General features: G+C 72.3%; 46 protein-coding genes and 1 riboswitch. Of the genes, 17 read left to right on the top strand and 29 right to left on the bottom strand.

Going from position 1 to position 57427, the window contains the following annotated elements; translation table 11 throughout:
- The first annotated feature begins 9 nt into the window (after positions 1–9).
- From ABZ078_RS28550 to ABZ078_RS28530, 5 genes are all read left to right on the top strand, one after another.
- Positions 10–420 (top strand): VOC family protein, encoded by a 411-nt coding sequence (locus ABZ078_RS28550; RefSeq protein WP_356579851.1) that lies wholly within the window; start codon positions 10–12, stop codon positions 418–420.
- 150 nt (positions 421–570) lie between these two features.
- A complete protein-coding gene (locus ABZ078_RS28545; protein WP_356579849.1) occupies positions 571–978 on the top strand; it encodes a hypothetical protein in 408 nt (135 codons plus the stop codon).
- A gap of 12 nt (positions 979–990) precedes the next feature.
- Positions 991–1545 (top strand): DCC1-like thiol-disulfide oxidoreductase family protein, encoded by a 555-nt coding sequence (locus tag ABZ078_RS28540; protein WP_356579847.1) that lies wholly within the window; start codon positions 991–993, stop codon positions 1543–1545.
- Positions 1546–1745: 200 nt separating this feature from the next.
- Positions 1746–2762: a peptidase gene (locus ABZ078_RS28535; RefSeq protein ID WP_356579881.1), complete on the top strand. Its 1017-nt coding sequence runs from the start codon at positions 1746–1748 to the stop codon at positions 2760–2762.
- A 37-nt stretch (positions 2763–2799) separates the two neighbouring features.
- Positions 2800–3561, top strand: coding sequence for a TetR family transcriptional regulator (locus ABZ078_RS28530; protein ID WP_356579845.1), 762 nt, complete (start codon positions 2800–2802; stop codon positions 3559–3561).
- Positions 3562–3707: 146 nt separating this feature from the next.
- On the opposite strand, the gene ABZ078_RS28525 is transcribed toward ABZ078_RS28530, so the two are convergent.
- The 3 genes from ABZ078_RS28525 to ABZ078_RS28515 all read right to left on the bottom strand — a co-directional run bounded on the left by ABZ078_RS28525 (position 3708) and on the right by ABZ078_RS28515 (position 7194).
- Positions 3708–5264, bottom strand: coding sequence for an ABC transporter substrate-binding protein (locus ABZ078_RS28525; protein WP_356579843.1), 1557 nt, complete (start codon positions 5262–5264; stop codon positions 3708–3710).
- Positions 5265–5493: 229 nt separating this feature from the next.
- Positions 5494–6897: a metallophosphoesterase gene (locus ABZ078_RS28520; RefSeq protein ID WP_356579842.1), complete on the bottom strand. Its 1404-nt coding sequence runs from the start codon at positions 6895–6897 to the stop codon at positions 5494–5496.
- A gap of 57 nt (positions 6898–6954) precedes the next feature.
- Positions 6955–7194, bottom strand: a complete 240-nt coding sequence (locus tag ABZ078_RS28515) for a hypothetical protein (RefSeq protein WP_356579840.1) — start codon at positions 7192–7194, stop codon at positions 6955–6957.
- 91 nt (positions 7195–7285) lie between these two features.
- On the opposite strand from ABZ078_RS28515, the gene ABZ078_RS28510 reads away from it, so the two are divergent.
- Positions 7286–8572, top strand: coding sequence for a D-alanyl-D-alanine carboxypeptidase (locus ABZ078_RS28510; RefSeq protein WP_356579838.1), 1287 nt, complete (start codon positions 7286–7288; stop codon positions 8570–8572).
- On the opposite strand, the gene ABZ078_RS28505 is transcribed toward ABZ078_RS28510, so the two are convergent.
- The 4 genes from ABZ078_RS28505 to ABZ078_RS28490 are packed head-to-tail and all read right to left on the bottom strand — an operon-like array spanning position 8520 to position 11461.
- The gene (locus ABZ078_RS28505) at positions 8520–9473 is read right to left on the bottom strand and encodes a YihY/virulence factor BrkB family protein (protein WP_356579836.1); all 954 of its coding nucleotides are present in this window, start codon (positions 9471–9473) and stop codon (positions 8520–8522) included. The genes ABZ078_RS28510 and ABZ078_RS28505 overlap by 53 nt on opposite strands.
- Positions 9461–9946: a GtrA family protein gene (locus tag ABZ078_RS28500; protein WP_356579834.1), complete on the bottom strand. Its 486-nt coding sequence runs from the start codon at positions 9944–9946 to the stop codon at positions 9461–9463. Before ABZ078_RS28500 ends, ABZ078_RS28505 begins: the two co-directional genes overlap by 13 nt.
- Entirely contained in the window at positions 9943–10932 is a 990-nt protein-coding gene (locus ABZ078_RS28495) for a decaprenyl-phosphate phosphoribosyltransferase (protein WP_356579832.1), read from the bottom strand. The genes ABZ078_RS28500 and ABZ078_RS28495 overlap by 4 nt, the downstream gene beginning before the upstream one ends.
- On the bottom strand, positions 10925–11461 hold the full coding sequence (locus ABZ078_RS28490; RefSeq protein WP_356579830.1) for a phosphatase PAP2 family protein: 537 nt from the start codon (positions 11459–11461) through the stop codon (positions 10925–10927). Before ABZ078_RS28490 ends, ABZ078_RS28495 begins: the two co-directional genes overlap by 8 nt.
- A 133-nt stretch (positions 11462–11594) precedes the next feature.
- Here ABZ078_RS28490 and ABZ078_RS28485 point away from each other — a divergent pair, with 133 nt between their 5' ends.
- Together ABZ078_RS28485 and ABZ078_RS28480 are read left to right on the top strand one after the other, a co-directional pair.
- Complete coding sequence (locus ABZ078_RS28485; protein WP_356579828.1) at positions 11595–12962, top strand: FAD-binding oxidoreductase; 1368 nt, start codon at positions 11595–11597, stop codon at positions 12960–12962.
- 25 nt (positions 12963–12987) lie between these two features.
- The gene (locus ABZ078_RS28480; protein WP_356579826.1) at positions 12988–13743 is read left to right on the top strand and encodes a decaprenylphospho-beta-D-erythro-pentofuranosid-2-ulose 2-reductase; all 756 of its coding nucleotides are present in this window, start codon (positions 12988–12990) and stop codon (positions 13741–13743) included.
- 530 nt (positions 13744–14273) lie between these two features.
- Here the strand turns inward: ABZ078_RS28480 and ABZ078_RS28475 are convergent.
- Together ABZ078_RS28475 and trpS are read right to left on the bottom strand one after the other, a co-directional pair.
- Complete coding sequence (locus ABZ078_RS28475) at positions 14274–14888, bottom strand: 2'-5' RNA ligase family protein (RefSeq protein WP_356579824.1); 615 nt, start codon at positions 14886–14888, stop codon at positions 14274–14276.
- Positions 14889–15105: 217 nt separating this feature from the next.
- Positions 15106–16119 carry a tryptophan--tRNA ligase gene (gene trpS / locus ABZ078_RS28470; protein ID WP_356579822.1) on the bottom strand — a complete coding sequence of 338 codons (1014 nt, stop codon included), beginning with the start codon at positions 16117–16119 and terminating at the stop codon, positions 15106–15108.
- 131 nt (positions 16120–16250) lie between these two features.
- Here trpS and ABZ078_RS28465 point away from each other — a divergent pair, with 131 nt between their 5' ends.
- From ABZ078_RS28465 to ABZ078_RS28450, 4 genes are all read left to right on the top strand, one after another.
- Positions 16251–16811, top strand: coding sequence for an RNA polymerase sigma factor (locus ABZ078_RS28465; RefSeq protein WP_356579820.1), 561 nt, complete (start codon positions 16251–16253; stop codon positions 16809–16811).
- The gene (locus ABZ078_RS28460) at positions 16804–17799 is read left to right on the top strand and encodes a hypothetical protein (protein ID WP_356579819.1); all 996 of its coding nucleotides are present in this window, start codon (positions 16804–16806) and stop codon (positions 17797–17799) included. The genes ABZ078_RS28465 and ABZ078_RS28460 overlap by 8 nt, the downstream gene beginning before the upstream one ends.
- 422 nt (positions 17800–18221) lie before the next feature.
- Complete coding sequence (locus ABZ078_RS28455; protein WP_356579817.1) at positions 18222–18839, top strand: hypothetical protein; 618 nt, start codon at positions 18222–18224, stop codon at positions 18837–18839.
- A gap of 149 nt (positions 18840–18988) precedes the next feature.
- On the top strand, positions 18989–19687 hold the full coding sequence (locus ABZ078_RS28450) for a hypothetical protein (protein WP_356579815.1): 699 nt from the start codon (positions 18989–18991) through the stop codon (positions 19685–19687).
- A gap of 23 nt (positions 19688–19710) precedes the next feature.
- Here the strand turns inward: ABZ078_RS28450 and ABZ078_RS28445 are convergent, their stop codons facing one another.
- Complete coding sequence (locus tag ABZ078_RS28445; protein ID WP_356579813.1) at positions 19711–21159, bottom strand: glycine hydroxymethyltransferase; 1449 nt, start codon at positions 21157–21159, stop codon at positions 19711–19713.
- A gap of 31 nt (positions 21160–21190) precedes the next feature.
- Positions 21191–21293: riboswitch (ZMP/ZTP riboswitch) on the bottom strand.
- Between the two features lie 162 nt (positions 21294–21455).
- On the opposite strand from ABZ078_RS28445, the gene rocD reads away from it, so the two are divergent.
- Positions 21456–22670: an ornithine--oxo-acid transaminase gene (gene rocD / locus ABZ078_RS28440; RefSeq protein WP_356579811.1), complete on the top strand. Its 1215-nt coding sequence runs from the start codon at positions 21456–21458 to the stop codon at positions 22668–22670.
- Between the two features lie 11 nt (positions 22671–22681).
- On the opposite strand, the gene ABZ078_RS28435 is transcribed toward rocD, so the two are convergent.
- The 4 genes from ABZ078_RS28435 to ABZ078_RS28420 form a co-directional block, all read right to left on the bottom strand.
- Positions 22682–23554, bottom strand: coding sequence for an alpha/beta hydrolase (locus tag ABZ078_RS28435; RefSeq protein ID WP_356579809.1), 873 nt, complete (start codon positions 23552–23554; stop codon positions 22682–22684).
- 183 nt (positions 23555–23737) lie between these two features.
- A complete protein-coding gene (locus tag ABZ078_RS28430) occupies positions 23738–24922 on the bottom strand; it encodes a glutathionylspermidine synthase family protein (protein ID WP_356579807.1) in 1185 nt (394 codons plus the stop codon).
- 12 nt (positions 24923–24934) lie between these two features.
- Positions 24935–25291: a hypothetical protein gene (locus tag ABZ078_RS28425; RefSeq protein ID WP_356579806.1), complete on the bottom strand. Its 357-nt coding sequence runs from the start codon at positions 25289–25291 to the stop codon at positions 24935–24937.
- A gap of 315 nt (positions 25292–25606) precedes the next feature.
- Positions 25607–27088, bottom strand: coding sequence for a PLP-dependent aminotransferase family protein (locus ABZ078_RS28420; RefSeq protein WP_356579804.1), 1482 nt, complete (start codon positions 27086–27088; stop codon positions 25607–25609).
- Positions 27089–27135: 47 nt separating this feature from the next.
- Between ABZ078_RS28420 and ABZ078_RS28415 the strand changes: the two genes are divergently transcribed.
- The 3 genes from ABZ078_RS28415 to ABZ078_RS28405 are packed head-to-tail and all read left to right on the top strand — an operon-like array spanning position 27136 to position 28828.
- The gene (locus ABZ078_RS28415; RefSeq protein ID WP_356579803.1) at positions 27136–27645 is read left to right on the top strand and encodes a carboxymuconolactone decarboxylase family protein; all 510 of its coding nucleotides are present in this window, start codon (positions 27136–27138) and stop codon (positions 27643–27645) included.
- Positions 27642–28088 carry a carboxymuconolactone decarboxylase family protein gene (locus ABZ078_RS28410; RefSeq protein ID WP_356579802.1) on the top strand — a complete coding sequence of 149 codons (447 nt, stop codon included), beginning with the start codon at positions 27642–27644 and terminating at the stop codon, positions 28086–28088. The genes ABZ078_RS28415 and ABZ078_RS28410 overlap by 4 nt, the downstream gene beginning before the upstream one ends.
- 2 nt (positions 28089–28090) lie before the next feature.
- Entirely contained in the window at positions 28091–28828 is a 738-nt protein-coding gene (locus ABZ078_RS28405; RefSeq protein ID WP_356579800.1) for an isocitrate lyase/phosphoenolpyruvate mutase family protein, read from the top strand.
- A 3-nt stretch (positions 28829–28831) separates the two neighbouring features.
- Here the strand turns inward: ABZ078_RS28405 and ABZ078_RS28400 are convergent, their stop codons facing one another.
- From ABZ078_RS28400 to ABZ078_RS28380, 5 genes are all read right to left on the bottom strand, one after another.
- Positions 28832–29788 carry an ABC transporter substrate-binding protein gene (locus ABZ078_RS28400; RefSeq protein WP_356579799.1) on the bottom strand — a complete coding sequence of 319 codons (957 nt, stop codon included), beginning with the start codon at positions 29786–29788 and terminating at the stop codon, positions 28832–28834.
- Position 29789: 1 nt separating this feature from the next.
- Entirely contained in the window at positions 29790–31739 is a 1950-nt protein-coding gene (locus ABZ078_RS28395; protein WP_356579797.1) for an ABC transporter permease subunit, read from the bottom strand.
- Positions 31739–32854: a glycine betaine/L-proline ABC transporter ATP-binding protein gene (locus tag ABZ078_RS28390; RefSeq protein ID WP_356579795.1), complete on the bottom strand. Its 1116-nt coding sequence runs from the start codon at positions 32852–32854 to the stop codon at positions 31739–31741. Before ABZ078_RS28390 ends, ABZ078_RS28395 begins: the two co-directional genes overlap by 1 nt.
- Positions 32854–34383: a GMC oxidoreductase gene (locus ABZ078_RS28385; protein ID WP_356579794.1), complete on the bottom strand. Its 1530-nt coding sequence runs from the start codon at positions 34381–34383 to the stop codon at positions 32854–32856. Before ABZ078_RS28385 ends, ABZ078_RS28390 begins: the two co-directional genes overlap by 1 nt.
- A 70-nt stretch (positions 34384–34453) precedes the next feature.
- Positions 34454–35980: an aldehyde dehydrogenase family protein gene (locus ABZ078_RS28380; RefSeq protein ID WP_356579792.1), complete on the bottom strand. Its 1527-nt coding sequence runs from the start codon at positions 35978–35980 to the stop codon at positions 34454–34456.
- Between the two features lie 284 nt (positions 35981–36264).
- On the opposite strand from ABZ078_RS28380, the gene ABZ078_RS28375 reads away from it, so the two are divergent.
- Positions 36265–37161, top strand: coding sequence for a bifunctional helix-turn-helix transcriptional regulator/GNAT family N-acetyltransferase (locus ABZ078_RS28375; protein WP_356579790.1), 897 nt, complete (start codon positions 36265–36267; stop codon positions 37159–37161).
- Between the two features lie 9 nt (positions 37162–37170).
- Here the strand turns inward: ABZ078_RS28375 and ABZ078_RS28370 are convergent, their stop codons facing one another.
- From ABZ078_RS28370 to ABZ078_RS28325, 10 genes are all read right to left on the bottom strand, one after another.
- A complete protein-coding gene (locus tag ABZ078_RS28370) occupies positions 37171–39195 on the bottom strand; it encodes a hypothetical protein (RefSeq protein ID WP_356579788.1) in 2025 nt (674 codons plus the stop codon).
- Complete coding sequence (locus ABZ078_RS28365; RefSeq protein ID WP_356579786.1) at positions 39192–41378, bottom strand: hypothetical protein; 2187 nt, start codon at positions 41376–41378, stop codon at positions 39192–39194. Before ABZ078_RS28365 ends, ABZ078_RS28370 begins: the two co-directional genes overlap by 4 nt.
- Positions 41379–41454: 76 nt before the next feature.
- On the bottom strand, positions 41455–44247 hold the full coding sequence (locus tag ABZ078_RS28360) for a hypothetical protein (RefSeq protein WP_356579879.1): 2793 nt from the start codon (positions 44245–44247) through the stop codon (positions 41455–41457).
- A gap of 2 nt (positions 44248–44249) precedes the next feature.
- The gene (locus tag ABZ078_RS28355) at positions 44250–47864 is read right to left on the bottom strand and encodes a tubulin-like doman-containing protein (protein ID WP_356579784.1); all 3615 of its coding nucleotides are present in this window, start codon (positions 47862–47864) and stop codon (positions 44250–44252) included.
- A 67-nt stretch (positions 47865–47931) separates the two neighbouring features.
- On the bottom strand, positions 47932–50217 hold the full coding sequence (locus tag ABZ078_RS28350) for a VWA domain-containing protein (RefSeq protein WP_356579782.1): 2286 nt from the start codon (positions 50215–50217) through the stop codon (positions 47932–47934).
- 259 nt (positions 50218–50476) lie between these two features.
- Positions 50477–51028, bottom strand: coding sequence for a Pycsar system effector family protein (locus ABZ078_RS28345; RefSeq protein ID WP_356579780.1), 552 nt, complete (start codon positions 51026–51028; stop codon positions 50477–50479).
- Entirely contained in the window at positions 51025–52530 is a 1506-nt protein-coding gene (locus tag ABZ078_RS28340) for a hypothetical protein (protein WP_356579779.1), read from the bottom strand. Before ABZ078_RS28340 ends, ABZ078_RS28345 begins: the two co-directional genes overlap by 4 nt.
- Positions 52523–55147, bottom strand: coding sequence for a hypothetical protein (locus ABZ078_RS28335; protein WP_356579777.1), 2625 nt, complete (start codon positions 55145–55147; stop codon positions 52523–52525). Before ABZ078_RS28335 ends, ABZ078_RS28340 begins: the two co-directional genes overlap by 8 nt.
- A 5-nt stretch (positions 55148–55152) precedes the next feature.
- Positions 55153–56025 (bottom strand): hypothetical protein, encoded by an 873-nt coding sequence (locus ABZ078_RS28330; protein WP_356579775.1) that lies wholly within the window; start codon positions 56023–56025, stop codon positions 55153–55155.
- Between the two features lie 180 nt (positions 56026–56205).
- Entirely contained in the window at positions 56206–56931 is a 726-nt protein-coding gene (locus ABZ078_RS28325) for a Crp/Fnr family transcriptional regulator (RefSeq protein ID WP_356579773.1), read from the bottom strand.
- Positions 56932–57427: the final 496 nt, after the last annotated feature.

Below are 57427 nucleotides of genomic sequence, written 5' to 3'. Positions count from 1 at the left end.
TCTGACGCCATGTCAGATGACGAGTCGTACGAACTGCTCGGGTTCGACAACGTACTGCTGCCGGTCGGCGACCTGGGTGAGGCCGTCCGGTTCTACGAGCGCGCCGGGTTCGCGGTCGGGTTCCGGCTCGACGAGGCCGGCATCGCGCTGCTGAAGGTCGGGGGCGAGACGCCGGGCGTTCTGCTGCGGCACGAGGAGACCCTGGGGCATCGACCACCTCCGTGGCTCTCCCCCCGTGTCTGGCTGGAGGTGCCGGACGCACGGGAGGCGGCGCGGGTGTTGCACGGCGTCGGCATCGCGCCGCTCGACGAACCCTTCTCCGGGGCCACCGGCTGGACCGTCGAAATCGCCGACCCCTGGGGGAACGTCATCGGGTTCACGGACTACTCCAAGCGGCCGGAGCTCGGGCGCCGGCCGTGACAGCGCCTTGCGCGAACTCCTGACGGAGGAGGGACGCAGGCGTGACGGAGGCGTGACGGAGACCTCACCCTATCGAGTTGAACACGTTCAAAGGCGCGTCTAGAGTCTTCCTCGTCAGCGTTTTGAACGCGTTCAAGAAGGGTGGGGGCAATGGACCGCACGGTCATCGCCTACGTCATCTACCTGGTCGTCAGCATCGCCCTGACGGTCTGGGTGGCCCGCACGCTCAGCCGCAACGGCCGGATCTTCCTCGCCGACGTGCTGCGCGGGAACGAGAAGCTCGCGGACGCCGTGAACCACCTTCTGGTGGTCGGCTTCTACCTCGTCAACCTCGGCTTCGTCGCCCTGTACCTGAGCGACGACGACACCGTCCTCGACACGCGCGGCATCTTCGAGGCCCTGTCGACCAAGCTGGGCGTGGTGCTGCTCGTGCTCGGCGTGATGCACCTGGGCAACGTCTACGTGCTCAACAAGATCCGGCGGCGCGGAGTGATGGAGCGTGAGCAGGTGCCGCCGGTCGCACCGCAGGGCTGGGTCGCTCCGTCGGCCGGGGCGTGAGCGGTGGCCGACGTGACGGACGACGCCGTCGCGGGCGGCGGGCCCGGCGCCTCGAGCTCCGGGCCCGCCGCTCCGGTCCGCCGGCTGACCGTGCTCTATGACGCCGGGTGCTCCCTGTGCGCCTTCGTGCGCGACTGGCTCGTACGGCAGCCGCAGTTGGTGCCGCTGGAACTGGTGCCGGCCGCGTCCGACGAGGCGCGGCGGCGCCACCCCGATCTCGACCACGACGCCACGCTCGACGAGATCACCGTCGTCGGTGACGCCGGGCAGGTCTACCGGGGCCCCGCCGCCTGGATCGTCACCCTGTGGGCCCTGCGCGAGCACCGGCCGCTCGCCCATCGCCTCAGCACTCCGTCAGGGGCCCGGTTCGCCAAGGGAGCCGTCCTCGCCGCCGCCAAGTGGCGCGGGGCGCAGCGGGGTGGGGCACCGCAGGGCGGGGGACAGTGGGGCGGGGGACAGTGGGGCGGGGGCGTCTATCGGCGCTCGGACGGGTGGTCGTACGACCCGGGCCAGGGCTGGACATACACCCCGCGGGGGTGCGACAGCGGTGGCTGCGTCACGCGGTGAGGTCGAAGCCGAGAGCAGCAACTCGCCCTGAAACGACCCGTTTTCAGACCTCGTTTTGGCATGCGCCCTTCCAAAACGGGGCTCGGGTTGGGACGCTGCCTCACGGTTCTCCACTCCGCACTCGCACCGACTGTCTGTCAGCCGGGCGGCCCACCCGGTCGCCCGGGCCCCCCATCGCAGAAGGAGTACGCGTGAGAGGCATCCCCACCGTCACCCGCATACCCCGCCCGTTCCTCGGCGCCCTGGTCGGCGCCACCGCGCTGCTCACCGCCGGTGCCCTCGCCACACCCGCGAGCGCCGCGCCGAGTCCCGACACCACGACCGCCGTCAGCTCCGTCTCGGCCGGCGCGCAGCAGAAGGCCCGCGACTTCTGGACCGCGGACCGGATGCGCGCGGCGACCCCGCTCGACCTGGTGACCGTCAACGGCCACCACGACAACGCCCCGGCGCCCCTCAAGGGCCGGGCGACCACCGTCGCGCCCAGCGCCCCGGTCAAGGCGCTCGGCAAGGCCGTCGCCGACATCGGGCTGATGGCCTTTCCCAACAGCGGCAGCCAGTGGACCGGCGGCGGCGCGGTCGTGTCCACGGCGGGCCGGGTGTTCTTCACCTACCAGGGACGCACGGCGTCCTGCTCCGGCAACGCCGTCACCAGCGCCAACAAGAGCACCGTGATCACGGCGGGTCACTGCGTGAAGCTGGAGGGCGCCTGGCACACCAACTGGGTCTTCGTGCCCGGCTACCACGACGGACAGGCCCCCCACGGCCGCTGGACCGCGACGAAGACCCTGTCCACACCGCAGTGGACGGCGAGCGAGGACATCAACTACGACATCGGCGCGGCGGTCGTGGCGCCGCTGGACGGCAAGAAGCTGACGGACGTCGTCGGCGGTCAGGGACTGGCCTTCAACACCGGCTACAACCAGCGCATGTACGCGTTCGGCTTCCCGGCCGCCGCCCCTTACGACGGCGAGAAGTTCATCTACTGCAGCGGCACCACCAACCGCGACTTCCTGCTGTCCGACGACCACGGCATGAACTGCAACATGACCGGCGGCTCCAGCGGCGGCCCCTGGTTCACGCAGTTCAACGAGTCCACGGGCACCGGCCTGCTGTCCTCGGTGAACAGCTTCAAGTACAACTTCCTGCCGAACCGGATGTACGGCCCGTACTTCGGCGCCGACGCCCAGAACCTGTACCAGACGGCGCAGGCCTCCTGACAGTCGGCCGAAACGGCACTCGTTAGGCTCTCTTTCCGTGCCCTCGAAGAACGACAGCCCTGAACAGGGCGACGCGCCCAGCAAGTCCGAGCAGACCCGTGCGCTCATCCTGGAGACCGCCATGCGGCTGTTCCAGGAACGGGGCTACGACAAGACGACGATGCGGGCGATCGCCCAGGAGGCCGGGGTCTCCGTCGGCAACGCGTACTACTACTTCGCGGGCAAGGAACATCTGATCCAGGGCTTCTACGACCGGATCGCCGCCGAGCACCAGGCGGCGGTCCGGGAGGTCCTGGCCCGTGAGACGGACCTGGAGGCGCGGCTCGCGGGCGTCCTGAAGGTGTGGCTGGACATCGCGACGCCGTACCACGAGTTCGCCGTGCAGTTCTTCAAGAACGCCGCCGATCCCGACAGCCCGCTCAGCCCCTTCTCCCCCGAGTCGGAGCACGCGCGCGTGGAGGCCATCAGCATCCACCGGCAGGTACTGGCGGGCGCGACCAGGACCAAGGTGCCGGACGAACTCCGGGACGTGCTGCCGGAGCTGATGTGGCTCGCCCAGATGGGGCTCGTCCTGTACTGGATCTTCGACCGCACCGAGGGGCGCGAGCGCAGCTACCGGCTCGCCGAGCGCGGGGCCCGGCTGACCGCGCGGGGCGTGTCACTGGCGCGGTTCCGGGTGCTGCGGCCTCTCGTACGCGAGGTGCACGAGCTGTTCACGGACTTCCTGCCGGGGATGACGAAGGCCATGCCGGACCCGGGGAAGGGCGACAGGGCGCCCGTCGAGGACGAGCGCCCCTGAGACCTCCCACGGCGCTGACCGGTCGGCCTGGGCCGACGACGGTCAGTTGACGGCGTCCGCTTCCCCCTCGGCCGGCTCCACGTCGTACACCAGCGGCCCGGCGCCGCGTGAGGGGCCGGCGGTCACCGCGACCCTGTGCGCGGGCCTCAGATCCAGTTGAGGCGCCAGAGCCGGAAGACGCCCGTGCCGTCCGACAGGTACTGGCCGCCGCCGACGTCCTCACTGGTGACCACGTACTCCTTCGCCTGCCACAGCGGGATGACCGGGACGTCACGGGCGATCGTCTCCTGCAGCGAGCGGAAGTCCCGCGTGGCCTCGCTGCGGTCGGCGAACCGCTGGCTGGCCGTGATCAGCCGGTCGACGGCCTTGTCGCTGTAGCCGGTGTTCATGGTGCCGTTGGAGCCGACGAGCGGGCCGCCGTAGGTGTCCGGGTCGGGGAAGTCGGCGACCCAGCCGACGGCGTACGCGTCGAGCTCGCCGCTCGCCCAGCGCTTTTGGAAGTCGGTCCACTCGTAGCCCTTGACCGTCACCTTGAACAGGCCGCTCGACTCCAGTTGCCGTTTGATCTCGGCGGCTTCCGCGGCTCCGGCGCCTCGGCCGGCGGCGTAGCCGTAGGTGAAGCGGACGGGCAGGCTCACGCCGGCCTCGGTGAGCAGGGCGCGCGCCTTGGCGGGGTCGAGCTTGGGGTAGGTGTCGAAGAACGACGTGGTGTGGCCGGTGATGCCGGTCGGGATCAGCGAGAAGAGCGGGTCGACGGTCCCCTTGTACACCGTGGCCGCGAGCCGTTCGCGGTCGATCAGCCAGGCCATGGCCTGCCGGACCCGGACGTCGTGCAGCGGCGTCCCCTTGCGGGTGTTGAAGTACAGGTTGCGGATCTCTGAGCTGTCGGCCTCGGAGACGCGCTGGCCCGGGTCGGCGGTGTTCAGGCCGGCGAGGACCTCGGGCGGCAGCGTGCGGGTGGCGACGTCGATCCGCTTCGCCTTCCATGCCTTGTCGAGGGCGTCCGCGTCCGCGTAGTAGCGCAGCTCGACGGGGCGGCCGGTGTCCTTGAGGGCGCCCTTGTAGTGCGTGTTGGGGGTGAGGACGGCCTTCGTGTCCTTCGTGAACGCGGTCAGGGTGTACGGGCCGGTGCCGTCGACAGCGTCGCCGCTGCGCAGCTTGTCGGCCGGATACTTCTCGCCGTCGACGATGGCGCCGGCTCCGGTGGCCACCTTGAGCGGGAACGTGGCGTCGGGCGACGACAGATGGAAGGTGACCGTACGGCCGCTCGCGTTCACCGAGCCGAGCGTGTCCAGCACGGAGGACGGGCCGACGTCCGACTTGATCCGCTTGACGCGGTCGAAGGAGTACTTGACGTCTTCGGCGGTCATGGCGCGCCCGCTCGGGAAGGTGAGCCCCTCGCGCAGTTCGCAGCGGTAGGTGCGCAGTTCGCCGCCGACGAAGCCGCAGCTTCGCGCCGCGTCCGGCACGGGCGTGACACCGCCCGGCTCGAAGGTCAGCAACGACTGGAAGACGTTGCTGAACAGCGCCCAGGAGCCGGCGTCATAGGCGCCGGCCGGGTCGAGCGACGTGATGGCGTCCGTCGTGCCGACCGTGATGGTCCTGTCCTGGCCCTGCTGTGACGGCAACAGCTGCCAGCCGCCCACTCCCACGGCCGCCAGCACGAGCAGCGTCGCGAGAATCCGCATGCGAACCGTACGCATGGGTGTGCCCTCTCCCCGGCCCTTGACGGGCCCCCGCATAAGCAGTGAATTCGCGCCACTCCCCATAAGTGGCGCGCACACCTAATCACACGTTTTTCACCTGGGGGAAGAGGATTTTGGGGACATGGGAAAGAACTTACCTACGGGCGTTTCCGGCAGGTTTCACCGGCTGCCCACGCGGTCGTCGTGGCCGTCGGGCCTGTCCCGGCCGTCGGGCGCGTCGTGTCCGTCAGGCCTGACGGGACGCCAGCTCGATCACGGTGATGTCCGACGGCGCTCCCACGCGCGTGGGCGGGCCCCAGGCGCCCGCGCCCCGGCTGACGTACAGCTGCGTGTCGCCGTAGCGCTCCAGGCCGGCCACGGTCGGGTTCGCCAGGCCCGCGATGAGGTTGCCGGGCCAGAGCTGGCCGCCGTGGGTGTGCCCGGAGAGCTGGAGGTCGACTCCGTGCTCGACGGCGTCGTGGATCTGCACCGGCTGGTGGGCGAGGAGCACGCACGCGCGTGCCGTGTCCCGGTCGCCCAGCGCCTCGGCGAAGTCGGGGCCATGGCCCTCGCTCTCGCCCGCGACGTCGTTGACGCCGGCCAGGTCGAAGTGGGGAAGTTCGGTGCGGGCGTTCTCCAAGGGGCGCATGCCCAGGCGGCGCACCTCCTCGACCCACTGCTCGGCCCCCGAGAAGTACTCGTGGTTGCCGGTGACGAAGAACGCCCCGTGCCGGGCCCGCAGGCCGGCGAGCGGTGCGGCCGCCGGGCCGAGGTCCTTCACGCTGCCGTCCACGAGGTCGCCGACGACCGCGATGAGGTCGGGCTGGGTGCCGTTGATCGTGTCGACGACCTTCTGGGCGAAGCCGCGGCCCAGGACGGGGCCCAGGTGGATGTCGCTGACGACCGCGATCCGGTAACCGTGCGCCGCGCGTGGGAGCTTGGCCAGCGGGACGGTGACCCGCTTCACCTTCGGGCCGCTCAGAACGCCGTACGTGCCGTACCCGACGGTGCCGACGGCGGCCGCGGCGGCGGCACCGGCGACCACTCGGGAGACGAAGAGGCGACGGGTGGGGGCGGCCAGGGGGCGGGACGGGTCGGTGGAGTCCGGGGCGGCCGTGAGCGCGGAGGACGGGTCGGCCGTGATCGCCGGAAGCGTCCGGTGGTCGGCCGGCTCGGTGGTGGGCGTCGTGGCGGGTGACGTGGCTGCCGTCACTCCCGCCGGCACCGGCTCGGGTACGGCTTCCTCGGGTACCGCTTCCTCGCGTACGGCTTCCTCGGGTACGGCTTCCCCGGGTACGGCTCTCTCGCGTACGGCTTCCCCGGCGCGCGCCCGCCGCTCGACCCACCGTCGCAGCAACGGCCGTACGACTTCACCCGCCAGCACGCCCAGCAGCAGGTATATCGACAGGGCCAGCCACAGGAAGCCCGGCCAGGCCAGGACCTGTTGGAGCCAGAAGGGCGCGCCCGCGCGTTCGGCGACCAAGGCTCCGATCGTCAGCGCCCATCCGCCGGCGATCACCACCGCGCCCGCGCGGCGCACGAACCCGGGAGCGCGGGTCGTGTCGCGGAACAGGCGCCGCCACACCAGCCAGTTGCCCGCCACCAGGGCGGACAGCACGAGCAGTGCTACGAGCGCGAAGACGATGACCACGCCGACGTTCCCTTTCCGTTGCGTGCTGAGTGAACGTCCCGGGCCCTGGCCGAGTTCCTATGACGTGCGGCGCAGCGCGCGCAGTCCACGCAACCCGATGACCCCGATGACCGTCCCCAATACGAAGGAGACGACGGCGAGCAGCAGGTGCACCCAGAAGTACGCCGTCGGGTGACCGTCCTCGAACGCGAGTCCGCTGCTGTCCTTGATCAGGTTTTTGACGAAAGTGACCCAGATGACCCAGCTCCACACCCCGAAGGCGAGCAGGAACCAGGAGACGGGGCGGCTGAGCTTCATACGTTCAGTATCACCATCACGTGTCCGGTTCCTCGTGCGGGGTGGGGCCGGAAGCGGGACTTCCATGGCAGCGGCATGTACGTTCTCGGTCGTGCCCGCACCCAAGAAGACCGCCAGGCGATCCCTGCTGGTCACTTCCGCCGTCCTGTCGTCCCTCGCGCTGACCGCGCCCGTCTCCCACGCGGCGCCCACACCGTCACCGGGTACGAGCCCGTCGGCCACTCCCCCGGCGAACATGTCGACCGTGGGCGGCGAGCGGCTGGGCCGGCCCGGCACGCAGGTGAATCTCGCGAGCGGCGTCCCGGTCCTGCCCAAGGACCTCAGCGCCCGCTCCTGGGTCGTCGCCGACGCCGAGTCGGGCGACGTGCTCGCCGCGCACAACGCGCACTGGCGGCTGGCGCCCGCGAGCACCATGAAGATGCTGTTCGCCGACACGGTCCTGCCGAAGTTCCCGAAGACCATGACGCACAAGGTCGTCCCGTCCGACCTGGCGGACATCGGCTCCGGCTCCAGCATGGTCGGGATAAAGGAAGGCGAGACGTACACCGTCCACGACCTGTGGCTCGGGGTCTTCCTGCGCTCCGGCAACGACGCCGTGCACGTCCTGTCGAAGATGAACGGCGGGATCAAGAACACCGTCGAGGAGATGAACGAGCACGCCGAGGAGCTGCAGGCCCTCGACACGCACGCGGTGTCCCCCGACGGTTACGACGCCCCGGGGCAGGTCTCCTCGGCGTACGACCTCACCCTGATCGCCCGCTCCGGGCTGCAGAAGAAGGACTTCCGCGAGTACTGCTCGACCGTCAGCGCCAAGTTCCCCGGCGAGACGAAGAAGAACAAGAAGGGCAAGTCGGTCCGCGAGTCCTTCGAGATCCAGAACACCAACCGGCTGCTGGCCGGCGACAGCGACCTCCCCGTCTACCAGGGCATCGCGGGCGTCAAGAACGGCAACACCACGAACGCCGGCGCCACCTTCACGGGCGTGGCCGAGCGGAACGGCAAGGTGCTGCTCGTCACGGTCATGAACCCGGAGAAGGTCGAGCACAACGAGGTCTACAAGGAGACCGCGAAACTCCTCGACTGGGGCTTCAAGGCGGCCGGCAAGGTGCGGCCGGTGGGTGAACTCGTGCCGCCGAGGAGCGCGGCGCAGGCCAGCGCGCAGCCCGGTGCGAACGACGCCGGGGAGGCCGGCGGCGCCGGGAACGCCGACGGGTCGTCGAAGCCCGCGGTGGGTGCCTCGGCCGCGAGCGGTTCGAGCGGCATCGGGGTGGCGCTCGGGATCACCGGCGGGCTGCTGGTACTGCTCGCGGCGGGCGCGTTCCTGATCAACCGCCGGTGGCCGCTGCCCGACCTGGTGCGCCGTCGGAACCGTTCCTGACTTCGGGATCCCCGGCCTCACCCGGGTCTTGCGGGGCGTCGGCGAGTTCGACCTCCTTGCTCTGCGTCGCCGTCCAGGCGGCGCAGAACACCACCAGTTTCGAGGTGAAGTTGATCCACAGCAGCAGGGCGACCGGCACACCGAACGCGCCGTACATGCTCTTGGCCGCCACGCCCTGCATATAGCCGCTCAGCAGCAGCTTCAGCAGCTCGAATCCGATCGCGCCGGTCAGCGCGGCCACCATCAGCCTGCGGCGCGGCGGTTCGACGCCGGGCAGCAGGGTCAGCACGTACAGCAGGACCAGGAAGCCGGCGAGCACGGCGACGAGGAACGCGGCGATGCGCAGCAGGACCCCGCCCCAGCCGCCCTCGTCGATGCCGAGCTGCCGGGTGGTCCAGCCGATCGTGGCGGAGGCGACGGTCGAGGCCAGGATGGTCACGAGCAGCGCGCCGCCGAGGCCGACCAGGACGCCCGCGTCCTTGACCTTGCGCAGAACGGGGTTCTCCTCGTCGTCGGGCAGCTCCCACACCGCGCGCAGGCACTCGCGCATGGAGCCGACCCAGCTGATGCCGGTGAACAGCAGGACGGCGCCGGCGATGAGACCGACCGTGCCTGCGTTCTGGACCAGCCCGTCGATGTCGAGCTGCTCGGAGATGCCGGGGACCTGGTCGGCGAGCTTGTCCTCCAGCTTGTCCTGCTGCTCCTGGCTGAGCGTCGCGGCGGCCACCGCGGCGGACACGGTCAGCAGCGGGAAAAGCGCGACGAAGCTGGTGAACGTCATCGCGGCGGCCAGCCGTGTCCACTTCACGCGGTCCATGCGCTCGTAGGAGCGCCACGCGTGCGTGGTCGTCAGCCGTGTGAACAACGGCCCGATGCCGGGGAGCTTCTTCAGCCAGTCCATGATCCGACTCTGCCCTCCGTCCGGAAGACCAATGTCCGTGTGCCCCAAAACCGCAGCACCGTAGCCAGCGCCATGCCGATTCCCGCCCCGGAGACGGTGTCCGCGCGCTGGGAGGTGAGGCCGAGACCGTAGTGGCTCACGGTGAGGCACAGCAGCTGTACGACCGCTCCGGCGGAGTTCACCGCGAAGAAGACGGCGTAAGGGCGCAGGCCCCTGGGCCGGGTGTGCCGGTAGGTGCCGAGGGCGTTCCCGCCGTAGGCGACGGTGCAGCCGGCCACGAAGGAGAGCGTCTTGGCGGTGAGGGGGTCGAGGGCCGCGGGGCCGCGCAGGCAGGTGAAGAGGGCCAGGTCGACGGCGTAGGCGAGGAGGCCGACGGCGGCGAAGCCGAGGAGTTCGCGGCGGCTGGCCTTCGGGCCGGTGAGGAGACGCCGACGAGGGGATCCCCGTCGGTCGCCCCACGCGCGTGTGCTCACCAATTGGCCACCGCCAGCCCGTACATCGCCAGCCACACCACCCCGATGACGGCGAGTGCGCGGTCGCGCAGGACGACCTCCTCGGGTTCGCCCGCCGTGCCGCGGTCGGCGAAGACGGCGTAGCGCAGGATCGCGAGGATGAAGGCGACCACGGACAGCTGGCGCCAGGGCAGCACCCCGGTGTGCGGGCCGCCGCCCTCCTCAAGTGCCCACAGGCAGTACCCGAGGACGGCGACCCCGGCCGCCAACTGCCAGACGAAGCGCAGGTATCCCGTGGTGTACTCGGTGAGCAACGCGCGCGTGGCGCCCGCTTTCCCGGCCATCTGCACGGCTTCGGAGTAGCGCTTGGCCGACACCATGAACAGCGCCCCGAACCCGGTCGTGATCAGGAACCAGCGCGACAGCGGGATGCCGAGCGCCAGCCCGCCGACCACCGCCCGCATCAGGAACCCGGTCGTGACGACGGCGAGGTCGACGACCAGGACGTGCTTGAGGCTGACGCAGTACGCCAGTTGCATGCCGAGGTACGCCGTCAGCAGGCCCGCGACGGCGGGTGAGCTCAGCCAGGCCGCGGCGGCGGGCGCGAGGACGGCGAGGGCGCCTCCGACGGCGTACGCGACGGGCACGGGGACCTGTCCGGCGGCGACCGGCCGGCGACGCTTGGTGGGGTGCGCGCGGTCCGCCTCGGCGTCGCGGGCGTCGTTGATCAGGTAGACGGCGGCGGCGCAGGCGGTGAAGAGGGCGAAGACCAGCGCGAGTTGGGTCAGGGCGTGGATCGAGAAGAGTCGGCCGGCGGCGGCCGGGGCGGCGACGACCAGGACGTTCTTGACCCACTGCTTGGGGCGAGCGGTTCTGATGAGCCCTGTCAGAAGTGCGCGGAGGGCGCCTTTGCGGGGTGGCGGTGCGGCCCGCGAGGGCGTGCGCTGCCCGTGGAGCGCCGCTTCCCTGGTGCGCGCGGCGCCGGTGAAGGGCGCTGTCTCAGTCATGGGTGCTCCCCCTCCTCATCCAGCCCGCCCCGACGCACGCCGTGAGCGCCCCCAGGGCCGCGCCCGCCGCCACGTCCGAGGGGTAGTGCACGCCGACGACCAGGCGTGACAGGCACATCGCGGCGGCGAGCGGCGGGATCGCGTACGCGCCGAGCGCGCCGTAGGCGACGGCGGCAGCCGCGGCGGAGGTCGCGTGGGAGCTGGGAAAGGAGTGCCGGCCGGCGGTGCGCACGAGGGGCTGGACATGCGCCGGGCGCGGGCGGCGCACCATCCTCTTCACTCCCATGCTGACGAGGTGCGCGCCCGCGGTGAGCGCCGCGCCCCGCAACCAGGCGCCGCGTCTGCCACCGTCCACGGCGGCCCCGGCGAGGCCCGCCGCGAGCCACAGCGCCCCGTGCTCACCCGCCCACGAGAGGGCCCGCGCGGCGGTGGCGACGCGTGGGTCACGGCCGCGGGCATGGAGTGCCGAAAGGATGCGCCGGTCCGCGCCCCGAAGGCTTCGGTGGTCCATGTCGTCGAGGTGGTCCATGTGGACTCACTGTTCACGCCGACGGCGCCAGAATTACGGCAATATTGAGCGACATCCCATTAATCACCCATTTCGGGGAGAGTAGGTATGTTTCTGAACTAGTCGCTCATACAAGGGCACTACGGTCGCCGACATGCCTGCCGACACCGTCTCCGTCACGGCCTCCGTCACGGGATGGGGCCGTACCGCCCCCACCACCGCCCGTCTGATCCGTCCACGGACGTACGAGGAGGCCGCGGCCGCCGTCCGGGGCTGCGGGGCTCGCGGGGGCATCCCGAGGGGCCTGGGGCGGGCGTACGGGGACGCGGCGCAGAACGCCGGGGGCGCGGTGCTCGACATGACGGGCCTGGACCGCGTCCACGCGATCGACGCCGACGGCGGCACCGTGCTGTGCGACGCGGGTGTCTCCCTGCACCGGCTGATGGAGGTGCTGCTGCCGCTCGGCTGGTTCGTGCCGGTGACGCCCGGCACCCGCTACGTCACGGTCGGCGGCGCGATCGGCGCCGACATCCACGGCAAGAACCATCACGTCTCGGGCTCCTTCTCCCGGCACGTCCTGTCGCTGGAGCTGCTCACCGCCGACGGCGAGATCCGCATGGTCCGCCGCGGCACCCCCCTGTTCGACGCGACGGCCGGCGGCATGGGCCTGACCGGCGTGATCCTGACCGCGACGGTCCAGCTCCAGCCCGTGGAGACCTCGATGATGTCGGTCGACACCGAACGCGCGCGGGACCTCGACGACCTGATGGCACGGCTCGTCGCCGCCGACGACCACTACCGCTACTCGGTCGCCTGGATCGACCTGCTGGCGCGCGGCGCGGCCACGGGGCGCGCGGTGCTCACCCGCGGCGACCACGCCCCTCTGGAGGCACTGCGCGAAGGCACGCGCGCGCGTAGAGACCCGCTCGCCTTCCGCCCCTCCCGGCTGCCCGCCGCGCCCGCCTTCTTCCCGGAAGGACTGCTGAGCCGCCGTACCGTGGGCTGGTTCAACGAGCTCTGGTACCGCAGAGCGCCACGCGCGCGTACCGGCGAACTGCAGAAGCTCTCCACCTTCTTCCACCCCCTGGACGGCGTGCCCCACTGGAACCGGATCTACGGCCGGGGCGGCTTCGTGCAGTACCAGTTCGTGGTCGGGCACGGCCACGAGGACACCCTGCGCCGGATCGTGCGGCGCATCTGCGAGCACCGCTGCCCGTCGTTCCTGGCCGTCCTCAAACGCTTCGGGGACGCCGACCCCGGCTGGCTCTCCTTCCCGGTCCCCGGCTGGACGCTGGCCCTGGACATCCCGGCCGGGCTGCCCGGCCTCGCCGCCCTCCTCGACGAGCTGGACGAGCAGGTGGCCACGGCCGGCGGACGTGTCTACCTCGCCAAGGACTCCCGGCTGCGACCCGAGCTGCTCGCCGCGATGTACCCGCGCCTGGACGACTTCCGCGCGCTGCGCGCGGAGCTCGACCCGCGCGGGGTGTTCGTGTCCGACCTGGCCCGCCGCCTCGCCCTGTAGCACCCACCCCTCTCTAGGAGCTGTCGTGAAGGACGCCTTCGGCATCCCCCAGTCCCTGCTCGTCCTCGGCGGTACGTCCGAGATCGCGCTGGCCACCGCACGCCGCCTGATCGCCCGCCGCACCCGCACGGTCTGGCTGGCGGGCCGCCCGTCGCCCGCCCTGGAGCGGTCCGCGGCGGATCTGCGCGCCCTGGGAGCCGACGTGCACACCGTGGCCTTCGACGCGCTCGACCCCGAGTCGCACGAGACGGTGCTCGGCAAGGTGTTCGCCGAGGGCGACGTCGACATGGTGCTGCTCGCCTTCGGGGTCCTCGGCGACCAGGCGCGTGACGAGCGCGAGCCACTGAACGCGGTGCGCGTCGCGCAGACCAACTACACGGGCGCCGTGTCGGCGAGCCTGGTCAGCGCCGGTGCCCTCCAGTCCCAGGGGCACGGCTCGCTCGTCGTCCTGTCCTCCGTCGCCGGCGAACGGGCCCGCCGCGCCAACTTCATCTACGGCTCCAGCAAGGCCGGCCTCGACGCCTTCGCCCAGGGCCTGGGCGACGCGCTGCACGGCACCGGCGTCCACGTCATGGTCGTACGCCCCGGGTTCGTACGCTCGAAGATGACCGCCGGCCTGGAGGAAACGCCCCTCGCGACCACCCCGGAGGCGGTCGCGACGGCGATCGAGCTGGGTCTGCGACGCCGCTCGGAGACGGTGTGGGTCCCGGGCGCCCTCAGGATGGTGATGTCGGCGCTGCGGCATGTGCCGCGTGGGCTGTTCCGACAGCTGCCGATCTGACCGACCCGAGGGCCGTACGGGGCGACCAGCACGCCGAAGCCTCGACCACCGTCGAAGGACGCCACGACGGCCTCGCCCCCGACGACGGAACCAGGCACAACGAGAACTTCGCAGGCGGGACTTCGTGCGCGCGAGGGACACAACCACGGCCCTCAGGAGCCCCGAGCGCCGCCGAAGGCCCGCCCGACGGATTCGCCCCGACGGCGGGCCAGGCGCGCGAACGGGCTCCTGGGCGCACCGACCTGGTAGTGGCGCCTCGCGCCGGATGCCGTGCCCGGCCGGCACATTGGCGAACTCCTCGGCATTCGGCCTGCGCGCGGTCTCGGCTCGCGTACGGGCCGGCAAAGGGCCACGCGCGCGTAGGGGCCGAAAGCGTCCACGAACCGACCCGCGCGTCACCTTCCCGGCGAACCAGGCCCCGGCTCGGGCACTGTCGGGCAGTCAGCCTCTGCTCGCGCACTGCCGCACGCATTGGCCGCTGGTCGCGTACCGCCGTGCGCATCGGCCTCCAGATCGCACCGGCCGGCGAATCAGCCCTGGTCCGCGGACTGTGGGCGAGTCAAGCCGTGGCTCGCGGGAATCGACCCGCGCTCGACATGACCCGCCTGGGACGGCACCACCGCGCCCCCGAAGGCGAAGTCCCTCAGCTTGCGCCACACGCCGTCGGTGCCCTGTTCGTAGAGGGCGAAGCCGGTGCAGGGCCACTTGGCCTCGTAGTCGGCGAGTTCCTCGAAGGCGCGGTCCATCGACGCGTCGTCGATGCCGTGCGCGACCGTGACATGCGGGTGGTACGGGAACTGCAGCTCGCGCGCCACCGGCCCGGAGGCGTCGCGGACCTGCTTCTGCAACCAGGCGCAGGCCTCCGCGCCCTCGACGACCTGGACGAAGACGACCGGCGACAGGGGCCGGAAAGTACCCGTACCGGACAGCCGCATCGGGAACGGACGACCGGCGGCCGCGACCTCGACGAGATGCGCCTCGATCGCGGGCAGCAACGAGGCATCGACCTCTGTCGGCGGCAGGAGCGTGACATGCGTGGGGATACCGTGAGCCGCGGCGTCGCCGAAGCCCGCGCGCCGCTCCTGGAGCAGGCTGCCGTGAGGCTCCGGGACCGCGATCGACACGCCGATCGTTACGGTCCCCACGTCGTCTCCTGTCGTCTGTCGGTGAGCTCTCTGTCACGAGGAGCTCGTCCTGTTGTAGAGCTCATGCCCGGTCGGTGAGCATGAGCGGCCGCCGATACGGCCACTCGGCTATCGACTGTACGGCCACGGCTGTGCCGCGGGCAGGCGCAACCGTAGTGATGTGCAGCGCTGTGCGGTGGTACGGCGGTGTGCCGGCCGCCGCCCGCCGTGGCGGGGCTCAGTGCTTGGCGGGCAGGAAGCCCACCCTGTCGTACGCCTGGGAGAGCGTCTCCGCGGCGACGGCGCGCGCCTTCTCCGCACCCTTGGCCAGGATCGAGTCCAGCGTCTCCGGGTCGTCCAGATACTGCTGGGTGCGCTCCCGGAAGGGCGTCACGAACTCGACCATGACCTCGGCGAGGTCCGTCTTGAGCGCACCGTAGCCCTTGCCGTCGTACTGCTGCTCCAGTTCCGCGATTCCCGTCCCCGTGAGGGTCGAGTAGATCGTGAGCAGGTTGCTGACGCCCGGCTTGTTCACGACGTCGTAGCGGATGACCGTCTCGGTGTCGGTGACCGCGCTCTTGACCTTCTTGGCGGTGGCCTTGGGCTCGTCGAGCAGGTTGATGAGGCCCTTCGGCGTGGACGCCGACTTGCTCATCTTGATCGCCGGGTCCTGAAGGTCGTAGATCTTCGCCGTCTCCTTGAGGATGTACGGCTTCGGGACGGTGAAGGTCTGGCCGAAGCGGCCGTTGAAGCGCTCGGCGAGGTCGCGGGTGAGCTCGATGTGCTGGCGCTGGTCCTCGCCGACCGGGACCTCGTGGGCCTGGTACAGCAGGATGTCCGCGACCTGCAGGATCGGGTACGTGAACAGGCCGACCGACGCCCGGTCGGCGCCCTGCTTGGCGGACTTGTCCTTGAACTGGGTCATGCGGGACGCCTCGCCGAAGCCGGTGAGGCAGTTCATGACCCAGGCGAGCTGGGCGTGCTCGGGGACGTGGCTCTGGACGAACAGCGTGCAGCGCTCGGGGTCGAGTCCGGCCGCGAGGAGCTGGGCGGCGGCCAGCCGGGTGTTGGCGCGCAGGTCCGCCGGGTCCTGCGGGAGCGTGATCGCGTGCAGGTCGACGACCATGTAGAACGCGTCGTGGGTCTCCTGCAGAGCCACCCACTGGCGGACGGCGCCGAGGTAGTTGCCGAGGTGGAACGAGCCTGCGGTGGGCTGGATTCCGGAGAGCACGCGGGGTCGATCAGAGGCCATGCTCACCATTCTCTCAGGTCCCGGGGCCCGGCCCGGAACTGGTCGGAAACAGGTGGGAACCGATCCGCCTCCAGCGGTGTAACAAAGGTGTGAGAACGCGGGAGGGGGGCCGCATCGTCGATGAGGCCGCGGTGATCGCACGCGTACGCGCCGGGGAGCCGGAGGCGTACGCGCAGCTGGTGCGGGCCCATACGGGCATCGCGCTCAGGGCGGCCGCGGCGCTCGGGGCGGGTGCGGACGCGGAGGACGTGGTGCAGCAGGCGTTCGTCAAGGCGTACTGCTCGCTGGGCCGGTTCAAGGACGGCGCGGCGTTCAAGCCATGGCTGCTGGCGATCGTCGCCAATGAGACGAGGAACACAGTGCGCACGGCGGCCCGCCAGCGCACCCTCGCCGGGCGTGAGGCGGCGTTCGCGCAGGCGGAGCCGCTGATACCGGAATCGGCCGACCCTGCGGTGGCCGCGCTGGAGATAGAGCGCCGGGCCGCGCTGCAGGCCGCCCTGGAGAAGCTGAGCGAGGAGCACCGCCTGGTCGTCACCTACCGCTATCTGCTGGAAATGGACGAGTGCGAGACGGCCCAGGCCCTGGGCTGGCCCCGGGGCACGGTGAAGTCCCGGCTGAACCGCGCGCTGCGGAAGCTGGAGCGCATGCTGCCGGATTTTCAGCCTCGGGAAGGGGGTGATGAGCATGAGTGACGGTCGGAAGCCGTACGACGGCGACGGGCAGGGGGCGTACGACGGCGAGGGGCAGGGGGCGTACGACGGCGAGGGGCGCCACGCGTACGAGCCTGACGGCGCCGAGGGTGGCGCAGGCGCCGGTGATCGCGATCGGCGTTCGCACGCGGCTCGGCTGCCCCAGGAGCTGCGTGCGCTCGGGCGTTCGCTGGACGCGGCGGGTGGGGCGGACGGCGCCGAGACGATGGTCGAGCGGGTGCTGGGGCAGATACTCGCCGAGCAGGTGCCGGTTCCGGTCGCTGAGCCGCCGGGTGCGGCCGAGCGGCTGCGGGCCGTGCGGCACTGGACGCGGGCGCGATGGCGCTCGCTGACCGCGGCCCTGTGCGGCCTGCTGACGGTGCTGGTGCTCACGCCTCCGGTGCGGGCGGCGGTCTTCGACTGGTTCGACTTCGCCGGGGTCGAGGTGCGGTACGACCCGTCGGCGGTGCCGTCGCCCGGTGCCGGGGTCCCCGGCTGTGGCCGCTCGGTGTCGTTGGCGCAGGCCGAGCGCCGGGCCGGGTTCGAGCCGCTGGTGCCCGAGGGACTCGGCATGCCGGACTCCGTCGCGGTGACCGATGAGTCCCAGGGACGGTTCCTGGTCAGCCTTTGCTGGCGCGAGGGCGGGCGCACGATACGGCTGGAGGAGCGTCGCGCGCGCCTGGACCTCGGCTTCGCCAAGACCGTGCGTGATGTGCCGGAATGGATCTCGCTGGGCGCTGACACCGCGCACGGCACCATGTCCGACCCGGCCCTGTGGTTTCGCCGACCGCACCTGCTGACCTTCTGGCTGGTGGACGCCGACGGCGAACGCTACACACGCGAGAAGCGCACAGCCGGACCGACGTTGCTGTGGACCCACGGGGGCGGCGGCGAGGCCGTGACGCTGCGGCTGGAAGGAGTGGCCGCGAAGGAGCGGGCGGTGGAGATCGCGCGGTCTCTCGGGGGGTCGTCCGAGGAGTCCCCGGAGTAGGTGCCGCGGGAAAGCCTCGGGATAGCTGCTGCGGCAAAGTCTCGCGCATAGGTGCTGCAGCGACGTCTCCGGGACAGGCGCTGCGGAGACCGGCATCGAGGAGCTCCCGAAATAGCGGGTTCAGGGTGGGAACCCAGGCGGGTCGGGCGGTGTACCAGAAGTGACAAGCGGCTCGGGGACGGGCCGCACGGGATCGCTCGGCTTTGGGGGTTCGGATGTGCGCACATGGGGTCGGCCGCTTGGGAGAGCGGCTGCGCCGACCGGGACAGGGGCTGGGGTGCTCGGGAGACCGGCCGCGCGGGCGCGGGTCCGGGTGGAGGGGCAGGTGTCGTGAACTGACGGCGCTGACAGGGGCGTTCGCGGCGGCGCTCGCCCTCCTGATGTGGAATGCGGCGCCCGCGTCGGCCGGAGGGTCGACGAGCGTGCTCCTGGTCTCACCGGAGAGCAGGAAGACGGCCTCGCTGTACTGCTCCGACAAGGAATACAGCGAGTTGGCGAAGCTGCTCGGCACCCCGGGCACGGGCACGCGTGACAAGCCGCCCGAGGCCGGCCTGACGGCAGCCCGTCAGATCAATGTGACCTGGATGCTCCATGACGTGACGCCCTGGCGCCTCGACCGGGTCTACCCGGTCGACGACGGGGAGGCCGTCTGGATACACACGGCGGCGAACCTGGACAGGACGACGAACGGCACCTGGCACCGCGCCGACCATCCGTCCGAGCTGCGCGCTCTGCTCAAGAAGCTGGACCTGATGGGCATGGCCCCGGCTGGAGGAAGCACTGCGATCTTCCCGCCGGCCTGGGAGACGTCCGGGACGGACGAGGGTGCCGAGAACGCTGCCGACGCCGCGGAGACGGCGACCGAGGCGGGCCCGGCCCGGTCGTCCGGGTCGGATGCCAGCACCGGCTGGTGGTGGGCACTGCCGGGCGCGGCGGCGGGAGCGGTTCTGGCGCTGGTACTGCGCCCCTTTGCCGCGCGGCTGCCACTGGACCGCCTGCGGGGCGAGCCAGGGCCGAGGCAAGAGCTGCGCGACGTATGAGAACCGGCCGCAGCAGGGACAGCGCCGTCCGGCACGCCGGAGGAAGGCAGCGACATTGGGGTCTGAGGGGGCTTGTGAGACGTGGAGGGGGACTGATGAGGGCACGAGGGCGAGACCGATGGCGGAACGGAGGCGGAAGGGTGCGGCTCATGGTGCTCGTGCTCATACCGGTGTCGGCCGCGCTGGTCCTGTGCGGGCCGGCGACCACCGCGGCGGCCCGGCCGACGCAGGGCGATGACGTCCCCGACGTGGCGATGGTGCTCGCGGGCGGCACCGGCCGGACGACGGCGTTGCGCTCCGGCGAATCCGCCTTCGCCCGCCTGTGGCAACTGTTGCAGCCGACGTACGTCGGGACGGAGCGGGTGTCGGAGGACTGGGTCGAGGGGCGTCATCCGCCGATGCGGATCACGGTGGTCTGGGGCCTGACCGGAGTCGGCGGCTGGCCGCAGACGAATCAGCCTCCCGGCGGGGACGTGGCCGTCCACCGGCAGGACCAGTTGTTCGTGACCGAGGACGGCACACCCTGGGTGCGTTCGGATCTCGCGCCGGAAGTGGAGGACGACGACATCCGGTGGCATCGAGCGCCGCGCACCGTCTTCGAGCGCCTCGATCTGGCGGAGCTGCTGGGCGAGACGGAGGGCGGGACCGTCTTGGCGGCTGACGCCGGGGATCGGGCCGGCTGGGTAACGGATGGTGCCGGGTGGGCGGTGCCGGGGCTGGCCGGGCTGGCCGTCGGGGTGGCGACCGGGGTCGGCGGCACGCTGCTGATACGCCGCGCGGCGGCCCAGCCGGGAGCCGGACCGCCGCGGGAGGAGCCACGCCATGAGTTGATCGACCTGGACCTGTGAGGCCCGGGAGATCGCGGTGGCCGTCAGCCCAGGTCGACCTCCGGGTACAGCGGGAAGCCTGCCACGAGGTCGGTGGCGCGATGCGAGATCTCGTCGGCGATCTTCGGGTCGAGCACGTGCTGGGCCTTGGAGGGGGCGCCCTTGCTGGTGGTGCCCGGCTCGGTGGTGGTGAGGACGCGGTCGATGAGGGCGGCGACCTCGTCCATCTCGGCGGTGCCCAGGCCACGGGTGGTCAGGGCGGGGGTGCCGATGCGGATGCCGGAGGTGTACCAGGCGCCGTTGGGGTCGGCCGGGATGGCGTTGCGGTTGGTGACGATGCCGGACTCAAGGAGCGCGGCCTCGGCCTGGCGGCCGGTGAGGCCATAGGAGGAGGCGACGTCGATCAGGTTCAGGTGGTTGTCCGTGCCGCCGGTCACCAGGGTCGCGCCCCGGCGCATGAGGCCCTCGGCCAGCGCCCGGGAGTTGTCGACGATGCGCTGGGCGTAGTCGCGGAAGGACTCCTGGCGGGCCTCGGCCAGGGCGACGGCCTTGGCGGCCATGACGTGCGGCAGCGGGCCACCGAGGACCATCGGGCAGCCGCGGTCGACCTGGTCCTTGAGGGAGTCGTCGCACAGGACCATGCCGCCGCGCGGACCGCGCAGTGACTTGTGGGTGGTCGTGGTGACGATCTGGGCGTGCGGGACCGGGTCGAAGTCGCCGGTGAGGACCTTGCCGGCGACGAGACCGGCGAAGTGGGCCATGTCGACCATGAGCGTGGCGCCGACCTCGTCGGCGATCTCGCGCATGATCCGGAAGTTCACGAGACGGGGGTAGGCGGAGTAGCCGGCGACGATGATCAGCGGCTTGAACTCGCGGGCGGAGACGCGCAGGGCGTCGTAGTCGATCAGCCCGGTGGCGGGGTCGGTGCCGTAGGAGCGCTGGTCGAACATCTTGCCGGAGATGTTCGGGCGGAAGCCGTGGGTGAGGTGGCCGCCGGCGTCCAGGGACATGCCGAGCATGCGCTGGTTGCCGAAGGCGCGGCGCAGTTCCGCCCAGTCGGCCTCGGAGAGGTCGTTGACCTGGCGGACGCCGGCCTTCTCCAGGGCGGGGGTCTCGACGCGGGCGGCGAGGACGGCCCAGAAGGCGACGAGGTTGGCGTCGATGCCGGAGTGGGGCTGGACGTAGGCGTGGCGGGCGCCGAAGAGTTCGCGGGCGTGTTCTGCGGCGAGGGACTCGACGGTGTCGACGTTGCGGCAGCCGGCGTAGAAGCGGCGGCCGACGGTGCCCTCGGCGTACTTGTCGCTGAACCAGTTGCCCATCGCCAGGAGGGTGGCCGGGGAGGCGTAGTTCTCGGAGGCGATCAGCTTGAGCATCTCGCGCTGGTCGGCGACCTCCTGGCCGATGGCGTCGGCCACGCGCGGCTCGACGGCGCGGATCACGTCGAGGGCGGAACGGAAGGCGGTGGACTCGGTGGAGAGGGGCTCGGCTGACATGGGGACCTCCGGACGTCGTGTGCAGCGTTCACGGTACGGCCCAGGCGCACGGCACTCGGTGCTGGACGATCAGGTCCAGTGGGCCGCTCCCCGATGGTCGGTCCCATCCCAGCGCGCCAGTCACGGCCCGTCGATCAGACTACCGGGCGCGCCGATGGGACATGGTCCCGCGTCCACCATGCGAGCAACGGTAGGAAGGGGCCGAAAAGCACTCGACCAGCCAGAAACGGACAGTGGCCACGAGTCTCGTGACGGTCGCGGCACGGGACCTCGTGGTGGCGGAAACGGAGAGCCCCGTGAGTACGTCGAGCACCACCGAATCCCTGATCGCCACCGCCGACGCGCACAGTGCGCACACGTATCACCCGTTGCCGGTCGTGGTGGCGACCGCGGACGGGGCCTGGATGACGGATGTGGAGGGGCGGCGGTATCTGGATCTGCTGGCCGGGTACTCGGCGCTCAATTTCGGGCACTGCAACCGGCGGATCCTCGACGCGGCGAAGGCGCAGTTGGAGCGGGTGACGCTGACCTCGCGGGCGTTCCATCACGACCGGTTCGCCACCTTCTGCGAGCAGCTCGCCGAGCTGTGCGGGATGGAGATGGTGCTGCCGATGAGCACGGGGGCGGAGGCGGTGGAGACGGCGGTGAAGACCGCCCGGAAGTGGGGGTACCGGGTCAAGGGCGTGCCGGCGGAGATGGCGAAGATCGTGGTCGCCGCGAACAACTTCCACGGGCGTACGACGACGATCATCAGCTTCTCCACCGACCCGGAGGCGCGGGCGGACTTCGGGCCGTACACGCCGGGATTCGAGATCGTGCCGTACGGGGATCTGACGGCGATGCGGTCGGCGCTGACGGAGAACACGGTCGCCGTGCTGCTGGAGCCGATCCAGGGAGAGGCCGGCGTCCTGGTGCCCCCGGACGGGTACCTCCCGGCCGTCCGGCAACTGACGCGGGAGCGAAACGTGCTGTTCGTGGCGGACGAGATCCAGTCGGGGTTGGGGCGGACGGGGCGGACCTTCGCGTGCGAGCACGAGGGGGTGGTGCCGGATGTGTATGTGCTCGGGAAGGCGCTCGGGGGCGGGGTCGTGCCGGTGTCGGCGGTGGTGTCGTCGGCCGATGTGCTCGGGGTGTTCCGGCCGGGGGAGCACGGGTCGACGTTCGGCGGGAACCCACTGGCCTGTGCGGTGGCGCTGGAGGTGATCGCGATGCTGCGGACGGGCGAGTTCCAGGCACGGGCGGCGGAGCTCGGCGCGCATCTGCACCGGGAGCTGGGGGCGTTGGCCGGGACGGGTCGGGTGACGGCGGTGCGCGGGCGCGGGCTGTGGGCTGGGGTCGACATCGCACGGGCGCTCGGCACGGGGCGGGAGGTGTCCGAGAAGCTGATGGACCGGGGTGTGCTGGTGAAGGACGCCCATGGGGCGACGATCCGGATCGCGCCGCCCTTGGTGATCGGAAAGGAGGATCTGGACTGGGGGCTCGCCCAGTTGCGGGGTGTGCTCGGGGTGTGAGACGGCTCGCCTCAGTGGTGCGCCGTGTGGTCGAGGATCTCGGTGGCGAGCGGCTTGTGGATCTCGGGTGGGAGGGCGTGGGCCATGCCGGGGATCTCGGCGAGGCGGGCGCCGCGGATGGTCTGGGTGAGGTGGTGGGCGTGCGGGACGGGGTAGACCGGTTCGGCGGGGGCCGAGATGACGAGGGTGGGGACCTCGGTGCGGGCGAGTTGTTCGGTGCGGAGCATGCCCGAGGTGTCCGCGCGGGCGTGGGCGTCGCCGGGCGTGTGGTGACCGGTGTGGGCGATGATCTTCCGTTCCAGGGCGCGGAAGTAGGCTGCGTCGAAGGGAAGTCGGTCGCCGGCCAGCGCCCGCCAGTGTTCCGTCCGTCGGTCCAGTTCCGCTTCCGGGCCCTCGTCCGTCCACGGCCGGGACCACAGTTCCATGACCTGGGGGTCCGGGCCGGGCAGTTCCTCCGGTGGGGTGCGCGTGCCGTCCGGGTGGACGTACGGGGTGTCGCTGAGGGCGCCTGTGCCGACCAGGGTCGCGCTCAGCAGGCGGTCGGGGTGGTCGGCGATCAGGAGCTGGGTGAGCATGCCGCCCAGCGACATGCCGACGACGTGGGCGCGCGCGACGCCGAGTCCGTCCAGGACCGCGAGGGCGTCGTCCGCGAGTGTCGTAAGGGGGTAGGGCTGCTCGTCGTAGGCCCACGTGGAGCGGCCGGTGTCCCGGTGGTCGTAGCGGATCACCCGGTGCTGGGCGGCGAGCAGGGCGACGAGTTCGTCCGGCCAGCCGAGGCCGGGGGCCAGGGCGCCCATGATCAGCAGGAGTGGGGGCGCGTCGGGGGCGCCGTGGTCCTCGGCCCAGAGGCGGATGCCGGGTGCGGCGTCGATGAAGTGGTCCATGAGGCTCCCTTTGACTGGCCGAGCAATGTGAGACGAGACGTATCGTATCGCTTCGCGAGCAGGCAGGGCACATGGTTTTCGGCCCAGAAGATTTCGGCCCCGCGACGCGGATTTGGAGGAGACGGGAGTCTGGGGAGGTGCGCTCAGGACAAGATGCGTTGCCCGAGGCGGGCGGCAGCGGCGCTACAGGATCACATGGGGCAGGAAGCGTGCGTACTCGTCCGTGATCAGGTCGGACGACTCACGGATGCCGAGGCCCGCCGCCTCGCCCTCGACGACCCACGCGCCGAGGACGACGTGATTGCCGTCGAAGGCGGGCAGGGGGGCCAACTGCTGGTAGCAGCAGGGCTCGTCGCGTACGACGGGGTCGGCGCCCCGCTCGTGCACGGTCACCCCAGCGCCCTCCCGGCCCAGCAGTGGCTTGGCGACGTAGCCGGTCGTGCTTGCCAATTCCCTTGGCCCGTCGAGGTAGCTGGGCAGGAGGTTCGGGTGGTCCGGGTAGAGCTCCCAGAGGATGGCGAGGAGGGCCTTGTTGCTGAGAAGCATCTTCCAGGCGGGCTCGATCCACAGGGTCGTGCCGGTGCCGCCGCCGTTGTCGAGGGTGTCGAGGACGTGGCGGGCGAAGCGGTCGGTGGTGAGCCACTCCCAGGGGTAGAGCTTGAAGCAACTGCGGATGAACTGGAGCCGGGTGTCGACGAAGCGGCCCGAGAGGCGGTCCCAGCCGATCTCCTCCATGGAGATCCAGCCGGTGTCCAGGCCAGCCTGCTCCGCGGTCTCCTTCAGGTAGGCGACGGTCATCATGTCCTCGCCGAGTTCGTCGGCGGAGGAGTACGCGAAGTAGAGGGGGCCGCCGGGCGGGAGCAGGGCGGACTGCTTCTTCCAGGCGGCGACGAGGCGTTCGTGGAGGGAGTTCCACTGGTCGGCGCCGGGGAAGCGTTCCTCCATCCAGAACCACTGGGGCGAGGCGGCCTCGACCAGGGAGGTGGGGGTGTCGGCGTTGTACTCCAGGAGCTTGGCCGGGCCGGTCCCGTCGTAGCGGAGGTCGAAGCGGCCGTAGACGGAGGGGAGTTCGGCGCGGCGGCGCCAGGCGTCGGCGACCGCGTCCGCGACGCGCGGGTCGGTGATGCCGAGGTCGGCGAAGCGATTCCGCGCGACGATGTGCTCGGCTGCCGCCAGGCACATGCCGTGGAGTTCTTCGACGACCTCCTCCAGCGCCTCGACCTCCGGCAGGGAGAAGACGTAGTGGGCGCTCTCGTCCCAGTACGGACGCAGGGAGTTGTCGGGGTAGCGGGTGAGGGGGTAGATGAGCCCCTGCTCCTCGACGGTCTGCTGCCAGCCGGGGCGGGGGTCGATCGTGCGGCGCTCCATCTGCGGGTCCGCTCAGCCGCCGCCGCTGCCCGAGCCCGAGCAGCCGAAGCCGCCTCGGTCGACGGCCTCGCCACGGCTGAAGGTGCCGTAGTCGGCGCGGCCGGCGGAGACGTCGGCGTCGTAGTACCAGGCGGCGTCGGAACCGGTGGACCTCGTCTTCTTGCCGCCCCTGGCGGACGACGAGCTCGAACCGGAGCCGGACTTGCAGTTCTTGTCCGCGATGACCTTGTAGCCCTCGTAGGTGTAGCTGTCGCGGTCGACGCAGCGGCGGTCGGGTTCCGAACCGCAGGAGGTCAGAGCCGCCGCTATGACTCCCATACCGCCGAGTACGACCGTGCTCGAGCGCAGCCTGCGTCGCGTTTCCGCCATGTGTGTCTCCCCCGATGATCCGGTTGGCGTTCGGCGGACAGCCTAAAGACCGCTGAACGCAGCCTCGCAGGGACCCCCGTCGGCACCCTCACACCTGCAGTCGCTTCGTACGCTTTGGAATGATCTACGCCCTTGGTGCGGCGGTCTGCTTCGGCACGGCCACCATCCTTCAGGCGATGGCCGCGCGGACGGCGAGCGCGCGGGGCGGTCGGGGAGGCGCCGGCGGACGCGCCGCAGGACAGTCAGCGGGACAGTCCGCAGGACAGGTCACCGCGCACCGGGTTCCTCGGTTCCTCGCCCACTCCCTCCCGGACGTCACGGCAACACCCGGCACAGCGCTTCCAGCACCCCCGCCCAGGCATGATCCGCCGGTGTCCCGTAGCCCACGACCAGGGCGTCCGGGGGTTCCGTCGTGGCGGCCTCGTGGCGGAAGAACGTCAGGCCGTGCAGGGCGAGGCCCTGCCAGGTCGCCGCCTGGACCACGGACTGTTCCGTGCCGGGTGGCAGGCGCAGGAGGACGTGGAGGCCGGCCGCGATGCCGGTGACCTCGAGGTGCGGGGCCTGGGCGGCCAGCGCCCGCACGAGGGCGTCCCGGCGGCGCCGGTAACGCAGTCGGGCGGCGCGGACATGGCGGTCGTAGGCGCCGGACGTGAGGAACTCCGCCAGGGTCAACTGGTCCAGGGCGCCACAGGTGTCCACGCCGCCCTTCGCCGCCGTCACCTCCTCCACCAGTGCCGGCGGCAGCACCATCCAGGCCAGACGCAGGCCGGGGGCGAGGGACTTGCTGGCGGTGCCCAGGTAGACGACGTGGTCGGGGTCCAGGCCCTGGAGCGCGCCGACGGGCTGGCGGTCGTAGCGGAACTCGCCGTCGTAGTCGTCCTCCAGGACCAGGCCGCCGGTGCGGCGTGCCCAGTCCACCACCGTCGCCCGGCGGTCGCGGTGCAGGGGCACGCCCATGGGGAACTGGTGGGCGGGGGTGAGGAGGACGGCCCCCTCATGGGTCAGCGCCGCCGGATCCGTGCCGAGTTCGTCGAAGGGCAGCGGGGTGGTGGACAGACCGGCCGCCGTCAGCTGCTTCCAGTGCGGGGGCAGGCCGTACGACTCCACCGCCACCGTGTCCGCGCCGCGTGCCCGCAGCACCCTGCCGAGCAGGTGCAGACCGTGCGTGAATCCCGCGCACAGGACGATGCGTTCGGGGTCGGCGCGCACGCCCCGCGCGCGGGAGAGGTAGCCGGCGAGGGCGGCGCGCAGTTCGGGGCGGCCGCGCGGGTCGCCGTAGCCGAGGGCCTGGTGCGGGGCGGCGAGGAAGGCGCGGCGTGCCGCCTTGAGCCACTCGATGCGGGGGAAGGCGGAGAGGTCAGGGGTGCCGGGGACCAGGTCGTAGACGGGGCGGGGGCGTTCCCGACGGGGTGGGGCGGGGACGCGGGTGGGAGCGGGGGCGGGGACGCGGTGGGGCGGGGTGGTTCGGGGCTGGGCGGTGGCCTGGGGCTGGGCGGTGCGGCCGGGCTCGGCGGTGGCGATCGGCGGGATCACCGTGCGGTCGGCCACCCGGGTGGCCGAGCCCTGGCGGGCGGTGAGCCAGCCCTCGGCGACCAGGTCGGCGTAGGCCTCGGCGACCGTGTTGCGGGCGATGCCGAGGTCGACGGCGAGGGAGCGGGAGGAGGGGAGGCGGGTGCCGGGGGCGAGGCGGCCGGAGCGGACCGCGTCGCGCAGGGCGTCGGTCAGGCCCCGGCGCAGGCCCGGACCCGCCGGTTCCAAATGGAGGTCGATGCCCAAAGTGGCCCAATGTTTCGCCATGGAAGTGGACCATACTCCTGGGCTGCTTCGCTCCTAGGGTCGAGAACATGACGACCACCGAAGAGATCACGACGACCGCGGAGTACGCCCCCGAACAACCGGCCCGGCTGCCCTGGGCCCAGCTCGCCCCCGACGTGTACAAGGCGATGATCCGTCTCGACACGGCCGCCAAGAAGGGCCTCGACCACCGGCTGTACGAGCTGGTGAAGATCCGCGCCTCGCAGATCAACCACTGCGCCCTCTGCGTCGACATGCACAGCAAGGACGCGCTCGCCGCGGGTGAGAGCGTCGAGCGGATCATCCAGCTCAGCGCCTGGGACGAGTCGCGGCACTTCTACACCGAGAAGGAACTCGCGGCGCTGGAGCTGACCGAGGCGGTGACCGTCCTGACGGACGGCTTCGTGCCCGACGAGGTGTACGCCAAGGCCGCCGAGCACTTCGAGGAGGCCGAGCTGGCGCAGTTGATCTCCGCGATCGCCGTGATCAACGCGTGGAACCGGTTCGGAGTGACCTTCCGCATGGCCCCGGGGCACTACGAGCCGGGACAGCACGGGTGACGGTGCGGACCCGGCTCCTCGACCGGGCGGTCGGGCAGGCCATGTCCACGCTCAGCGCGACCGCCAAGAAGGGCCTCGGCGACCCCGCCCTCGCCGAGCTCGTGGTGATCCGGGCCTCGCAGCTCAACCACTGCGCGTTCTGCCTGGACATGCATCTCACCCTCGCCAGGAAGTACGGCGTGAGCGAGCGGCAGCTCGACCTGCTGGCCGCCTGGGAGGAGGCCGAGGACGTCTTCAGCGAGCGGGAACGGGCCGCGCTCGCGCTGACCGAGGCGGTCACCGTCCTCACCGACGGGTTCGTGCCCGACGAGGTGTACGAGCGTGCCGCCGCGCACTTCGACGAGACCCGGCTCGCCCATCTCGTCGCGCTGATCGTCGCCATCAACAACTGGAACCGGGTGATGGTCACCCGGCGCATTCCACCAGGGGGCTACACACCGTGACCATGACCAAGGTCGAAGCCTTCGGCGCCCTGCACCGGCGCCAGGCACCCGGCGACCCGCTCGTCCTGCCCGGCCCGTGGGACGCCGCCAGTGCCCGTGTCTTCGTCGAGGCCGGGTTCCCGGCGCTCGCCACGCCCAGCGCGGGGGTCGCCGCCTCCCTCGGTTACGAGGACGGGCGGACCCCGGCCGAGGAGATGTTCGCGGCGGTCGCCCGGATCGTCCGGGCGGTCGACGTGCCGGTGTCGGCGGACATCGAGGGCGGGTACGGGCTGGCGCCGAAGGAACTGGTGGAGCGGCTGCTGGAGACGGGCGCCGTGGGCTGCAACCTCGAGGACTCCGAAGAGGGCGCCCTCAAGGACCCGCGACAGCACGCGGACTGGCTCGCCGAGGTACGGCACGCAGCCGCCGACCGGCTGTTCGTCAACGCCCGGATCGACACCTTCGTCCGGGAGGGCGGCGGCGCCGACCCCAAGCAGGCCGCCGAACGGGCCATCGAGCGGGCCGCGCTGTACGTCGCCGCGGGCGCCGACTGCGTGTATCCGATCGGCGCCCCCACCGACGTACTGCCGCTGCTGCGGTCCGGCATCCAGGGGCCGATCAATGTGCACGGCACGCCGACCGGCGGCCCCTCGCCCACCGAACTCGGTGAACTCGGGGCCACCCGCGTGACGTTCGGGCCGGGACTCCAGCGCGCGGCCGCTCAGGCGCTGCGCGAGATCGCGGCCGGCCTCACGAAGTGACCGTCAGGACAGCCACGCCTTCCACGTGGACTCGTGGCTGTCCACCCACTTCTTCGCCGCCTCCTCGGGCGACAGCTTCTGCTCGGCGATCATCAGGGAGACCTCGTTCTGGTCCTCGGTCGTCCACTTGAACTTCTTCAGCAGGGCGGCCGCCTCACCGCCGCCCTTCGCGAAGTCCGCGTTGAGGTACTTCTGCAGCGGGGTGTGCGGATAGGCGCAGGCGACCTTCTCCGGGTCCGCGTCGCAGCCCTCCTTGTACGCCGGCAGCTTCACCTCGGTCATCGGGACCTTCTCGAACAACCACTGCGGCTCGTACCAGTACGTCAGGAAGGGCTTCTTCTCCTTGGCGAACTGCTTGATCTGCGTGATCTGCGCGGCCTCCGAACCGGCGAACACCACCTGGTAGTTCAGGTCCAGGTTCTTCACCAGGGCCTTGTCGTTGGTGACGTAGGAGGGCGAGCCGTCCATGAGCTGGCCCTTGCCGCCGCTCTCCGCGGTGCGCAGCTGGTCGGCGTACTTGTTCAGGTTCTTCCAGTCGGTGACGTCCGGGTGCGCCTTGGCGAAGTACGTCGGGACGAACCAGCCGATGTGCCCGGTGACACCGAGGTCGCCGCCGTTCACGATCGTCTTCTTGTCCTTGACGTACCGCTGCTCCTCCTCCGGGTGCCCCCAGTCCTCCAGGATCGCGTCGACCCGGCCCTGGCTGAGCGCGTCCCAGGCGGGCACCTCGTCGATCTGGACGGTGTCGACGCGGTAGCCGAGCTCGTGCTCCAGCAGGTACTGGGCGACGGCCACGTTGGCCTGGGCGCCGACCCAGGACTGGACGGACAGGGTCACCGTCCTGGCGCCCTGCGCGTTGGCGAACGGCGACGCCTGCTTGGTCATGTCGGCGGCGCCGCAGCCGGTGAGCAGCAGCAGCGAGGACGCCCCGGCCACTACGGCAGTCGTACGAAGTCGCATGTCACGCTCCCTTCTTCGTGCGGCGCTGCGTGGGCTGGGTCACCCGGTCCAGCATCAGGCCGAGGCAGACGATCGCGGCGCCGGCCACCAGACCGGTCGCCAGGTCGCCCTGCGCGAGACCGAAGACGACGTCGTAGCCGAGCGCGCCACCGCCGACCAGGCCGCCGATGATGACGACGGCGAGGACCAGGACCACGCCCTGGTTGACGGCGAGCAGCAACGCCGGCCGGGCGAGCGGGAGCTGGACCTGGCGCAGTTGCTGCGCCGGGGTCGCGCCGAGCGAGCGGGACGATTCCAGGGCGGCCGGGTCGACCTGGCGCAGGCCCTGGGTGGTGATGCGGACGACGGCGGGCAGCGCGTAGACGACGGCCGCGGCGACCGCCGGGGCGCGGCCCACGCCGAACAGGGCGACGACCGGGATCAGGTACACGAACTGCGGCATCGTCTGGAAGACGTCCAGGACGGGACGCAGGAGGCGTTCGAAGCGGTCGCTGCGGGCCGCCGCGATGCCGGTGGCGAAGCCCAGGACGAGGGTGACGGCGACGGCCGCCAGCACCTGGGAGAGCGTGTCGAGCGACGGGCCCCACACGCCCAGGACACCGATCGCGGCCATGGCGAGCACGGCGGTCAGCGCGGTGCGCCAGGTGCCGATCAGCCAGGCGAGGGTGGCGACGATCAGCAGGAGCGACCACCAGGGCAGCCACTGCAGGCCGTCGCGCAGGGGGTTGAGGACCCAGGTGGTGAAGTGGGCCGCCCAGTCGGCGGTGCCGCCGATGACGGGGACGCCGGAGTAGAGGTGGGCGGTCATCCAGTCGACGGCGCGGTTGACCGGCTCGGCGATGTTCAGGGCCCAGGAGTCGGGCCAGTCGAGACGGCCCGCGAGACGTCCGGCGACGGCTACGGCCACGGCGCCGGCCAGGGTGTACACCCAGCGCGCCCGGCCGTTCGGCTGGGGCTCGTCGGCGAGGCCCTCCCCCGCCGCGCAGGTCACCCGGTCCAGGACGACGGCGAGCAGCACGATCGGGATGCCGGCCGCGAGCGCCGCGCCGACGTCGACCGAGGCCAGCGCCTGGTAGACGCGGTCACCGAGGCCGCCGGCGCCGATGACCGACGCGATGACCGCCATGGACAGCGCCATCATGATCGTCTGGTTGAGGCCGAGGAGCAGCTCCTTGCGGGCCAGCGGGATGCGGGCGGTCAGCAGGCGCTGCCGCGCGGTGGCGCCCAGCGACTCGACCGCCTCCAGCACCTCCTTGTCGGCGCCGCGCAGGCCGAGGGCGGTGAGGCGGGCCATCGGCGGGGCGGCGTAGACGACGGTGGCCAGCACGGCGGCGGGGACGCCCAGGCCGAAGACCAGCACGACGGGGAGGAGGTAGGCGTAGGCCGGGAGCACCTGCATGGTGTCCAGCACCGGGCGCAGGGCTCGGTCCATACGGTCGGACAGCCCGGCGGCGAGGCCCAGCAGCACGCCCACGACGACCGAGGCGAGGACCGCCACGACCATGAGCGCGAGGGTCTGCATGGTCGGGATCCACATGCCGAGGAACCCGCAGGCGAGGAACGCGAGGCCGGTACCTGCGGCGAGCCGCATGCCTGCGACGCGCCAGGCGATGAGGGAGGCGGCGGCGGTGACGCCGGCCCAGCCGGCGGCGAGCAGCACCAGGTACACGACGCGTACGCCGAGCACGATCGCGTTGCTGATGTGCCCGAAGAAGTAGAGGAACAGCGGGTGGCTGTCCCGGTTGTCGATGACCCAGTCGCTGGCCTTGCCGAGCGGCTCGGAGACGTCGACGGTCAGCGCGGCCGGCCAGCTGCCGCTGGCCCAGCGGGCGTCGGCCAGGGGCACGAGGATCGCCGCGGCGAGGGCGAGCAGCGCGAGCTTGCGCACCGCCGGGCGTTTGAGGACGCCGGGCAGGGCGAGCCGAGGGGCGGGAGCGGTGACGGTGGCCATCACGCCACCTCCTTGCTCTTTCCGGCCCCCGCCACGGCGCCCTGCTGCGTCCCCGCCACGACACCCAGGAGCTGTTCGTGGTCGACGACTCCCAGGCACCGTCCCTCGTCCACGACCCGGGCCGGGGCACCGGTGCGCGCCACCGCCTCGATCGCCTCGGACACCGTCGCGTCCGGCGCGAGAGCCGGGCCGTTGCCGGCCTCGTCCGCCGACGCGGGCCGCATGGCCGTACGCACGGTCATGACCTGTTCGCGCGGGACGTCGCGGACGAACTCGCGGACGTAGTCGTCGGCCGGGGAGCCGACGATGTCCTCGGGGGTGCCCAGCTGGACCACGCGGCCGTCCCGCATGAGCGCGATGCGGTCACCGAGCTTCAGGGCCTCGCTGAGGTCATGGGTGATGAAGACCATCGTGCGGCCCTCCTCGTGGTGCAGTCGGACGACCTCCTCCTGCATGTCCCGCCGGATCAGCGGGTCGAGCGCGCTGAACGGCTCGTCGAACAGCAGGACCTCGGGGTCCACCGCGAGCGCCCGCGCCAGGCCGACGCGCTGGCGCTGACCGCCGGAGAGCTGGCCCGGCCTGCGGTGCTCCATGCCTTCCAGGCCGACCTTGGCGACGACCTCGGCGGCCCGCTCACGGCGCTCCGCCTTGCCGACGCCCTGGATCTCCAGGCCGTAGGCCACGTTGTCCAGGACGGTGCGGTGCGGGAGCAGGCCGAAGTGCTGGAAGACCATCGCGGCGCGGTGGCGGCGCAGTTCGCGCAGCCGGGACCGGTCCATGGCGCGCACGTCCTCGCCGTCGATGGCGATGGTGCCCGCGGTCGGCTCGATCAGCCGGGTCAGGCAGCGCACCAGCGTGGACTTGCCGGAACCGGACAGGCCCATGACGACGAAGACCTCGCCCTTGCGGACGTCGAAGGAGACGTCTCTGACCGCCGCCGTGCAGCCGGTGCGGGCGCGCAGCTCGGCGGGGGCGAGCGCGGTCAGCTCCGGGTCGGCGGGGACCCGGTGTGCCTTGGGTCCGAAGACCTTCCACAGGCCCTCGACGGAGAAGACCGGCGTCTCGGTCGGGGGCTTGCGGGTCTCGGGCGTCGTGTTCTGAGGAGTCGTACTCATCACGCCTCACCTCCCATCAGATCCGCCGCCTTCTCCCCGACCATGAGGACCCCGATCATCGGGTTCACGGCCGTCATCGTCGGGAAGACGGAGGCGTCGGCGATTCGAATTCCGTCCAGGCCGCGGATCCGCAACTGCGGGTCCACCACGGCCAGTTCATCGTCGGCGGCCCCCATACGGCAGGTGCCCGCCGGGTGGTACACGGTGTGCGCGACCTTGCGGGCGTACTCGCTCAGCTCCTCGTCGCCCGTGACGTCGGGGCCGGGGCAGACCTCGCGCTTGAGCCAGCCGGCCAGCGGCTGCGTCTTCGCGATCTCACGGGCGATGCGGATGCCGTCGACGAGGGTGCGGCCGTCGTAGTCGTCCTCGTCGGTGAAGTAGCGGAAGTCGAGCGCGGGCTTCACGGACGGGTCGGCGCTGGTCAGGTACAGCCGGCCGCGGCTTTTCGGCTTGGGGATGTTCGGGGTCATCGAGACGCCGAACTCCGGGCGCTCGTAGCCCAGTCGCTCCGGGTTGTCCGTGAAGGGGATCTGGTAGAAGTGGAACATCAGGTCCGGGCCCTGCTGTTCGGGGTCGCGGCGGACGAACAGGCCCGCGTCGGAGTCCATCGCCGAGTTGTCGGGGATCGGGCCGTTCGTCTCCCAGACGATCACCGACTCGGGGTGGTCGAGCAGGTTCTCGCCGACGCCCGGCAGGTCGTGGACCACGGGTATGCCCAGCTCGGTGAGGTCCTCCTCGGGACCGATGCCGGAGTGCAGCAGCAGGCGGGGCGAGTCGACGGCGCCCGCGCACAGGACGACCTCGCGCCGGGCGCGGATCAGCAGTTCCTCGCCGTCCTTGGTGCGCACGTGCACGCCCTCGGCGCGGGTGCCGTTCAGCTCCAGCCGGTACGCCCAGGTCTCCAGCAGGAGGGTGAGGTTCTCGCGCTCGTCCATCACCGGGTGCAGATACGCCACCGACGCCGACGAGCGCTTGTTGTTCTCGGGGTGGTAGGCGAGGTCGAAGAAGCCGACGCCCTCGGTGAACGGCTGCTTGTTGAAGCCCTCGACACGCGGGACGCCGAGCGCGCCCTGGGCGGCGTCGACGAAGTCGCGGGCGATGGCGTTGCGGTCCTTGTCGTCGACCGGGACGATGTTGTTCTTCAGCCGGGCGTAGTACGCCTCCATCGGCACCGCGCCCCAGCCCTTGGCGCCGGCCGCCTCCCACTCGTCCCAGTCGGAGGGCAGCGGCTTGAAGGCGATCAGGGTGTTGTGGGAGGAGCAGCCGCCCAGGACGCGGGCGCGGCTGTGCCGGATGTGGGAGTTGCCGCGTGGCTGCTCGGTGGTGGGGTAGTCGTAGTCCAGCTCACCGCCGAGCAGGCCCATCCAGCGGCGCAGGGTCAGGACGTCGTCGCGGCCGACGTCGCTGGGGCCGCCCTCGATGACGGCGACGGTGACGTCCGGGTTCTCGGTGAGACGGGAGGCGATGACGGAGCCTGCGGTTCCGCCGCCTATGACGACGTAGTCGTAGACAGGGGTGTTCTCGGACATGTGGGGGTAACTCCAGGGGGCTTGCGAAGTCTTGCGGTCGGAGGCGGGAGGGGGACCGGTGCGGTTGCGGTCAGCCGACGAACCAGCGGACGGGCTTCGGGGCGAGGTTCTGGTAGACGTGCTTGGTCTCGCGGTACTCGGCGAGTCCGGCGGGGCCGAGTTCGCGGCCCACCCCGCTCTTGCCGAAGCCGCCCCACTCCGCCTGCGGGAGGTAGGGGTGGAAGTCGTTGATCCAGACGGTGCCGTGGCGCAGCCGCCCGGCGACGCGCCGGGCCCGGCCCGCGTCGGCGGTCCACACGGCGCCGGCGAGGCCGTACTCGGTGTCGTTGGCGAGGGCGACGGCCTCGTCCTCGGTGCGGAAGGTCTCGACGGTGAGGACGGGTCCGAAGACCTCCTCGCGTACGACCCTCATCTCGCGGTGGCAGTGGTCGAGGACGGTCGGCTCGTAGAAGTAGCCGCTCTCCGGCCGCTGAGGGGACGGCTCGGGCCGCTTGCCGCCGGAGCGCAGCACCGCGCCCTCCTTGAGCGCGGAGTCGACGTACGCCTCGACCTTCGCGCGCTGCTGCTCGGAGACGAGCGGGCCGCACTCGACGCCGTCGGCGGTGCCGCGGCCGAGGCGGATCCGCTGGGCGCGGCGGGCGAGTTCGGCGACGAAGCGGTCCCGGACGGACTCCTCGACGATGAGGCGGGCGCCGGCCGAGCAGACCTGGCCGCTGTGGATGAAGGCGGCGTTGAGGGCCTGGTCGACGGCGGTGTCGAAGGTCTCGTCGGTGGCGCAGGCGTCGGCGAAGACGACGTTGGGGTTCTTGCCGCCGAGTTCGAGGGCGACCTTCTTGACGGTGGGCGCCGCGGCCTGGGCCACCTTGGTGCCGCTGATCAGACCGCCGGTGAAGGAGACGAGGTCGACGTCGGGGTGCTCGGCGAGGCGGGCGCCCACGGAGTGGCCCGGGCCGGTGACGATGTTGGCGACGCCGGCCGGCAGGCCCGCCTCGACCAGCAGCTCGATCAGGGCGATCGTCGTCAGCGGGGTGATCTCGCTGGGCTTGACGACGAAGGTGTTCCCGGCGGCGAGGGCCGGGGCGATCTTCCAACTCGCCTGGAGCAGCGGGTAGTTCCACGGCGTGATCAGCGCGCACACGCCGACCGGCTCGTGGACGACGACGCTGTGGATGTCGGGCGAGCCCGCGTCGACGACCCGGCCCGGGGCCTCGCCGGCGACGAGGTCGGCGAAGTAGCGGAAGGCGTCGGCGACGCAGTCGATGTCGACCCGGCCCTCTTCGACGGTCTTGCCGGCGTCGCGGCTCTCCAGCAGGCCGAGCTCCTCGCGGTCGCGCACGAGCAGGTCGGCGACGCGGCGCAGCAGGGCGGCGCGCTCCGCGACGGGCGTGCGGGGCCATTCCCCCTGGCCGCCGTCGAAGGCGCGGTGGGCGGCCGCCACGGCCAGGTCGGTGTCCTTCTCGTCACCCTCCGCGACCACGGCGAAGGGCGTCGCGTCCGCGGGGTCGAGGATCTCGCGGGTGGCTCCGGAGACGGCCGCACGCCATTCCCCTCCCGCGTGGATGGTGCTGCGCGCCTGGAGTTCCGTTCGTTCCGCCATGATCGAGTGTTGCCTTCCGTTCCTGTTCAGAGCCCCTGTGTCACACACGTGTCACTCACGGGACCGGGTGCGCCTGCCCCCTGCCTCCGGATGCATGCGCGATCCGGGGCCGAAAGTGCGCTGTGTCACTGAACATGCGGACAAACCGGTCGAAACCGACTCGATCGGCGACGCGCAGCCACGCCCCTACGGCATCAAGGCGCCGGGAAGCCGACCGGCGGATCCTCCCCCACCCGCGCGAACCCATGGACTCCGGCGAAACATTTGACTAAAGTCAAAGAAATATGGAGCCAGTCTCAACGGAGCACGTGACGGCCTTCCGCCGCTTCAACCGTTACTTCACGCGCCGTATCGGCGTACTGGACGACCACTACCTAGGCCAGAACCGCCCGCTGGGCGAGGCCCGGCTGCTGTTCGAGATCTCCAAGTGCGCGGACGGCGTGTCCCTGCGCGAGCTCAGGAGCCGGCTCGGCCTGGACGCCGGGTATCTGAGCCGGATGGCCAAGGCCCTGGAGGCCCAGGGCATGGTCCGGCTGAGCGCGCACCCGCGGGACAACCGGCTGCGGATGATCGAGCTGACCGCGGCCGGGCGGGTGGAGGTCAAGGAGCAGAACCGGCGGGCGGGCGCGGCCGCCGCCGGGCTCCTCGAAGGACTCGGCGAACCGCAGCGCGCCGAACTGGTCCGGGCGATGGCCACCACGCAGCGTCTGCTGCGCCTCGCGGGCATCACCGTGGACCTCGTCGACGGCGCCGCACCGGAGGCCCGGGCCTGCCTGGACGCGTACGCCACCGACATCGACCAGCGGTTCCCCGAGGGATTCGACAAGAACGACCTCGTCCGGCCCGAGGAGGTGTCCGGCGACGCCGGCGCGTTCTTCGTCGCCCACGAGGAGGGCCGCCCCGTGGGCTGCGGGGCGCTACGGCGCCTCGAACCCGGCGTCGGTGAGATCCGCCATGTCTGGGTGCACCCCGACGCCCGCCGCCTCGGCCTCGCCCGCCGGCTGCTCGGCGCGCTCGAACAGGAGGCCGCCGCACGGCACTTCACCGTCGTCCGCCTCGACACGCACGCCGCGCTCACCGAGGCGCAGGCGATGTACCGGGCGTGCGGGTACGCGGAGATCCCGGCCTACGACGACCACGTCTACGCCAGCCACTGGTTCGAGAAGCGCCTGGCTCCCTGAGCGGTCCGCTCAGCTGAAGAACCACGCGACCACGAAGACCGTGCCGATGACGCAGAAGGCGACGCCGCCCGCGAGCAGACAGCCCGCACCGCCGATCCGGCCGGAGATCCTGGACATGAAGGGTTCCGGCGTGTGGCCCGGCGATTCCGGCTGTGGTGGAGGCACGACGGGTGCCGGGGTGGTGCGGGGCGCCGGGGGAGCCTGAGGGGACTGGGAGGACTGGGGGGCCTGAGGGGCCGGCGGGGTGGAGTGCGGTCTGTCGGCCCGTAGCAGCGCGTTCCCCAGCAGCCGGCCCCACACCGCCGGTGGCAGGTCGGGGACCTGGCCGTTCGCCGGTTCGACGATGCTCTGCCGGAGCCAGTTGCCCGTGGTGGGGTGGGGGTCGCGGCTCATGCGGTACAGCAGTTCCTGAAGTTGGCGCAGATGACGCTCGTCCCGGGCCAGCGGGGCGACGGCCCACCCGAACAGGTGAGCCGCCCGGGAGGCCCGGTCCGCCCCCGACCTGCCGTCCGCGCCGGGTCCGTGGGGCGTGAAGTACAGGCCGTTGTGCAGCACCTCCGCGCACAGCACGTGCCGCAGGTCCAGCGAGCGTGCCTGCACGCGGTGCGGTTCTCCCAGCACGTCCAGCAGCAACTCCAGGGACTCCGGCGGGAGTTCACCGGAGCGCAGTTCGTCCAGAAGCAGTTCGTCGGGCTGCCTGCGCAACTCCGCCAGCAGCACGCTCTGCCCCATGACGTCCCCGCGCCGATAGGCACGCAGGTCCTCGTGCAGGGCACGCGTGTCGGGGCCGCCCGGATCGATGACGAGCCGCTGGTGCGGCTGCGGAGGAGCGGTGGGGGGCGGGGGCAGGGGGGCCGCACTCAGGTGGGACGGCGGATAGGAGTCGGCGTACGGCTCGGGATGCCGGTCTTCCGCGTACGACTCCGCGTACGGCTCGGGATGCCGGTCTTCCGCGTACGACTCCGCGTACGGCTCGGGATGCCGGTCCGCGTACGGCTCCGGGTACGACTCCGGGTACGACTCCGGGTACGGCTCCGAGACGACCGCCGCTCGGGCCGGTTCCGCCGCTCGGGGCGGGGGCGCGAGGGTCGGGATCCTCGTGCCGGACGGGGGTGTGCCGTCGGTGCCGAGGATCTCCTTGAGCCGGGCGCGGCGCCGCTCCCAGTCCAGTGCCGCGCCGCCCCGGAACTCGTCGACCAGCTGCGGCACCCCGGCATCCGCCTCCGGGTGCGCGAGGACGTGCCGCACGAGCTCGGAGGCCGCCCACAGCTCGAACCTGGGGTTGGGCGGCCTGCCTCCCCTGACCCGGGCCAAGGGTCCGGACCCGCCGGTGTCCGGCTCCCAGCGCGGGACGGACGTGAGCCGCAGGGGACGGCTGTCCGCGCCGTCGTACGTGGCGAAGGTCCACTGCCGGTCCAGCCAGTGCCCGAAGAGAAGGAACAGCCCGAGGTAGACCACCGGCACCGTGCCATGGTCCGGCCAGCCGGGGTGTCTCCTGTCCTCCATCAGCAGCGAGATCCGCTGGGCCGGATCGCGCAGCCACTCCGCCGCGGTCAGGGTCAGCGCGTGATTGACCGACTGCAGTCGCTCCAGCATCTCCGGCAACCGCTTGAGCGCCAGCGCGTCGAGCTTCGCGCACTCGACCGCGTCCTGCTTGCCGGAGGCCGTCTCGGCCTTCTCCCGGCTGCCCCAGCCGCCGTACGCGAGCCCGAGGCACTGCCGCACCTTCAAGGTGCCGCGGTCACCGACCAGGACATGGCTGACCGTGCTGGGCCGGCCGCCCCGGTCGGTGGTGGGCCAGCGCTGGACGAGCAGGACGTCGCCGTCCCGGGAGAGCGTGCGCACGACGCTCGGCCGGGCCGCCGCCGCCCCGGACACCCACAGCAACGGGCCCAGTTCCCGGCCCAGTTCCCCGGCGCGCTCGGCGTCGCAGGAGTGGGCGACGGCGTTCATGCCGGTGCCCTGGCGGCCGTGGTTGCCGTCCCATCGGTAGACGACTTGATGCACCCGGCCCCGGTCCTGGAAGTCGTTCACTGAAGTTTCCCTCCCTCGGATCGCTCGGGCTCCCCGGGCCCTCCAGACCTCTCGAATTCCTCGGCGTCCCCGGCTTCCCCGGCCTCCCCGGCCTCCCCGGCCGCCTCGGCTTCCTCCCACGGCACCGCCTCCAGCGCGGGCGCCTCCCCCAGCGCCAGCGCCTCGGCGCCGCCCGGCACCTGGATCAGCCCGTGCATGGCGAGCAGCGCCAGCAGCGGCTCCAGCACCCGCCGGGGCCCCGCCCCGGCCGGATAGCGGCCGTGGTCCTCCTGGCCGCCGGTCGCCGAGGCGATGTGCAGCGTGCACCGGCGGATCGCGTCGAAGGGACGCAGCCACGCCTGGCCGGCGTGCCGGCGCAGCAGCCCGTACAGGTCCCGGCTCTCCTCGCGCACCAGCGCCGGGTCGAGGGAGGTGGCCGGTGGCCGGCTCAGCCACCGGTCGACGGGCGGCTGGAACCTGAGCAGGTCGGCCTTCCCGAGCACCATCGCGGCCGGCACGTCCAGGTACCCGCCGTTCTTGGGCAGCCGGTCCAGGACCGTGCCGAAGGCGAGGTCACCGTCCCGGTTCACCTCCACCCCCCAGCGTTCCCTGGCGTGGTCCAACTGGGGCAGCGGCAGGGCCAGTGCCGGGTCGACGACGAAGACCAGGGCGTCCACGCCGAGCAGGAACCGCAGCGCAGCGTCGGTCCGCACGAGGTCCTCGCCACCGAGGTCGAAGAACGCGACCGGGCGCACCTGCCCTCGCGCGTCGGTGATCAGCAGCGACTCCACGAAGCGGGCGAAGTCGTCCATGCCCAGCGCGGGCGTGTGGTCCAGGACCTGGCCCTCGCGCAGCGGCCGCACCCAGTCCCGTACGAACCGGGCGTGCTGCTCGGGGTTGACGGACTGCCACTTCAGGCCGAACGGCTCCAGTCCGCCGTCCGTGATCGCCGCGATCATCTGGGTCAGCAGATGGCTCTTGCCGGTGGAGGACTGGCCGACCATCGCGACGGTCAGCGGGCGGCCGTACGTCAGGTAGGGCACCGGGATGTAGTGCGCGGGGAACTCCGGGTCCGCGGTGCACTTCTGGACGGCGCCGCGCATGACGTCGGTCCGCCGCACGGGGTTGTTGATGCCCTTGAGGTCGAGCGGCTTGTACTGCATCCGGCTGTCGGTGACGAACAGTTGGGTGAGGTCGAGACGGATGGTCTCCAGGCAGTACGGGCAGAGCACCTCGCCGCCCGCCTGCTCGGACCCCGGCCCCCGTGGCGGCCGGGCGGCGGGCGCCTGCCGTTTGAGGCGCAGCGCCTCCTCGAACGCCTCGTGGTGCGGGCGGGTCTCGTCGGGCGGCACGGCGACCCGGACGCGGCGGGCGGCACCCGGCGCCACGAGGTCGAGCACCTGGGCGGGCGTCGGCCGGGCGGCGGCCCTCGGGGCGAAGGCGGCCCGCAGCGTCTGGTCGAGCTTGCGGTGGTCGGCGAGGTCGGCGGGCGGCCGGTCGGCGGGGCCGGGCCTCCCGGTCGCCAGCCGGTAGAGCACCTGGGCGGCGCTCCACACCGCGTCGCGCGGGTCGGCCGTCCCCTCGCCGGCGCGCTGCTCGGGCGGGCAGAAGGGCGACCGGCCCCACGGGCGCCGCGGCCGTCCGATCCGGGTCACCGATTCCAGGCCCCACAACTGGACCCTGGCTCCGTCCCACAGCACGGTGGCGGGCGAGACGCCGCGCGGCACCAGGCCCTGGCCCTCCAGCAGACACAGGGCCAGCATCAGGTCCCGGGTGAAGATCTCCTGGTCGGCCGCGCCCATCACATGGATCCGCGACACGGCCGAGCCGCGCGGCGGTTCGTACAGCAGGAACGGCTCGGCGGTGTCCAGCTCGTAGCCGATGAGCCTCGGGAAGAGGGCCGCGTACTCGGTGTCGCCCAGCACCTGGCCGAGGTGCACGGCGGTGCCCGCCTCGGTGTCCAGCAGGGCGCGCGCCGCCGGGTTCGCCGCGTCCTTGGCGCTCAGCCACACCTGCACGCACTGCTGTCCCTCGTCGTCGAGCACGGCCCTGCGCAGCAGTTGGGGCAGCAGCCGGTCGCGGCGGAACTCGCGGCCGACCCGGACCGGGGTGACGCGCCGCCGTCCCGAGGGCACGGTGAACGCGAGCTTGTCCGGAGGCGGCCCGCCCGAACCCGGCGGGCGGGCATGCGCGGTGCTGGTCACCGGCGGTCCTTTCGTTCGTACATGTGCGGGGGGACGTACGGGGACGGATGCGGCGGGCCGGGACGCGGAGTGCCGATCACCAGCGATCTCCGTCCCCTCGGTCGCGGTCTCCTCGGTCGCGGTCTCCTCGGTCGCGGTCTCCTCGGTCCTGGTCTCCTCGGTCGCCGTCCCCCAGGTCGCCGGAGCCCGACCAGTCGTCCGAAGCGAGCCAGTCGTCCGAGTCCGCCCGGTCGTACGGCTCGGTCGTCTCGCCCCGGTCGTACGGGTTCCTCGCCGCACCCCGGTCGGTCCCGTCGGGCGCCGAACCGTGCCGGGGCCGGACGGTGTGCACCACGCCCATCCGCAGCGGGGTGAGCCGCACCAGGCCGGCGTACCGGCCCGACGACGTCCACAGGACCTCCTCCGGGTGCACCGAACCGCTCGTCCGCCAGCACTTCTCGACCTCGTCGCGTACGGCCCCGGGCGCGAACCTGAGCCACACCGCGGCCGCCGGATCGCGGCTGAGCAGCGTGCCCTGCTCGGGCGTGGACAGCTGCACCACGGCCTGCCGGTCGGCCTCCGCGCCGACCAGTTCGGCCAGTCCGTACGGGTCGGTGCCGAGCAGGTTCGCCGAGGTGGCGCGAACGCGGCGCGGGGCGGCGAAGGGAGGCGGGGCCAGAACGCCGTTGTGCTGGAGGTGGTGGCGGGCCGTGGACAGCAGTTCACGCACCCGTTCCTCGGTGCGCCGGACGGCGCGGGCACCGGCCTGGCCGCGTTCGACGGCACCCCAGTAGTGCTTCATGGCTTCGAGGGCGGCGTCCGTCAGGTCGGCGGAGAGGGTGGCGACCAGCTCCGGTCCGCCCTCACCGCTCTCCCGCTCCAGCCAGCGCGGAGCCTCCTTGGGGCGGTGCCCCCAAGGGCTCTCGGCGTTCGCCGCCCGCCCCCGTTCCCCTTCCCGTTCCCGCTCCTTGTCCGCGCCCGGCTCCTCCCACGCGGCCCCGTCCCCGTCGTTCCACGCGTACACGTTCGCCCAGTCGCTCTCCTCGTCGTCGGCTCCGGTGTAGGAGTCCTCGGGTGCCACGTCCGGGTCGCTGGAGAGCCAGTCGTCCTCGGCCGGGGTCCCGGCACCGGCCGCGCCGAAGGCGCCGGACGCCCCGCTGGACGCGAGCCGCGCCGGCTCGGGGGCCGCCTCCGCCTCCGCCGCGGCCGCCGTCGCCCGCAGCATGCCGGCGACGGAACGGGCGGCGTCGGCGCAGTACAGACGTTCCTCGACGGCCCAGTGCTCGCGGACCGCCTCGGCCAGCAGGACGTCCAGGCCGTCAAGGGCCTTGCGCAGTACGGCGGTCGTGTGGCCCGGCGCCCAGGCGTCGGTCGCCGCCCGCCAGAGCCGGCGTACGGTCTCCACCGCGACGCCGGCCCCCAGCAGCAGGCCGATGGTGCCCAGCCAGACCGGGGGCTCGGTCGCGTAGCCCACTCCCGCCCCGGCCACGGCACCGCCGAACGCCGCGACCCGCGGAGCCACGGCCCAGCGTCCGGGACGTCCCGCGCCCCGCAGCCGGGCCGCCCCGAGCATCGCCATGCCGAGGAACAGCAGCGGCACGAGGGCCGCCAGCGCGAGGAACGGCCCCGCCCACAGCGCACCGAGCAGCCCCGCCCCGGCCGCCGCCGACGGACCGGCCACCGGCATCCCGGGCACGGCGGTGCCCGCCGCTCCCGCCGCTCCCGCCGTCTGCCGGGCCACGGCCTCGGCGGAGTGCGGGGCGAACTTCGGCAGCAGTGCCGAGCTCGGCAGCGGCTCCACCCGCCCGGCCAGTCCGGTGAAGCGCTGGGCCACGGAGCGCAGGGCGAGCCCCTGGCCCAGCAGTTTCAGGGCGAACTCCCGCAGCCCCTCACCGATCCGCTCGCCCATGCCCTCGGCCGACGGCACCCGCAGTCCGAGGGCCGCCAGCCGGGTCGCCGCCTCGGCGGCGGACGGTGCCGTGCCGCCGCCGCTGCGCAGGGCCGTCGCGACGAGGTCCCGGTAGCCGTCGAGCGACGTGCGCGCCTGCTCGACCTCCGCCTCGAACGCCTCCCGGCGGGAGGCTCGCAGCAGTCCGGGCAGGGTCCGCAGCCCGGCCAGGGCGTCGTCGGCGTAGTGCAGGGCGTCCGCGCAGGCGCGGTAGGCCTCGTCCGCGATGCCGCCGGGTTCGCGGTGCCCGAGGTCCCGGCCGCCCCGGCCGACCACCAGACCGCGCAGCGGCTCCGGCAGATCGGCTCCGGACGAGGCGGTCAGCAGCACGTCCGGCGCGAGGTCGTCGTCCGCGCCGGCGAACCGGGTGAGCGCGTCACGCCAGGCCCGGTCGCGCACCTCCGGCGGCAGGTCCTGCTCCAGCAGCCGTACGCCGGGCGCGGCGACGGCCTCGGGCAGCGACTGGACGCTGTCCAGCACGCTGAGGTAGACGTCCGGGACGGACAGCACGTCCACGAGGACGGCCAGCGCGTCCGGGTCGTCGGGTGCGGGCTGCTCCAGCGCGGTGCGGGCGGAGCGCAGATCGCCGACCCACAGCAGCCCGGTGCCCGAGGTCCGCAGCACCGAGGGCTTCAGCAGCCGCCGGTCGGGCTGGAAGTCCCCTTCCTCGCCGGCGAACGAGCCGGGGGCGCTGCCCACCAGCAGCACGAGCAGTCCGACCTCGCCCACCGCCCGGTAGCCGGTGAGCAGTTCGTACTGCACCTGGTGGTCGGTGAGGCCGGCCGGGGTGTCGACCACCAGGAACAGCGGGTCGTCGGGTTCCGCCAGCCCGGCCCGGCCCAGCTCCTGGGCGACGCGGGCCCGCAGGGCCGACGGGTTGTCCAGCGCCGCCGCCCCGGCCCGCAGGTCCAGGTGGATGACGGTGCGGAAGGACTGAGGCATGCTCACTGCGCGTCACCGTCCCAGGGGGCGCGACGGCCGGTACCGCCCGATTCACCGTCGTCCCACGGCGCGCGTCGTCGACCCCCCTGCCGGTCGGGGTCCTCCCCGCCACGGCGGTCGTCCGGATCGGGATCGTCGTAGTCGTCGCGACGACGGTCGCCACCGCGCCCGTCATACTCCTCACGGCCGCCGCGATCCCCGCGATCCCCGCGATCGCGGTACTCGTCGTACCGACCACCCGCACGGGCCCCGGCCTCACCGTCACGGCGAGAGCCCCAGCCGTCCCCGTCCTCCCCATCCCCCGCACCGCGTTCGCCACCCGACGACCTGCCGTGACCGCCGTACTGGCTGTCGTAGTCGTCGTCACGCGTCCTGGCGCGCGGTGTGACCGGGCCGGTGCCCCAGTCGTCATCGTCGGGCGCCGGGCGCCGGGGTGCCGGGAAGCCCTCGCGGGTGCGTGGGTCGGTGGGGGTGCCGCCGCGGACGTGCTCCAGCAGGGTGCGCAGGGTCGGCTGGACGGCGCGCTGGTCGCCGAACTCGGTGTCCAGGGCGGCGGGGAGGGTCTCCGCCCAGAACTCCCACAGCGGGCGCACCCAGCCCTCGACCCGCTCACCGTCCCGTTCCCGGCGCTCCGCCAGCAGCTCCAGCTGACGCGGGGCGACCTTCTCGACCAGGTCGACGAACAGCGGATGCGGTTCGCTGCCGGTCCGGGCGAGGCCGAGCGGCTGAGCCCCCATCAGCTCGCGGCAGTAGTCCTCGACGATCCGCTCGTCGTCCAGGACCGTCCAGCGTTCGTACGACCGCAGCAGCTCGGCCCAACTGGACACGCCGCCGGGGTAGTCCCCGAGCCGCAGCCGCACGCCGGGAACGTGCGCGTCCTTCTCGGGGTGCAGCCGCAGTCGGATCCGGTCCGGGGAGGCCGGGTCGCCGTCCACCACGTCCACCTGGCCGTTCCACATGCAGCACAGCAGGCGGTGCAGGATGACGCGCCGGTCCTCCTCCCCGCTGACCATCCAGCTGTCCCGCCAGCCGAGCCGCTGCCGCCACCGCAGCACGTCCTGGGCCTGCTCGTTGTCCTTGGCGCGGGCCCACTGGCGCAGCACCTTGCGGGCCTCGGGCACCTGGGTGAGGCTCATCTCGCTGCGGAAGAGGACCACGGTGATCGAGTCGCTCTCCACGCCCCGGTACTCCACGGAGTTCTTCGCGTCCGCGGGCAGCCGCAGCGTCTTGCCGAGGAACTCCTGCACCTCCTCCACGGCCTGCACCCGGGGATGGGTCACCAGGACCCGCAGCAGTCCGGTGCCCTCGGGGGTGAACCCGACCGGCAGCAGTCCGGTCAGCTTGCGGCCGAACAGGTCGAGCGCCTCCTTGCTGACCTGGTCCTTGGCGTCCGCGTCGCCCGCCGCCGCGGCCAGCAGGGTGCCCATGGACGGCAGCAGCGGCCGCTCCTCCAGATGCGCCCCGCTCTCCGCGAACAGGCGGGTGATCCGGGCCTCCAGCCGGCCCTTGACCCTGGCCACCGCGCCCTCCGGGTCGCGCCGGCTCATCGCGTGGACCTGGCGCCAGGTGTCCCCGTCGACCAGCTTGAGCAGCAGCGCCGCCTCGTCGTCGTTCTCGCGCAGCCCCTCCCGGCGGACCAGCCGGACGACCACGTCCTCGTAGAAGTGGTTGAGGGTGCGCTGCGGCGGCAGCAGATACGAGATGCCCGTGCGGTCCTCGTACAGTTCGTGGGCCTTCTGCTGGGCGGTCTTGTTCTCCTGGTCGCTGTGCCTGCGGAAGGCGTTCACCAGCCGCCCGAGGTCGGTCCCGGCCGCGTCGGCCTGCGGCTGCCAGTGCTGCTGCTGGTCGCGCCATGCCTCGTGCCAGATCATGCGGGAGCGCCACTGGTACCAGGCGTCCTGCTCCTGGAGGGCCGCCTGCACGTCGTCGTCGCCCCAGCGGGCCGGGGCGAGGCCGCCCAGCTGCCCCTTGATGCGGGGGATCTTGGGCGGCTGCTCGGTCAACCCGGACGGGCGCTGCGGGTTGCGGGCGCGGGCGTCCAGCATGCCGAGGAAGCCGAGCCGGGCGATGGGCTCGTCGCTGTCCGGGACGCCCCTGACGATGCGTTCGGCGAGGAAGGGGTCCACGGTCTGGAGCAGCTTCTCGACGGCGGGACGCGGGGCGAACCGGTCGGCCATGGCGATGGCCGCGCGCTCCGCCTGGCCGCGCAGGTCGGCCAGCAGCCGCTGCATGTCCGCGATGCGTTCGCCGAGCGCCTGCTCGATGTTCCTGCCGCCGCGCGGCAGCGGATCGGGCTCGGGCACCGGCAACTGCTCGCGTTCCCAGAGTTCTTCGAGGTGGGAGTCGGCGAACAGCTGCCGGATCATCGGCACCGCCTCGTCCCGCAGCCCCGCACGCGGCTGTTCCACGAGATCCGTGACCGCCAGCCGCAGCAGCCGGCCGGCCACCAGATCGGCGAGCTGGTCCATGGGCGCGGTCATGGAGGCGACCAGGCTGGTGGAGACGCCCTGCCGGCCGATCCCGGTCGGGGACACCGCGCTGCGCTGCACGCCCCGGTTGATGAAGCTCGCGGCGAAGGTCTGGTAGTCGTCGTCGGCCGCCATCTTCCGGCCCTGTGAGCGGCCGTCGCCCAGCTCGGTGCCGATCAGCGACATCACCAGCGAGACGATGGAGCGGCGCAGGTCGTCCGGGCGGATGCCGGCGGTCGGGCTGAACAGGAAGGCCGTCGGCAGGATGCCGGTGCGCAGCCGGATCGGGGTGTAGCCCGGGTAGCGGATGCCGAGCCCGAGCTCCTGGTCGAGATCGCCGATCTCGTGGCCCTCCGACGGCGCGTTCTGCGTGTCCACCAGCCGGAACAGGTCGACCAGTGCTCGGGCGGCGTTGAGCTCCGCCTCGCGCCCGCCGCCGGTGGCGGCGCCGAACGAGGACGGCATGACGACCAGCGGGTAGATCTTGACGCCGTCGAAGCGGCGCAGCTGGAAGGCGTGGTTGATGAGGTGCAGGTAGTCCAGGAAGATGCCGGCGCCGGTGCCGCCGGCCACCGAGAAGGCGACGAACACGTCGCAGCCGTTGACCTTGCCGCCGCCGAGTTCGCTCAGCTCGCCCGCCGACTTGGCGATGGCGTCGATCGCCTGGAGAAGCGGTTCCAGGACGGGGCCGAGTCCGTGCCGGAGGGTGGCGAACAGGGCCGCCCGTCCCACGGTCGGCAGTTGGCCCGCGCCGGCGTGCAGCGGGGTGACCTTGGGCTCGTCGACGCGCGGCGGCAGCCAGTCGGCGACCTCGTCGCGCAGCACCGCCCGCAGCATCTTGGTCACTTCCGGGGAGGCGTCGAAGTTCGGCAGCAGGTTGTGGGTGGCCCGGGACGTGCGGGCGTACGCGGCCCGCAGGGACGGGTCCACGTTGAACTGCGGCAGCCGTTGCAGGTCGTTCTCGCTGTAGTCGGCGTACACGAACTGGAGGCAGTCGGGCAGTTGGAACGGGGCGTGCCCGCTCTGCCGGCTGAGCGCCATGCCGTCCGGGCCGCACAGTTCGGCGCGCAGTCTGCGTTCCAGCTCGGCACCGACCAGACCGCCGGTGCCGCCCAGGCCGACGAAGAGCATCGGCTGGAAGATCTTCATGGGTTCCTCCCCGCTTCACGGCCGGCGCGGCCGCAGGTTCGTGCTCGGTACGTCCGTGGATTGCGCGTCACAGGTACGAGGTGAAGGGGCTGTCGTTCCCGCTCTCGCCGGGCCCCGCCGGGGAGCCGGCGCCGACCGTGGCCCCGGCGGTGGGCGGCCGTCGGCGGCCCTGCCGGCCCGGCCGGGTGTCCTCGCCGAGGGCGAGGCTCAGCGTGTCCGTGAGCTGGACCCGGCCGCTCGCGGGCAGCGGGATCCGGCCGCTGCCCTGCTTGCGCAGCACCGCTCCGCCGTCGCGGCTGCGCTGGACGGCGTACTGGCCGTGGGGGCGCCGTTCGATGCGCGGGCTGCGATGGGCCTCGACGACGGTGAACTCGTACCACTGCTTGCTGTTGCCGTGCCCTGCCGGGTGCTCGTTGAGGACCCGGCCGTCCTCCGAGACGAGCTGGAGCATCAGGCCGTACGGGTCCTTTCGGCGGTGGCGCACCCGCCGCCAGGCGACGAGGGCCGCGGCGGCCAGGGCGATCAGGGCCGCGCCGGAGACGAACGCCCACCAGTACTTCTCCCAGATCCCGGGCTCGGGCGTGACCCGCACCGAGAGCGGCGCCCGTACCAGGGTGCGGTCGTCGTCGGTGGTGTCGGCGACGGTGACGGTGCCGGCGAGGTCCAGTCCGTCGTCGCCGAGGCGGTCGCCGAAGACGCCCGCGGGGGCTACCTCGACCGTCACCTTCCGGGTACCGGACTCGCCGGGCTTCAGCGTGATCTCGGCGGGGTCGACGGAGAGCAGCCCGTCCCGCACGTCGGCGACGGACAGCTTCAGGGTGTGCGCCGTGTCGGTGGTGTTGCGCAGGGAGAGGGTGCCGGTGACCGTGCCGCCGGGGCTGGTGTCCGCGCCGGGCAGGTCGAGCGCGGCGGTGACGGGCAGTTCGCCGGGCGCGACCACGCTGTCCTCGTCGCGGGTGTCGGCGCGCAGCCCCGAGGCCGTCAGGGTGGCGCTCGCCTTGAGCGCTCCGTCGGCGTCCCGCGGGACGGTCACGGTGCCGGTGAAGGAGCCGTCGCCGGCCTCGGGGTCGGGCCCCTTGCCGCCGTCGGCGAGGTCGATCGCCAGGGGGGAGAAGCCGTCCCCGGTCAGTTCACCGCGGACGCGCAGCCCCTCGTAGTCGCGCGGGTCCTCGATCTCGTAGCCCTCACGCGTCTGCAACCGCATCGTCACCGTGACCTTCTCGCCGGCCTGCGGCGAGGGCGGGTCCATGGTGATGGCGCCGCGCAGCTCGCCCTGCCACAGCACGCTGACGGCGACGGGCAGCGAGCGGTGGCCTTCGGGGGCCTCGGCCTTCACCTTCCAGGTGCCGGGCAGCGGGTCGACGATCTTCAGCGCCTCGACGGTTCCGGTGCCGCCCGCCAGCTCGAAGCGGGACTTCTTGAACGTCCCGGTGGTGGTGGGGACCGGGTCGCCCGCCGGGTCGATGTAGGTGATCTTCACCTCGGGGTCGCCCTTGTCGACGACGATGCTGCCCACGGTCGCCAGCGGGGAGATGCCGATCTCCAGGGTGGCCGGCGGCCGCTTGCTGGGTCCTTCCTCGTGGCGCAGGCAGTGGGCGGCGGCGAAGATCTTCTCCAGCGTGGTGCCGACGTCCTTGGCCCCGGAGACCTTGTGGGCCTTCGGGGTGGCGGAGGGCAGTTTGACACAGCCCTTCTGGTAGCCGCCGGCGGCGATCTGGTCGAGCTGCTTCTTGTCCGGGTCGGGGCCGAAGCCCAGCGGCCAGATCTGGACGTTGTGCGCGGCGGCGTCCTTCAGCGCCTCCTTCAACTGCCGTTCGCCCTCGGCCTTGCGGTGCGCCGGATCGCCGTACTTGGGGCTGTCCTCGACGTCCATCCGGCCGTCGGTCAGCAGGAACAGCACCCGGGGTTCCGAGGCGTCGGAGCCGTCGGTCAGGTCGTGCACGCCCTGCCGGATCGCGCTGGGCAGGTCGGTGCCGGTGCCCTCGCCCTCCTTGCGGCTGCGCAGCTTGTCGACGCACTTGGCGACCGTCTCGCGGCCCGCCGCGTCCAGTGTGGTGCGCGGGCACACCGGGTCCACCGCGCGCTGGTCCTCGTCCTCGGCGGCGGCGAAGCCGAAGACGGTGACATGCGAGGACGACGAGACGTCGCCGAGCGCGATCCGTTTGGCGGCGGCCTTCTCGGCCTTCATGTCCGCGGGCGCGAGGCTGGCGGACTGGTCCACGGCCACCGCGTAGTTGACCGCCGGGAACGGGGGTGTGGAGTCCGCCGCGGGCATCGGATCCTGACCGGCCGGTGCCAACAGGGACACGAACACCGCGGTGCCGCCCAGTGTCGAGGCGGCGGCGCGGCGCACCCGGGGCCTTCCTGTCTGCCGTCTTCCCGTGACTCTTCCCACGGCCGTCCCCTTGGTCTTGGTGAAGTTGGTGCTGGCGGTTCGTGCTTGAGGCTCGTGCTTGAGGTTCGTGCTGAAGTCCGTGCCGGTGGCTCGTGCTTCGCGTGTGGCGTGTAGGTGGTGACGCGTCGGGCGTCCCGCCTGGTGCGTGCCGGTGTCATGTGCGGTGGTGCGTTGGCGCGCGTGCGGTGGTGCGCCCGTGCCACGCGCGCCGTCCGGGTCAACCGGCGGTCAGTCCCCAGACCACGGCCAGCGCCGCCGACGGGGCGAGCGAGGCCACTCCCCAGCGGATGGCCCGGTACTTGGCGGACAGGATCGAGCTGACGTCCACGGCCTGGACGAGGAGCCACCTGGCCGGATCGCGTCCGGCCTCGCTGACCCGGGCGGACAGCCCCACGAGGTCGTCCTGGGCCAGCAGGTCGCCGAAGTACGTCACCCCGGCCCCGCCACGGACCGTGCCGGTGCGTGGCATCAGCGCCCCGACCAGCGCGGCCACCGCGACGGCCCAGAGCACCCCGGACAGGACCAGCGTCACGTCGGCCGGCCCGTCCCAGGCGGGAGTGCCGCGCCACCCGGCCAGGAAGGCGGGCAGCGCGAGCGTCCCCGACAGCAGCACGGCCGCCTTGGAGTCGGCGCGGCCGAGGTCCTCGCGGACCGTGGTCAGCAGCCGCTCGGCGATGCGCTCCCCCGCCCGGTCGTGACAGTGCTGACCCCCGTCCGGCACGGGCACGACCGGGTCGGGGGAAGTTGGTGCCGCGCCGTCAGCGGTCATCGATCCTCCTCCGCCCAGGACCATCCGTCGTCCTCGGCACGTCTGCGGCGACGCGGCCGCTCCCACTCCCGCTCGTCGTCCGGGTAGTAGGGCTCCGGCCGGTAGGTCCGGGGCCGGTCGCCGGAGCGCGACCCATCCTCGTGGTCGTGGTCCGGGACCGGTCCCGCCGCGTTGAGCTCCGGCCGACGGGGCAGCCGCCGCGCTCCGGCACGACGGTCGTCGTGGTCGCCGTCGTCGTCCGGGTGGTACGGCTCGGACCGGTAGGTCCGGGGCCGGTCGTCACGGGCGCGCGGCTCGTCGTAGGCGGCGTCGTCACGCGGGTAGGACGGCTCGGGCCGGTGGGCCGGGCGCCGGGCAGGGGCACGCCGGTCGTCGTGGTCGCGGTCGTCCGCCGCGTAGGGCTCCGCGCGGCGCCGGGTGCGGGGGCCCGGTTCGTCGTACGCGATCTCGTCCCGCGGGTACGGCTCGTCGCGGTCGCGTCCCCGCCCGCCGGAACCGTGCCGGTCGGCCCCGCCCCGGTCGGGCGCCGCCCGGTGCGGCGGCCGCCTGGGGGGTTCGTCCGCCGCCCAGTCCGGGTTGAAGGGCCGGTCGGCGGACGCCTCCAGCTCCCGGGGCCGGCGTGCGGGCACCGTCCCGATGGGGCCCACCATGGGCCGCCCGTCGCCCTGGTTGAGGAGGTTCAGTACCTGCGTCTCCACGTCCACGGTGGCGAGCTCGCCGCGGGCGGCCATGGCGAAGAGTCGTGCGACCCGGTCCTTCTCGTCCTGCCGTCCCTCCTGGCGGATCTTCTCCAGGAAGTCCTTGGCCCCCTCGGGATCGGCCGCCAGCATGAAGCTGAGCTGCTCCAGCTCCCCGCCCTGCAGCATGCGCCGGTACGACTCCTGCCGCAGCCTGATCACCCTGGCCTGCGCGTGGGCGTCCCGTTCCTCGTCGGCGTGCTCGATGGTCCGGTCGTCCACCCGCAGCCGCACGTACAGCCGCACGCGCAGGCCGAGTTCGGACCCCAGGTCGGCCCAGCGGCCGCCGGCGCACTCCCGGGTGATGGCCCGGTTCGCCTGCTCGGCCTCGGTCACCCGGTAGCTGGTGGTGACCTCACGCAGCCGTTCCAGCACCGGCGAGGTGAGCCGGCCCGCGACGTCGGTGACGACCTCCAGGGCGGCCAGATGGGGGTCGGTCACGGACCACTCGATGTCCACCTCGGCCTTGAAGAAGGTGGTGCCGCCGGCGGCGGGCAGTTCCATCTGGAGCGGGGTCACATAGGTGCCGAGCGCGATCTCGCAGATGCTGTGCGGCCGGGCCAGCACCGGCTTGTCGACGTGCTGGACGCCGGAGGCCCTTTTCACGGTGTAGCCGCCGTTCCGGTAGAACTGCACCAGCGCCGAGCGGGGACTCACCCTCGGGAACCCGTCCGCCGGCGTGCCGAAGTCCCGTAGGAACGGGCCCGCGGGGCCCACCGGTTCGGTGCTCGCCGCGCCGGCCGCCTGGTCCTCGTTCTCAGCCATACCTCTCCTCCTCGCGCGTCCTTTCCCGACGCGTCCTGTCCTGGCGCGGCCCTGCCTGGCGCGGCCTGTCCTCCGGTTCGACGGCGAGCCACCACAGGTCGCGCGCCTTCGGTTCGGGGAGCGGCTTCTCCGGGTCCTTCATCATTCGGCGCAGCAGCCAGTCCAGCCGCCGCCGGTCGTGCTCCTCCGTGGCCAGCGCGGGCAGCAGCGCCGCCAGCCCCGGCCGGGTCCACTCGGTGCCGTCCTTGCGCACGGCCGAACGCAGCAGTTCCTCCAGCGCGTCCAGCGCCACGTCCTTCGACCGCGCGGTGTTCAGCGCGGTCCACATCAGGTCCGCCATCGGCTCGACGAGTTCGGGCCGGATCGCGGCGAGGGCGAGCGCCAGCGGCCAGTCCCCGCAGTTCCCCCACAGCGAGTCGCAGTCGTCCAGCAGGGAGTCGGGGTCCATCAGCAGTTCGTCCACCGTCGTCAGGGCGCTGCGGACGGTGGCCGCCAGACCCAGGTCCTGGTACGGCTCGCGCTTGTGGTGGGTCCACTCGGCCATCCGCGCCAGCACCTCCCCGGCGTCCGGGAGCACCAGCAGCCGTACGACGTTGTGGGAGGCGACCGAGACCAGTTCCCCCTCGTCGCGGACCCCGATCCGGGCCAGCGCGTCCAGGGTGTCGTCCGTCGTGGCCGCGGCGTTGCCGTAGCCGAGCGCCCACGCCGCGGTCCAGCGCTGCGACGCGGTGCCCTTCCTGCTCCAGTCGCCGATCAGCCTGTGCACCGTCCTGCGGTGCGAGTCGTGGCCGGCCGCCTGGTCCAGCGTGGTGGCCGCGAAGATCAGCCGGCGGTTCGCGGTCGACTCGGCGAGCGGCCGGACCAGCTCGGTGTAGCCGTGGTCGAAGTCGCGCACACACAGCTCCCCGGCGGCGACCGCCGCACGCATCCACACCTGGGAGCGCGGATCGTCGGCCAGTTGCCGCAGCCAGCGCACGACCGGCGCCCGCACCGGGAAGTGCCGGTCCCACAGCTCGGTCAGCACCGCGGACGGCAGGGCGGAGCCCCGGTAGAAGACCAGCCGGGCGGGCACGTCGTGCCCCTCCACCTCGACCTTGCCGTCGGTCAGCGCGGCGCGGGAGAGCGCCACGTCGGCCTCCGGGTCGTCGCAGAACAGCGGGCGGGCCGGGGTGGTGTCGGGGTCGGACTGGACCGACAGTTCCCAGGTGAGCAGGTGGGCGGCGGTGGCCACGGCGCTGTGCGAGGCCCCGCCCAGCACGGCGAGCGCGATCCGGAAGGCCACCGGGTGGAACAGCGTCGCCGTCCCCGACCGCACCGCACCCCGGTCCGCCCGCTCCGGCTGGGCGGGGAGCGCGGTCAGCGCCCGGTCCACTCCGGCGAACCACTCCTGGGCCTGCTCGGCGGCGATGCTGCGGCAGCCGGACAGCAGATCGTCGTAGGAGACGTCCCCGAGCACATGACCGGCCAGCAGAGAGGCGAGCAACTCGGCCTCGGCGGGGCGCAGATCGTCCAGCCCGACCGCGTCCGTGACCTCCTCCCCGCCCGCGAGGTCCTCCGCGCGGGCCAGCAGGTCCTCCAGCGGCGTGTCCTCGTCGCGTTCCCCGGCGCGTTCCCCGGCGACGCGCTCCTCCAGCCGCTCGCGCAGCCGGGTGGCGAGCAGTTCGTCGGTGGGCGCGGGCGGGCACAGCATGCCGTAGCGCCCGGCCAGCAGCGGGTTGGCCGCCGAGCCGACGGTGACGACGATCACCGCGAACGCCTCGCGGCGGGCCAGGGCGGCGGCGAGTTCGTCCAGGTCCATCTCGTCCGGGGGCAGCGCGCCGGGCCGGTCGAGGGAGAGCTCCAGCAGATGGCCGGTGCCGTGCCAGGTCTGGCCGCCCTCGTCGTCGAGCGTCTCGGCCAACTGCCGTACCCCGCCGTCGGAGTCGACGCGGCGAACGCGTGCGACGGGCGCCGCGTCCGTGCCGTTCGCCGTGGCGGCGGTGACCTCGTCGAGGAGAGAGAGCGCCGTACTCGTGCGTCCCGTACCGGGTGCGGCACCGAGGACGAGCAGGCGCCGGGCGCGCAGCGCGTTGCGCAGCCGTACGTACCCCTCCGGCTCCACGTGCGCCCGGCGCAGCCTGCGCAGCTCCTCCTCCGGGACGGGCCCGCTGCGCATGCCGGCGCCGGGGCGCCGGGAGCCCAGCAGCAGGTTGATGTTGTCGCCGATGTGGGCGCGGTTGAAGTACGAGCGGTCGAAGCGGTTCAGGTCGCCGCCGACGTCGAACAGCAGCCGGGTGGCCCGGCGGGTGCGCGCGGCGGCGGCGAGATCGGTGGGCCCCTCCTCGCCCTCGTCCTCGGCGAGAGGGTCACGGGTGTAGGCCTTGAACCGCCCGGCGGCGCGCTCCCGTTCCTTCTCCTTCTCCGCCTCCTCGTCGTCGGCGGACTTCTCGTCGTCGGACCTGCCCTCGTCGTCCTCGCGCTTGTCCTCCCGGTCCTGCCTCTTGTCGTCCCCGGCCCTCCTGCCGTCGCCGGCTTTCCTGCCGTCCCCGGCCTTCTTGCCGTCGTCGGACGACGGTCCCCCGCTCGGCTCCTCGACGGCGTCGCCGCCACCGCCGCCCGCCCGCTCGTCGTCACTCACCCGGCTCAGCCCTTCCTGTTCCCGGCGCCGGGGTCGGTGGTCCGGCCGATGTGGACGTTCCCCAGGTACGTGTTGTCGTGGTTGTGGTTCACGTCGCCGTCGCGCACCTGGTAGGTGATGCCGGGACGGGCGGGCCGGTGACCGGACATGGTGTCGCCCACGACCTGGTACGCCTCGTCGCCGTCGCCCTCGTCGTCGAACGCCTCGCCGCGTTCCTCCTGGTACGCGCCGCCGGCGGGCGCGGAACCGGCGGCGGACGAAGGCGCCTGCGCGGCCTCGGGGATCTCCGGAGCGGGCCGCCCGGGCAGGTGGAACCAGGCGGTGACCTCTCCCTCCTTGAGCTCCAGCCGGGCCGGGGCGTAGTGCGCGGGTTCGATGAACTTTCCGCCGGCGCTGACCACGTCCTCGTACAGGGACTGGGAGGTCACCAGCACGAGGTCGGCCTTCTCGGCGTCGAGGAGTCGCCGGGCGACGGAGGAGTCGGCCAGTCGGCAGGCGAGGTCGACGGCGCGTCCACTGATGCCCTGGCCGTCGCGCCGGACCGGGCCGACGTGCATGCCGATGCGCAGCCCGAGGGGTACGGCCAGATCACGGTTCTCGTCCCGCAGCTTCTCGTGCACCTCGACCAGCCACAGACCGAGCAGCCGGCTCGCCGCGATCCGGCCCGGCACCGACACCAGCACGCCGTCGCCGCGGTCCTCCAGGTGCACGGCGTCGCGCGCCACCTTGGCGTGGGTGAAGGCCGTCTGCAGCACCCGGTAGATCCGGGCGCGCATGCGCGGCTTGTCCACGTCGTCGTATGCGCCGGAACGTCTGGCGTCGACGCTGATCACCAACTCGTAGTGCGCTTCGGTGAGTTCCGGAGCGTCGTGGTTCACCCGTGCCCCCTGCGTGGTCTGTTCGCTTACGGAAGAGATGGTTCGTCCTGCCGGTGAGGTGGTCCGCGGAGGTGGCCGGGGCGCTGGGCGACCGCAGTGGTCCGCGGAGGGCCGACCCCTCAAGGGTCGGGCCGAGGACGAGAGGCGTCTGTAGCCGTTTACACACGGCGAGGCGTGGGTCTACTCCTGATGACCGTCCGCGAGGAGAGCGAGGAGCGCGGGGTCGAGGATCTCCACCATCCGGTTGCCGGTGCGCACGATGTTCTGGGTGCGCAGCAGCCGCAGGGCCTTGGCGACGGCTTCGCGGGTGGCCCCTATCGTGGCGGCCAGCTCGTCCTGGGCCAGTTGGACGACGGGGCCGGAGACCGCGAGGCCGCTCGACGGGCCGCTCGCGTCCGAGGGGGCGTAGGGGCCGGAGGGATCGGCGCCGGACAGCTCGACGAGCCGGCCGGCCAGGCGCTGGAGCACGGTGAGCGAGGCGAGCGCGGACCGCTCCTGGTCGGCGCTGCGGAGTCGGGAGGTGAGCTGGCGTATCACCAGACCGCTGACCCGGGGGTGCAGGGCGAGAAAGCGACGGAACGCGTCCCCGGATATGACCTGGGCCTCTATGGAGCCCAGCGCGCGCACGGTGGCGCTGCGCGGGTGCTGGTCCAACGCGGCCATCTCACCGAGCAGTTCGCCCGGGCCGCGCAGGCCGAGTATCAGCCGGGTGGCTCCACGGTCGGTCGCCACGGACACGGTCACCCACCCCCGAATGATGATCACGACGTGACTGGATCGGTCACCCTCGGTGAGGAGATGGGCGTCGGCCGGGTAGCGCTTCCGATTGCCGAGCCCCATGACGCTCTCGCGCTCCTGGGGAGTCAGCGTGTGCGCGAACGCCAGCTCATTTCCGAGCAGCCCCATGGCCAGCCCCCCGCCGCAGTCCGGACGCCTGGAGTTTCGATGGGTGTTGATGGTGGCAGGGCGCACGTTCGGGCCGAGCGGATTGCGCCATACCAGGGGTACTGGCCGGTAGTTGCGGAATGCCAGGTTGGTCGCCCCTTGACCAGGCACCGCCGCCGCATCCCGCCCCTCGGCCACCACGGCAGGTGGTGCGCGTCACACCCGTACCCGAAGGACCGACCTGAGGTCAGACCCGACACTCGAACAAGGGGTCGCATCTGCTCCGAAGGAGGGCCGCCCGACGGAGAGTTGGCGGAAACTTGGGTTTGGGCTGTGACAGCGGTGACGACGTGGTGCGTCGCCACCGCCCGCCGCGAACAGGCACGGGACGTCACCTCGGCCGGTGCGGGAACGGCCGCAGGCCCCGTCCGGAAGGAACATTTCCAGCCATCTCTGACCTCGCGCTTCGACGCTAGGGGCCCCCTCGCTCCACGGCGCGCAGCCGTAGGCCGTTCGG

It is taken from the genome of Streptomyces sp. NPDC006385, assembly GCF_040612485.1.
Lineage (GTDB): Bacteria > Actinomycetota > Actinomycetes > Streptomycetales > Streptomycetaceae > Streptomyces.
The sequence above is the reverse complement of the archived record's forward strand: the minus strand, read 5'-3'. Positions and strand labels throughout refer to the sequence as shown.

What these genes read in the sequence shown, in the direction of transcription:
- ABZ078_RS28550 (WP_356579851.1), top strand. Translation starts at nt 10, where the DNA reads ATGTCAGATGACGAGTCGTACGAACTGCTCGGGTTCGACAACGTACTG.
- ABZ078_RS28545 (WP_356579849.1), top strand. Translation starts at nt 571, where the DNA reads ATGGACCGCACGGTCATCGCCTACGTCATCTACCTGGTCGTCAGCATC.
- ABZ078_RS28525 (WP_356579843.1), bottom strand. Translation starts at nt 5,264, where the DNA reads ATGCGTACGGTTCGCATGCGGATTCTCGCGACGCTGCTCGTGCTGGCG.
- ABZ078_RS28515 (WP_356579840.1), bottom strand. Translation starts at nt 7,194, where the DNA reads ATGAAGCTCAGCCGCCCCGTCTCCTGGTTCCTGCTCGCCTTCGGGGTG.
- ABZ078_RS28505 (WP_356579836.1), bottom strand. Translation starts at nt 9,473, where the DNA reads ATGGACTGGCTGAAGAAGCTCCCCGGCATCGGGCCGTTGTTCACACGG.
- ABZ078_RS28495 (WP_356579832.1), bottom strand. Translation starts at nt 10,932, where the DNA reads ATGACTGAGACAGCGCCCTTCACCGGCGCCGCGCGCACCAGGGAAGCG.
- ABZ078_RS28490 (WP_356579830.1), bottom strand. Translation starts at nt 11,461, where the DNA reads ATGGACCACCTCGACGACATGGACCACCGAAGCCTTCGGGGCGCGGAC.
- ABZ078_RS28485 (WP_356579828.1), top strand. Translation starts at nt 11,595, where the DNA reads ATGCCTGCCGACACCGTCTCCGTCACGGCCTCCGTCACGGGATGGGGC.
- trpS (WP_356579822.1), bottom strand. Translation starts at nt 16,119, where the DNA reads ATGGCCTCTGATCGACCCCGCGTGCTCTCCGGAATCCAGCCCACCGCA.
- ABZ078_RS28460 (WP_356579819.1), top strand. Translation starts at nt 16,804, where the DNA reads ATGAGTGACGGTCGGAAGCCGTACGACGGCGACGGGCAGGGGGCGTAC.
- ABZ078_RS28450 (WP_356579815.1), top strand. Translation starts at nt 18,989, where the DNA reads ATGGTGCTCGTGCTCATACCGGTGTCGGCCGCGCTGGTCCTGTGCGGG.
- ABZ078_RS28445 (WP_356579813.1), bottom strand. Translation starts at nt 21,159, where the DNA reads ATGTCAGCCGAGCCCCTCTCCACCGAGTCCACCGCCTTCCGTTCCGCC.
- ABZ078_RS28435 (WP_356579809.1), bottom strand. Translation starts at nt 23,554, where the DNA reads ATGGACCACTTCATCGACGCCGCACCCGGCATCCGCCTCTGGGCCGAG.
- ABZ078_RS28430 (WP_356579807.1), bottom strand. Translation starts at nt 24,922, where the DNA reads ATGGAGCGCCGCACGATCGACCCCCGCCCCGGCTGGCAGCAGACCGTC.
- ABZ078_RS28425 (WP_356579806.1), bottom strand. Translation starts at nt 25,291, where the DNA reads ATGGCGGAAACGCGACGCAGGCTGCGCTCGAGCACGGTCGTACTCGGC.
- ABZ078_RS28420 (WP_356579804.1), bottom strand. Translation starts at nt 27,088, where the DNA reads ATGGCGAAACATTGGGCCACTTTGGGCATCGACCTCCATTTGGAACCG.
- ABZ078_RS28415 (WP_356579803.1), top strand. Translation starts at nt 27,136, where the DNA reads ATGACGACCACCGAAGAGATCACGACGACCGCGGAGTACGCCCCCGAA.
- ABZ078_RS28405 (WP_356579800.1), top strand. Translation starts at nt 28,091, where the DNA reads ATGACCAAGGTCGAAGCCTTCGGCGCCCTGCACCGGCGCCAGGCACCC.
- ABZ078_RS28400 (WP_356579799.1), bottom strand. Translation starts at nt 29,788, where the DNA reads ATGCGACTTCGTACGACTGCCGTAGTGGCCGGGGCGTCCTCGCTGCTG.
- ABZ078_RS28395 (WP_356579797.1), bottom strand. Translation starts at nt 31,739, where the DNA reads ATGGCCACCGTCACCGCTCCCGCCCCTCGGCTCGCCCTGCCCGGCGTC.
- ABZ078_RS28390 (WP_356579795.1), bottom strand. Translation starts at nt 32,854, where the DNA reads ATGAGTACGACTCCTCAGAACACGACGCCCGAGACCCGCAAGCCCCCG.
- ABZ078_RS28385 (WP_356579794.1), bottom strand. Translation starts at nt 34,383, where the DNA reads ATGTCCGAGAACACCCCTGTCTACGACTACGTCGTCATAGGCGGCGGA.
- ABZ078_RS28380 (WP_356579792.1), bottom strand. Translation starts at nt 35,980, where the DNA reads ATGGCGGAACGAACGGAACTCCAGGCGCGCAGCACCATCCACGCGGGA.
- ABZ078_RS28375 (WP_356579790.1), top strand. Translation starts at nt 36,265, where the DNA reads ATGGAGCCAGTCTCAACGGAGCACGTGACGGCCTTCCGCCGCTTCAAC.
- ABZ078_RS28360 (WP_356579879.1), bottom strand. Translation starts at nt 44,247, where the DNA reads ATGCCTCAGTCCTTCCGCACCGTCATCCACCTGGACCTGCGGGCCGGG.
- ABZ078_RS28355 (WP_356579784.1), bottom strand. Translation starts at nt 47,864, where the DNA reads ATGAAGATCTTCCAGCCGATGCTCTTCGTCGGCCTGGGCGGCACCGGC.
- ABZ078_RS28345 (WP_356579780.1), bottom strand. Translation starts at nt 51,028, where the DNA reads ATGACCGCTGACGGCGCGGCACCAACTTCCCCCGACCCGGTCGTGCCC.
- ABZ078_RS28340 (WP_356579779.1), bottom strand. Translation starts at nt 52,530, where the DNA reads ATGGCTGAGAACGAGGACCAGGCGGCCGGCGCGGCGAGCACCGAACCG.
- ABZ078_RS28325 (WP_356579773.1), bottom strand. Translation starts at nt 56,931, where the DNA reads ATGGGGCTGCTCGGAAATGAGCTGGCGTTCGCGCACACGCTGACTCCC.